Consider the following 49,676-nt stretch of genomic DNA (forward strand, 5'->3'; position numbering starts at 1 on the left):
GGTGTCACCCTCAACAATGCTCTCCGGCCCTTCAAGGGTCACGGTCACGGTGTCTTCTGGCCCCGGAGTTTCTTCATCGGTGATGTGGGTCAACTGGCTCGCACCGTCTAAGTTCAGCGCTTCGAAAACCGCGTTGCCTTCCCCGTCTTCAACGCCCGACACGCTTACGGTGAAGTTTTCGCTGCCTTCCGCCAGATCGTCATCCAGAGTATCGATAGTGAACGTCGCGGTAGTGCCGTCGCCACCCACAATAGCGGTGAGGGTCTTGGTGTAGTCTTCTCCCGCTGTCGCGGTACCATCGGTGTAACTGAGCGTGACCACCGAACCAATTGGTGCCGCGCTGCTGAGTGTAACGGTATACGTGGTGCTGGTGTCACCCTCAACAATGCTCTCCGGCCCTTCAAGGGTCACGGTCACGGTGTCTTCTGGCCCCGGAATATTTTCATCGCTAATGGTAACTTGCTGGCTAGCACTGCTTAAGTCCAGTTGTTCAAACACTGGATTGCCATCAGGGGTGATGATGTCACCAACACTGACCATAAAGACTTCATCACCCTCAGCTAAGTTGTCGTCAACTGGAGAAATGGTGAAGGTGGCGGTAGTGCCGTCAAGCCCGATGATGGCTTGTTTCGTTTCCACAATATCGGCTTCTGATGCACTTGCGTAGGTATAAGTTAACGTCACAATACTACCAACAGGTGCTGGAGAGCTTAGTGTCACCGTATAATCACCACTAGTGGTACCCTCAGTCAAATTCTCAGGCCCACTCAAGCTGACCAGCACGGTACCAATTTCCGGAGGCGTATCTTCAGGCTGATTCAGGAGCTGCAATAAGGTGAGGGATTGAGTAGGAGCAAGACCCTGTTTATCTAAACCCGCGGTATCAAATTGTGTCTCCGCTAATGTTTGACTATCATCGCGAACAATGGAGCCTGTTGTGGTAGGGCTTGAACCGTCTGATTCACCAGCTGCCGGAGCTTGATCATCATCTTGAGTCGGGTCTTGGCCAGATTCAATTTGAGCGATAATTTGCTCAGGATCGATACCGGGACCAGGTATACTAAGGGCCTGTGAAGCACCGTCTAGCTGAATGAGCTCTACTCGAAGTTTATCCCCGACTTCATCGTTTTCCAGTACATCAATAACGACATCACCAGGGCGAGGATCAGCCCCCTCCGGAAGAATGGTGAGTTTCCCCTGAGGATCAAGGACTAATGTTCCTGATACCCGAACTAAACCTAAAAGAGACAACGCACTCATGATTTACTCCTTGAATACCCTCTCACAAAGAGAGGACCTAATTATTCATTTCTAGCCAGCCAAACTCGCGCGAATGAACTAAACCTCAAGCTCAATCTTTTACTAACGTATACTTTTAGATACCAGAGGAACTGGATTTATGAAACTTTTCTGGGGAGTAATTAAGCTTTGTCTCAAAAACGAAAAATGTCTCGCAAACACGAGACACTAGTAGTTTTCGGCCCTTAATGGGGATAAGTTTATGCGCTATTCTCTGTTAGAAAAAGAATAGCGATACCGATCAGTGTGTTATAAGCGGCCACTCATCTTTTTAACTATCATGAATGAGCAAAATCTGGTTCAACAAAGAATGATCAACACCAGTGACACCTTCAAGCTCGATAGTAACGGATTTTCCATCCTTTTCGATATCAATTTGCGTATTGCCACGCTTCTCCGTCACCTCGATCTCGTTATTATCGAGCAGCTGTTGTACCGAGTCCGATTCATCAAACAGATCGCGCAAGTCAATCACGTCAAAATCCTCTTGCTGACGAAAATCGGTAATTACATCCACACTGCCATCAAGGTCACTTTCTGTCCATTTAAAGACATCATCACCCGCGCCACCCGTGAGAAGATCGCTACCAGCCCCCCCAACAAGCAGGTCGTCTGATGCCCCTCCGACAAGCTGATCATTACCTTCCGTGCCATGGAGAATAGAAACATTATCACTGCTGTGCAGTGCGAAGTCATAACCCGAGTCAGCTGGTACATTCCCTTCCTCGCTGATATGGATGGTTACGGTGGCGTCTTCCCCTTGGCTGAGTTGCCCGTGACTGTCTTTCGCCTCGTATCTAAAGCTATCTGTCACGTCACCACTTCCGGTCTCAAAATCGACACCTTGTAGGCCAAACCCTTTGCTGTTACCTGGGAGGTCGGTTGCAACAATACGCACCTCATCAAATGGTTGCCCTGAGGTGACGGAAAGCTCTGCCGTTTTATCACCGCCACCATCAAACGCTAACGAATCAGCAGGAAACTCTGTTGCTTCAACAAAAGTACCATCCAGATACAAGAACACCGTAAACAGTGCTGAACTATTAACAAAATTCCCAGTGAGACTGCTCAGCGTTACCGACGCTTGATTCGTGCTGCCCGTTGTCAATCTGGCAGAGATAAACTCCCCTTCCGACGTTTTGTGACCTTTTGGATCGTTTTTCCCTGATACCGCATAAAAGCCCTGGTGCTCAGGAGTTCCTTTAGCCTTCACATCAACATCTGTGAACGTAATAGAGGAGTCTTTATCGTCATCAACATCATCATGAAAGTGCGGCTGATCACCTGTATAGGTCCCGCCTTGAATCACTATATCGGCACCAAGCCAATACTCACTTTGCTCGCCTAGTTCATCACCATCGGACAACTCGCTGACAACATCAAAACCAATATCCTCGTCCCGGTCTAACTCATACTTGATATTGGAGCGCTCAGAGTAATAGACCTCATCGTCGACCTCCAGATAGACCTTACCTTCCCCGTCTCCAGTTTCAATGTACAAGCGACCGTGCTCAGGTAGCTCGGTAATTCGTATCATTGTGTCGGTATCCAGACTAAAATCATCCTCGATATCACGACTGTAATCAGCAAAATTAAGAGGGATGGTATCGTCCATCGCAAACACATCAATGTCCATGACTTCCGGCGGTGTGTTCTGCGGCTCTGGCGGTTCTGGGTTATCGTCTACCGGAGTCACGGAGATCGTAGATACGGCCTCCTCAGACTGTTGCATCCTTTCGTCCGTCACAACGATTTTGATAATCCGATCTTCGGTGTCAGGATCCTGACTGCTGTTGCTAAACTGAAGGTTTTTCAGTGCCGCTTCGAAATCCTCAGCGCTGGCTACTTCATCATCACCGGTCGCTTTAAGAGTTAGTACTAACTTACCATCTTGCTCTTGAGAAACGTTGTATTCAATTCCACTCAATAAGGTACCGCTGCTAGAGTGTTCGCCCCCCTCATAAATGGTTAACGCATCACCCACCTTAAAGTTAGTCAACTCAACAGTGACCTGATGCAGCATATCTCTGTCATCAAATACGTCGACGTTCGCGTCATCCACCACGTTGACAGGTTCATCACCTTCGACAAAAGCATTTTGATAATCCGGTCCACTGCCAAGGTCAATGGTGGGTTTTTTGTTGTCGATAATCTCTGCGGGCTTGGCTGCCACATTATCGACACTTAGCGTAAATGTTTCCGTTGACTCATGAGTTAATTCAAACAACGTTGGTAAGCGAATCTCAAAGCTAGAGACACCCTCTGGAATCACAATTACGTTCTGCGAAACATCATAGTAAACACCATGGGTGAAGGTCATCGACGATGGGTCGATATCTTCCCCATTGGCAGAGTCACTCTGGGCTCCGAGGGCCAGAGAGTAACTTTCTTCACGCAGAGTGACACCGTTCAACTCCACTGTGTAGACCAGCTCGTCCCCTTCAAGGACGCTGTCTGTTTCGAGTCTGACCTCATGTATCGTCGGGGTATTGGTTTCAGCCTGACGTCCATCAACGATAGTCACTACTGCCGATTCTGCGCTGCTGTCTGAATCTGTATCCACCGATTGATATTTGAAGCTGTCATTTACACTGGTTTCCAGGAATCTCAGCTCCCAGTTGCCCGGACCGTTGGTGGTAAAGTCTGCGCCAATAATGGTCATATCCTTTAGGCCAGACACCTCAATATCAGAATTGTACTGGTTTTGTTCGGGTAATTGAGTGACATCCAGTTCCAAGATATGGAAAAGACCGTCTCCAGGGGCTTTCTGGTACTCCACCGGATATTCAATGATGCCACCATTGCCATCATCCAATTTCAATACCACTATGACTGAACTTTCTTTACCTGCAGCCGCATTCGAGGAAAAGTAACCACCCAAACCATCCAGTCCAACAGTAATACTTGTCGCAGGTCTGTCGGCAAAGTCGATGGAAAGCACCTCATTCTTGTTAATGCCATCACCACCTCCCACACCCAAACCGTGGCCAACGTGATTGTCCTTTACATCACCACGATACTGAGTCAATGGCCCCTTGTTACTGCTGATCTCAACCTTATCTCCGTCTTCGAGGCTTAGTACACGATGCGTCCTGGTATCCTTCGTTCCCCAGTTATAAAAGTCAGTAGTACTGCTGTTTTGATCTGGTAAACCTTCGGTAGGGTTTTCTCGTGATCCAAGCAGGAAGCCCTGTTGAACAGAATCAGGCTGATAACTGATTTCTTGGGCATTGAAAGTTTTACCTGCATCCACCATGGCTTGCGTAATGGCTTCGAGACCACTTTCTCCCACGAAATATAACGTACCGTGCTCAGGAAGCTCTGTGATCTTAACCTGAACTTTATCCCCTACTCCGTTGAGGTCATCATCCACATCGGCAATCTGATCTAAGGCAGAATCCTCAGAATTGAACACCACACCAACCCTGCTTTCGTCTTCGATAGTGAACTCAAAGCTTTTTGCTTCGGGCAGATCGTTCGCTCCGTTGATGGTCACTATTACCGTTTCAGTGTCTGTTGCGCCATGTTCATCGGTAACCACAACCTCAAAGGAGAGATCCTTAAATTCATTGGGCCCGAGCTGTTGAACCAGCGGCGAGTTTTCATCAAGAGTAAACGTCCAGGTTTCAGTCTCACTATCCACAATACGGAACGTACCGTATTCATTGGTAACACTATCAACCAATTCAGAGTCACCCACCGAGATACCAAAGGAACGAGTAGCTGCTGCATCCACATCTGTAACGGTAATCAGGCCGGACGCTTTACTTTCACCAGCTTGCATGTAACCAGAATCAGCTACCCGACCGTCCAACTGACTTTGCCCGGCCTGGATTTCTGGCGCGTCATTGCTGCCATTGATGGTGACGCTGATGGTTTGCTCTATCGTTGCCCCTTTGTCATCACTGACTAGAACGGTGTAATTGAGCTGAACCGCTTTACCCTGCTCCGACAGCGCATTCGTTGCCGGCAGTGAATCATCCAATGTGTATGTCCACTGTCCGGTATTCTTATCGACGGAGAACGTCCCATACGTTGTATCACCGGTTTCTTTAAGGGTATAGGTAGCACTGGCATCGTCGTCGACATCGGTGACGATGATCGCTCCCGTTGCTACAGCTTCACCTGGTTGAGAAGCTCCCTTTTCAGTCACGCTTCCTACACTATCTACTTCTTTAATAACGGGAATATCGTTGGTGCCTTTCACCAATACTGAGATATCCTGGCTAACGGCGCCGCCGTCACCATCGGCAACCTGAACTGTGAAGGTATAAGAAACTTCATCCCCTTCCTTCAAATGCTGCGCAGCCTCGTTATCTATAGTGAACGTCCACAATCCATCTTCAGATATGTCAAATGTGCCGTAGGGTTTTTCAAGCTCTCCCAACGCACTCCATCTCAGAGTGTCGGAATCGACATCTGCGGCGGTAAGCTGTCCGCTAGCAATTGAGGTACCGATATCATCACTACCACTATCGAGATGACCCGACTCTCTTACTTCGCCACTAATGGCGTTATTCTCATTGAGCACAGGCTTGTCATTCGTACCAGAAATGGTAATAACGGTTGTCTGCTGCGTGGAACCAAGAAGTGGGTCTGAGACCTGAACAAGGAACTCGAGTGATATAACATCATCTACATTTAGCGCCTGCACGGCATCGGAGTCATTATTAAGTACGAAGGTCCAATGTCCATCAGGAAGCAAGGTGAACGAACCATAGTTATCGAGGTTATCTGGAAGCGTCACCAGACTCCAGGTCAGCGTCTCAGAAGCGAACTCATTGTCCACCGCTGTGAGCTGCCCACCAAGCTCTGACATCCCCTCAAACTCAGTGCCATCCTGACCGTAGCCTGCCTCAACGGCATGCCCAACAAGCTCATCTGAAGTTATGCTGGGAGCACTGTTGGTCAGAAACTGAATCAATGTCAGTGCTTGGGTGCGGGTCAGCCCTTGCTTTTCCAGGCCAGAGGTATCAAATTCGGTGGTTGCGAGAACTTCTGCTCCGAAACGAGTAATTGCAGAGGAAGTGGTGGCACTGGAGCCATCAATACTACCCGCGGCGGTAGCCTGACTCTCGACGAGTGTCGGGTCCTGTCCTTCCTCAATCTGAGCGATAATCGCTTGCGCATCCAGATCGTCAATTTTAAGATCTTGATTAAAGCCATCATCACGCACTAACGCGAGAGTGATATCTTCACCTACTTGGGCATTATGTAGTTGATCAACGACCACATCGCCTGGTCGTGGCTCGCTGCCTTCCTGAAGAATGATAAGATTTCCATTTGTATCGATCACTAACGTGCCCGATACCTGAGCTAAGCTATTTAAAGAAAAAGCGCTCATGTTCGACTCCTTGAACCGCCCTAATAACCGCTCAGGCGTATGTTGAATTCCCTTTGCAAACTCACTTCAGCGATTTATGTTCCTGTAGCTGAGAGCGTTACTATTTTGTTAACAACCGTTGATACCAGATTTTTTGAGTAATGAAAACCATCCTGAAAACTATTTTTGCTTTGTCTCAAAAACGAAAAAAGTCTCGCAATTACGAGACTTTATCGGTTATTTTTTAAGCGGCTACCCCATCAGGGTAATGAATCCCTGAAGAATGATTAAATTGACAATATCAATGAAGAAAGCGCCGACAATTGGCACAACCATAAACGCCTGAGGCGATGGACCAAAACGATTGACGATCGAGCCCATATTCATCACCGCGGTTGGAGTAGCGCCCAGACCGAATCCACAATGTCCTCCAGCGATCACTGCACCATCGTAATTCTTGCCCATGACTCTGAAAGTCACGTAATAGGCGAACACGCCCAGCACCATAGACTGCACACCAAGAATGATCAGAAATGGAATAGCCAAATCGAATATGTTCCAAAGCTGTAGACTCATCAACGCCATAGCCAGAAATAACGACAGGGAGACGGTACCCAAGATATCTATCGTTTCTGCGTGCACCTTATAGCTCTTAGTGACTTCACAGAGGTTGGTAATAAACACACCAATAAACAACGCGTAAACAAAGTCTGGGATCATCAACCAGGATATCTCAAAAGTGTTCACCCAAGCGTGAAGATACTTAGCACCGGTAACGCAAATCAGCAAGATAAACAGCACTTCGATAACCTTTTTTGCCGTTACCCGATCTTTTTCATACTCATTGTACGTCACCAATTCCGGAAAACGTTCGTGGGTATCATTGCCACGCCCGTACTCAGATTCAAATTCGTGCTTGTCGATCAGGCGCTGTGCAACCGGACTGCCGATGATACCGCCAATAATTAGGCCAAACGTCGCCGAGGCCATCGCTATTTCTAAGGTATTACTAATACCGTAGCTTTCAGTGAAAGTCTGAGCCCAGGCGGCGCCAGTTCCGTGTCCCCCTGACAAAGTGATAGAACCTGCTATTAGTCCCATCAAGGGCTCCAGTCCCAACACCGATGCCAGACCAACACCAACACTATTCTGAATAATGATATACAGCGATGCGACCGCTAAAAAGACAAACACTTTTGCGCCGCCTTTCATCAACTGGGTATAGTTTGCTGCCAGACCTACGGTACTGAAGAACATCAACATAAAGGTTTTTTGCAGCGGCAGAGAGAAGACCATATCAACACCATTAAAGTGCAACACGGTTATAATGAGTGCGACGATCAGGCCGCCGACGATAGGCTCTGGAATGTTGTATTTTTTTAGCGTGGGCAGTTTGCCATTAATCAAGTGCCCAAGAAAAAGAACGCTAATTGCGATCAAAAAAGATTCTAACGTACCAACAGTAATGGTGCTGTTCATATGACCTCTTTTTTTGCTTTTCGCTCATCTTCCCTAATGAGGTTTGATTGGTTTGTTTAGTGTAGTAAAAATTGAATAGTTGGCGACGTAAAAAGACACCAAACAACCTTGTTTGACTATTCTGAATGTTTCGTAGCTTTGAACGGAGCCGCGGAAGAATCGGCCTGAAAACTTGATTGAACTCAGCAACATAATCGCTTAACCGTCGATAAAACACGGTCAAATGACGTAAACTGCGCTGAAATCACGATGGATGACTACACTAAGTTAATGTCGGAGTGTAGCACATCCGTCTCGGACAAACTAATAAATGTAGAAAATACAAGGATTCACATTATGCTGACGACCTCGAAGACGGTTCTTACCGCCACTGCTCTGCTTATCTCCTCCTGGGTAAGCGCCAACGTTAAGGTCGACTTTGAAACGCCAGTGTCAACATCAGACATGCAAGCCAAATTGGCCATCGAACAGAATGGTCTTAATGAGTTAGTCGCTGAGTTATCCAGGCAGTATTTCCCATTTAACAACACATTGACGATTCAATACGGAGGAGAAGATGGTCCGCTCTACGATCCAGAACAACACAAGATTCATATTCCCTACAACTTCTATATCGACTCTCTCAACTACTTTTTGAGTAACGACTACGAAAAAAAATACTCAAAACCCGCCCAGCAAGGCGCCATGGATACGTTGCTTCATACGTTACTTCACGAAGCCGGACACGCCTATGTCGCTGACTATGCGCTGCCCATCTTAGGCAAAGAGGAAGATGCCGTTGATAATTTCGCAGCCGTCATCATGCTCAATTACGTTGAAGGTGGGGCCGATGCGGCGATCAGTGCCGCCGATATGTTTTCCTTTGAATCCGAAGACAGACCCGAGTATTACAACTTCTTTGAGTACATCGGCGAGCACAGTTTCGACCTGCAACGCTACTTTAGCACCTTGTGTCTGGTTTACGGCAGTGAGCCCGACAATTACCCTTCCCTTCTGGACGAAATTGAAGCTGAATACAGAGAAGAACAAAAACAAAAATGTGAGTTGACCTTCGAACAGATCGATACGAACTGGAAACAGGTATTAGGATTGAAGCAAGTTGACCATTAAACCAGAATCGCCGAAGGAATCATGATGCCCACAAAACTCACCTTGTTCTTTGATGCCACCTGCCCCTTATGTGTCAGGGAAATGCGCGCGCTCAAAAGACGCGATCATTCAAATGCAATTCAATTTATCGATATATTCTCTGAGCGCTTTGATGATTTTCCCGAGATAGATGCCGTTTCGGCCGCAGAACGACTGCATGCCTATGATGACAAAGGACAACTTTTTACCGGATTGGATGTCACTTATCAGGCGTGGCGCATTGTTGGCAAAGGGTATCTTTATGCCTTTACACGCTGGCCTCTATTCAGACCGGTGTTCGACTGGTTGTATGTTAAATTTGCCAAACACCGGTATCGGCTTTCGGGTTGGCTGACGGGAAAGAACCGATGCGACCGGTGTCGCATCGATTAAAGTGAACTTATTTACACTGTAAACAATGTCCAGTGACGTTACTTCAACGCATCCTCACGCACGGCCTTAAATAAAACCGAAGTATCTGAGCGGCCCTCACCCAAAGAAGATAATAACTGATAACGCTCAATAGACTGTTGAGTCAACGGCAATGAGATACCCTGACGCTGAGCTTCGTCAAGACAAAAACCCAAATCTTTGATCATCCAGTCAATCGCGAAGCCAAAATCGTACTGGTCCTTATCCATCGTTTTCGCACGGTTCTCCATTTGCCAGGAGCCCGCAGCACCATTTTTCAGGCAATCAACCAGCGATGGAATATCCAGACCACTCTTTTGCGCCAGCAACAAACCTTCTGACAAACCAGTCAAGACTCCGGCAATACAAACCTGATTGACCATTTTTGCTCTTTGCCCCTGACCAACTTCTCCCATAAGCACCGATGATTTACCATAGGCATCAAAGACAGGCTGGAGAGCCTCAAATGTCCCCTCATCACCTCCACACATAATGGTCAGAACTCCATTTTCAGCCCCGGCCTGACCGCCAGAGACTGGCGCGTCCATAAACTGGATATTCGCCGCTTTACTGGCAGCACCCAACTCTTCTGCCAGTGCGGCCGATGTCGTCGTATGATCAACTAAAATCGCTCCTTGCTTCATATTGGCGATAGCGCCCTCTGAAGCTGTGGTCATTTGTCTGACGTCATCATCATTACCTACGCATACCGCAACAACATCCGCATCCTTTACACATTGAGCGACGCTCTGGGCATACTCAGCTTGATATTCATTGGCCCAACGCTGAGCTTTTTCCGTCGTGCGGTTGAACACCGTCACCTCAAACCCGGCTTTCACTAAATGGCCAGCCATTGGGTATCCCATTACCCCTAATCCAATAAAACTAACTTTCATTCGTGCTCCTTTGTTTGTTTGAGGGGTGAACCGCCGCATCCATGGTCTTCGCTTTCGCAAGAATGGCGTCTATCAGCGCTTTCACGGCTTTAGGCTGATATTTCCTATCTTTGTACACCAAAAACGCCTGACGGTCACTACGATAGTGCTCAGGCAGCACATGAACTAATTTTGAGTTGCCTGCGACATGTCGAAGCGGCAACGACGCTATCCCTAGCCCTCTTTCAACGGCATCCATTAACGCCTGAATATCATTAACGACCAGTCTGGGTTTGATTTGCAGTCTGGCGGTTGACTGATGATTATGGCGAACTTCAAGCTGGGTACGTTCGTCAATGGCCAACCAGTCCAGCTGCGAAAGTTGTTCAATACGGTCAATGGGAGAGTACTGTGACAAATACTCATCATTGGCAAAGAAACCATGACGAGCAGACAACAATGGGCGAGCGATCAATGAATCCATATCGGTAAGATCAAACGTGATCAGTAATTCTCGATCTGTCTGAGGCTTGGATTGATCGTGATTGAGAGCAAGATCGATATGAACCTTGGGGTATTGCTTCAAATAGCTCTCCACTACGGGAGCGATGAAGGAGTGATAAAAGCTGTGAGGAACGGAAAGACGTACTGTCCCGGCCACTTGTTCAGTCCTTTCGGTAATATTGCTCAGTCCAATCTCAACCTGTTCAATACCACTACTGAGCTGTTCAAAAGCCAGAGATCCAATTTCGGTTGGAGACAATTCTCTGCCCTTTTTCTCCAGTAAGCGTAACCCTAAGCGCTCTTCAAGCGATGAAATCCGTCTCGACACCGTCGATTGAGGTAAGCCTAACTCAGTAGCGGCTTTCAATACCGAACCCTGCTCTACCACCTTACAGAACAGATAGACATCATCAATATATCCAAATATGGAATCCACGATTTTAAAATACCCAATATTATCTATTTATGAATAGATTTATACTTTTGATATCAAAAATCAACTGGAGTTTATCATGAACAAAAAACAATTCTGGCTCTCTACTCTGCTGTCATCACTCACTATGGCGATCATGATGTCAGGCATTATTTCTGGTTACAAACTCGGGTTCAGCAGTGACTGGCCCCCCGTTTGGCTGCAAAGCTTCTTACTTGCCTGGCCCTGCGCTCTGCTACTGAATCTAACGGTTTTACCTCAAGTGCGTCATTTTGCAGCCTGGCTCAGCCAACCCAAACAAACCAACTAGGAAGCATGATCATGGAAAATACACTTGATCATGTTTCCATGGAGCAGCGAGAAAAAGATCGACGCCGTCTGTTAATCGTATTCACAAGCAAAAAAAAAGAGCCGACTTGGTCGACTCTTCACTTTCTGAATTGTTTGCGCATTACTGCTCAGCGTTGTGATACACCTGCTGAACATCATCGCAGTCATCAAGCATGTCCAGGAACTTCTGGAACTTCTCTGCGTCCTCACCAGCGATCGCCGTGTGAGTTTGCGGTACAAACGTAATTTCTTCGACATCAAGTGCTAACTCTGGGTACTCTGCACCCAATGCCGTTTTCGCTTTGAAGAACTCTGTGTGAGGAGCAAACACGGTGATCACACCATCTTCTAGCTCGATGTCTGTCACATCCACGTCAGCCATCATCAGAGCTTCCAGCACTGACTCTTCATCGTCACCCTTGAACTGGAATACCGCTTGATGGTCGAACATATGCGCAACGGTACCTGGACTACCAATTTTAGCGCCCGTTTTCACGAAGCACTGACGAACATCCTGGAAAGTACGGTTGCCGTTATCAGTCAGACAATCAACGATAACGCTAACGCCGCCTGGGCCAAAACCTTCGTAACGAGCTGGTTGATAGTCTTCACCGCCACCACCACTTGCTTTATCTAGCGCTTTGTCAATAACGTGAGCAGGTACTTGGTCCTTCTTCGCTTTAGCAATCAGATGCTTAAGCGACAGGTTCATTTCCGGATCAGCACCACCGTTTTTAGCAGCAACGTAAATCTCTTTACCGTACTTGGAATAAACTTTAATTTTTGCGCCTTGTGTTTTCGCCATTGAGGCTTTGCGCACTTCAAAACTTCTTCCCATTGGGATGTTCTCTCTAATTCAATTTAACGCGGAGGATTTTAACAAATCGTAGGCACAATTCAATTGTGAACCCTACTCAGGTGTTTACATCACTCCCATCATTTTTTTGTATTTGTCGACACACTGTTCAAACCACGCTTTTTCGGTCTCATCACTTATCTTTTCAAGTTGCTCACGAAGGGCTTCTGGGCCCGCCTTTGCTTCTTTGAGCTGCCAGACTACAAAGGAAGCTTGTTTATCAAGTTCAACTCTGTTTTTTTCTGAGGGCGGAAGCAGTGAAAGATTATGAGACATAGCAGTTGGTCAGTTGATATTGGCAAGATGCTGAATATAGCACTGATGGGGCCGTAAACTCAAATGGGAGCAACTTGGGTGAGGACTCAGTCTTAAAAAATACAAAGGGTGGCCTTAGCCACCCTATCTGTCCTATCCAAAACCTTAGTGAATCAAACCCAACTCCCGAGCTTCTTCAAGAGTGAGGCCACTTTCTCTGATTTCCCGTAATGCTTCAATGCGACGTCTGGCTTCTGCGGATTTTCCTTGTTTCGCAGGACGTATTTCTTCCTGGATCTCTTCAGAGTGATCCCACTTGTTTGTAATGGATGTCATTTCGTCATGGTCGATTGAATTAATGGACATTGTTACCTCCTGATGAACCATGTCTGAACACCTAATCTGTAGCAAACGACAATTTTGTTGTTAAGAAAAACTGAGTCAGAATGTGATTGGGCCGATGATTCTCAACAGAAGTTTCGAGAAGAGGTCTATAAGCTTTGAAATTAATAAAATCCGGCAGTACATTTAGGAGATTCCACCTCGTAAAACTGACTTGATCCAGATCTCTTTTTTTCATCCCATTATTCTTGATTTCACTCTTGTCTCATTGCCATGAGCAGCATTGCATAGTGCGAATTTTGGGCAAAAAAAAGCGAGTCCAAAAGAACTCGCAAAAAATATATCAGAATGAATGTAACAATATGAGCCAATCTACTATTTCATAGAAAGGACAAAAGGTTGTCTATTCGGGATAAATAATAGCCATACCATTGATTGTCTGTGTCAACTTACTGTCAGCGTTATGTGCAAATCCCAACAAAATCTTAGTAGTTGTAACAAGTTATAACGCTGCGCTAGATCGCCACTTCATCAAGTACCCGAAAAACCGAATCATCGATATGTCCCTGGTAAACCTGTTTACACACTTTCTTTCTCACAGCAAGCGACGAAATCAGGCGTTCGATAGATAAATGCTTGTTTTCCTGACGAGAGTTGTACAACTCGACAACCCGACTCAATGTTTCATATGGAATAACATCATTATCGACACGCAGCCAGTCAAGCTTCTCCATAAGCTCAGAACACTCTTGTTTAATCGATGCGACCGAATGCCCTGTCATAGCGGACAACGCCGCTACACTGCGTTCCAGAGCCTCTGGAGAGGTATATTTGGATAGAATAATGGTAATTTCATCGGCGTTGATTTCAACAAGGTGTTTTCTCTGCTTCACTCGACGTCCGAGATTGCCACGCGGAGACGGCGCTTTTCGCTGTATAGGTTCAAACTCACCATCTATGATGGTCGACAGCTCATCAAGCTGCTTACGCGTCACCAGTTCATTTCTAAGCGGGTTCGGTAATGTTGGTGCCATGTTTCGCTTACCAGCATTTGTGGTTCTGGCTCTTGAATAACGAAGAACTTCCTCCACGTCGCAGCGAATGTCTACCTGAAAGTCAGGCAGCTTAGCGTCAGGGTCCATACAGGACAGCTTTAGATGATAACCCCATAGGTTGACCTCAAACTGATCCCCTTCAGTGGATCCTTCTCCCAATTTGCGAAGCTCTCGTAACAGATCCATTGAAAAACGACGCCATTCGATGTTTCTTGCCAGTTTCTGGTTCAGCTCAGACAACAACAAAGAATCCGTATGGCGGCGCGCCATACGACTTCTGAAATAAGAGTACAACTGGAATACTAAAGTGTGCTGCTTCAGGATTTCAGGTGGGAACAGGAAGAAATAATCGCGTGTCAGTAATTCTTCGTAAAACGATGGTTCCCAAACCAGTATGTATAAATTGGGTTTGATCTTGATTTCGCCATCAGCGCCTTCACGGGGCGCTTCTTCAGATGCAGTAATCGTTCTGGCAAGAAAACGGAATCGATCACTCTTGAAGCCTTCAGGCATGTTCTCACTGAGCCAACGACCAGTGAGTTCGTGTAATTGGAAGTCCGTAAACTCGATTCTATCGATACTATCACGAATAGAATCACGGGCAGGTCCACTGTCCTTTTTACCTCTAAGTGACAAAATGTCCGTGATGTAAAGTGGTGTTTTATTCGGCACCTGCTTGGCATCAAGATGATATTCTTCGTGATGATGATCGTGGTACTGCACCGTAAGAGTAAACAATGCAAATAACGTCATCAGATCATCGACTGTCATAATATTCTTAGATGATCGAGTTTCAATCACCGCTTTAGTGCCAGAGATCGAGACCATCGACTTTTGATAACTTTTACGGGTTCTGGGAGGGGCTAAAGCCTGATCAATGATCCCTGCCCAATTGGTTGGCGAAACAACAAATTGATCCGCTTCATCTCGCATTGCTGGTGGCGTGTATAAACCGTGCTCGTTAAGCAGACGCTTGTTAACCTGCGTCTGAGCCAGTGCTTTGGATTTTTTCTGCTTTTCTGATTGTTTGACCGACTCTGTGACCAGACTTGTCGCTCCCAAAACAGACACCAACTGATTTGGGTTAATAAAACGATGTAGCATGGTTTTTCCGGCCAGGCCTTCTTCAAACTTAACACCGTGCTGACTGAACAGACCAATGTTGACCGCTGCTCTAAGACGTTGTTGAATTGCAGCTCTGGTGAGCTTACCGTCAGTGGCATCAATCAATTCTGTTGTTGAAACATATCCGTCTTTAGAACTGAATCCTCGTAGAGAGATTAGGTTTAATAATTCAAGAATGCTTTTGGTGACACCTTTAAAGTGTTGATATTGCTCGATCCAATCGACGGACGTTTCTGTCACTTCAAATAAATGGCCACCTTTGTGATCTCTTGGAGATCGGATCAATATTTTATCTTCATTGCTCATGATTGGATCTATATCACACTATCCGTAATTTCGATATTGTTCCATAGCATAATGAATATTAGATCATAAATAAAGCTCTATTTTTGAAAGATAAAATAAACTGATCTTTATGTTTATACTGATCTTATATGATTAAGTGATCTTATGATCTGAGTAGATTTTAACGCGCAAGTGGTTGTATTTAAAGTATTATTGTTTACGCTTTGCCGGACGCATGATCAGGTGTCATACGAAACTATGATCAATGAATATCGAATGCATGATCACAACCGGACGAACGCATGATCATAATGATTGGGAAAACATGATCAATGAGCTCTCGGAGCGATGATCATGAGCCCAACACAAGTTATCCACAGATTTAGTAGAAAAGCTGTTAATAGTTATCTCTAAGTCACGGAATTATAGCTGTTTTTTGAGGGAAGCATGATCAAGTAGCGCGATATTGGGTAAGAACTCTCGGATTCTTCGCAATGATTGATGAATATGTCGTCAACTTGAGAATAGTCTTACTATTGAACTCAACGTGCCGTGCTATGACTTCGAATGAAGAGGTTACGGAACGATGATCAAGAATATAGCGTGTTAAAGAATTTGCATTTCAATTTGGCTGTTAATGGCAGCATTTAGCCATATATCCCTTATTCTATCGGGCATTGACCGTAACTTAGTCAAACATTTCCATGCTTCCGAAGTGATTATTTACTTGATCATTCTTCCTGACAGTTTGATCCATTTTTAGCTGCTAATTTATACTGTTGATGCCACACTGTCTTCCTTGATCATGCTTCAGATTGCCGAAACAATGATCAAGGATTTCGCATGATCATGTTTCCGAAAGTTCCAGTGATGGTTCTATTAAGGTATCTAGAAAAACGATTTTCAATTGTTTGTCGTTCTGTTTCAGGAAAATTAAGCCAAATCAACATAGGCCGTAAAATATCGTGACTTTATAATCGTTCCGGGGAAATTTCGTTTACATTGTAAATCAGTGACAATGTAACAGTTTAAATCTAGTCCACATTGTTAGCTGTTATGCATCATTTAAATTGGCACTAATGATGTATTTTTCACCACTTCTACCATCAAAATCACGATTTGGCACAAATGTAGTCAATTTAATGTAAATATTCACACTAAGTGTATGGACAGCTTTTTACTGAGAATGTACGATATAGCTGTACATAAAATAATTAGGTTACTTGGTTGGAACTTGGGTATGAAAAGAGAACAAACAATAGATAATCTCTACCAACTTGCTGAGCAGACTCAACAAGTGCAGGCCGATCGTATCGAAATTGTGTTGGAAGAGCGCAGTGACGATCATTTTCCGGCGATGTCAAAAGCTATGATGGAAACTCGTTCAGGGCTGACTCGACGGAAATTGGATGAAGCGATCAGTAAAATGGAGTCAGATGGCCACCAGTTTACCAAAAATAACGCCAACCATTATTCCATTTCTCTACAGGAAGCACATATGCTTATGGACGCGGCGGCCGTGCCAAAGTTTCATGAGCGTAAGAATAGTGACAACAATAAGCCATGGATAATCAACGTACAAAACCAAAAGGGTGGTACGGGCAAGTCAATGAGCGCAGTTCATCTAGCGGCATGTTTAGCGCTAAATTTAGATAAACGCTATCGTATCTGTCTTATTGACCTTGATCCACAGGGCTCATTGCGTTTATTCCTTAATCCGCAAATCAGTATTGCTGAACACGAAAATATCTATTCTGCTGTAGATGTGATGCTCGAAAATGTGCCAGAAGGCACAGAGGTAGACATCGATTTCTTGCGTCACAATGTGCTATTGCCGACACAGTATCCAAATCTCAAGACTATTTCTGCTTTCCCTGAAGATGCAATGTTTAATGCTGAAGCATGGCAAAATCTGTCTCAAAATCAATCACTCGATATTGTTAAGCTGCTAAAAGAGAAGCTGATTGATAAGATTGCTGACGATTTTGACATTATTATGATTGATACTGGACCACACGTCGATCCACTTGTTTGGAATGCGATGTATGCGTCTAATGCGTTACTGATTCCTTGCGCCGCAAAACGATTGGATTGGGCGTCGACCGTTAACTTCTTCCAGCATCTTCCTACTGTATATGAAATGTTCCCTGAAGATTGGAAGGGGCTAGAGTTTGCCAGATTGATGCCGACGATGTTTGAAGATGATAACAAAAAACAAGTGTCGGTTCTGACAGAAATGAATTATCTACTTGGTGACCAGGTAATGATGGCTACGATTCCGAGAAGTAGAGCATTTGAAACCTGTGCAGATACATATAGCACCGTGTTTGATCTTACTGCTTCTGATTTCGAAGGGGGTAAGAAGACACTCGCTACTGCACAGGATGCCGTACATAAGAGCGCACTGGAACTGGAAAGGGTGCTACACAGCAACTGGGCTTCATTGAATCAAGGGTAATCTGATATGGCTATTAAAACTTCAGAACTTAATGCAAAACTCTTCGGAAAAGCAAATAAACGCCGTGCGACAACTCCTCAGGAAGCTCAATCAGCAGCTAAAGAAAAAGCTCAGTATATCGAGTTGTCTGTTGCAGGCGAAGAACTAGTCTCGTTTGAGTTAATGCGTATTCCTGCTCAGGAAGTCGAATCCAATACGTTTGTTTTTGAAGAGAATGCTCGCGAGCAGTCTTTTCTTAACGAACACGCACTATCAGATGTGTTAGCGACACTACGCGACAAAGGTCAGCAATACCCAGCGGTGGGTCGTCGTCAAAAAGACGGAAAAATCGAAGTCCTGGACGGTAGTCGACGCCGTATGTCTTGTATTTTGGCACAAAAGGAATTTTTGATTTATGTTGCCGAAAATATCAATGCTAACCATGCGAAGTTTCTTTCTGATGTCGCGAATGCCCATAAACCTCTGTCTTTGTACGAGAAGGGTAAAGAAATGTTAGCCAAATTGGAAAGTGGTGACGCAGAAGATCAGAAAGCGTTGGCAAAGATGTTCCAATGCAGTGAGGCGTTAGTCAGTGGTGCGTTAAAAGCAGCGGACCTGCCTCTTGAACTGTTACAAGCGTATCCTAACGTGAGTGATTTAGGGCGCCCAACGATTGTCAGACTGCATAAGCAATTCAACGAACTTGATTTAGATAATAGAGGTAAGTTGATTGAGCGATGCCAGCTTGATGAAGGTTATGTATGGCAACAAAGTCAGGCTCAAGGTGTTGCACGCATCACGAAAGAGGTCTCTGAGACATTGGAAACATGGATGCACGAACTTTCGCCACCAAAGCGTGCAAAAGTGACTAAGATTGACCTGGTGAAGGGCAGAGCGAGCTACACTCGTAAGGGACCTAATCTGGCACTAAATCTTAAAAAAGTCGATGACAAGACCATGGAAGAGATTCTCGAATTTGTGAAAAGCAAAATAAATTAAACCGCTGGTCAGACAAAATACCTCGCGTTAGCGGGGTATTTTTTTGTGTTAATATTGGAGGAGTGAAGTTTCAACCCAGTACTATTATGTCAGCTTTTATTGAGAATCAACTACAACTCCTTGTCGAGCAGTCCTCTTTGGCTCGACGTTTTTGCCAGCGAGCTGCATTAGTGCTCGAGGGCGACGGTGAGTGGCTCCATTCATTAGTCACCCGGTTTTCATCACTTGTTCCCGAAGGCGGCGCCTACCAACTAGGGGGGGAGGCGATGGCGACACTCGAATATTTGCCTGCGAAACAAGGGAAGAGGCTTCTCGGTAAAGAAAGTCTCTTGATTGTAGTATCACTTGATGAATCGTTTGATGCCAACAGCTTTAATGCTGCAGTCGGCACCTTAGTGGGCGGTGGCATGTTACTGTTTACTCGCTCATCTGGTTCATCGGTTCACCCTTGGCTGCTACACCATCTTACTGCTATTCCTTCGCTTCTTCAGTCTGAACTTACGATCACGAATTTATCCGAATATTGGCCTATCGAGTCAGGTGGTTCACTTGATCGTGATGTCTATGCAGAACAAACACAGGCCATCGAGATGGTTGAAAAAGTGGTGTTTGGTCACCGAAAACGTCCTTTAGTCATTACTGCTGACAGGGGCAGGGGAAAGAGCAGTGCTTTGGGTATTGCCGCGGGGCAAATTCAGAAAAAACGACCATGTCGAATTTTGGTCACTGCCCCCAATCGTTCTGCGGTAGCACCTATCTTTGAGTACAGTGCTGCCAGCATGGATGAATGTGAAGCACAACAGCGGCAAATAGAATTCATAGCGCCCGATGATTTGCTACAGAATCTTCCTAATTGTGATTTGTTAATGGTGGATGAGGCGGCAGCCATACCAGTCCCTATGCTGAAGAGGATGGTTGCTCACTATCATCGTCTTGTTATTAGTTCTACGGTTCATGGTTATGAGGGATGTGGCAGAGGTTTCAGTCTTAAATTTTTACCCTGGTTACAAGCTGAAAGACCCGGAGCCAAAATCTATACGATGTCGAAACCGATTCGATGGAATAACAATGATCCTCTGGAAGCCTGGTGTTCCAGTGCATTTTTGTTGTCGGCGGAAATGGACAGTCTCGAAAAACTTTCTTCAGTTACGAGTTTAAGCCCAGAGAAATTGCAGTTTTGTCGCTTTGATATAAGCCAAGCATTGTCTGGTAAGCATCTGCTTTCTTCAGCCTTTGCGCTGTTGGTCAATGCTCATTATCAGACTTCACCCAGTGATCTGATGTTATTGCTTACATCTCCCAATATGTCTTTGTATCTCATGATTTATCAAGACGCGGTTATCGGTAGTGTGTTGACTAACGAAGAAGGGCAACTTCAGTCCGAGGTGATTGAAAAAATCCAATTGGGTCAATCGCGTCCTTCGGGCCATTTGATACCTGTCGAATTGTGCAACCATCTCGCATTGACAGCGCCTGCAGCCCAACGTTGCGTAAGAGTGATGCGTATCGCCGTTCACCCGCTACTTCAATCACTGGGCGTGGGGAGTGAAATGCTCACACGGCTTAAGCAAAATTTGGTCGATGGCGCCGACTACCTGGCAACTAGCTTTGGGGTGACGGATGAGTTGCTGGCATTCTGGCAACATAATCAATTCGTGCCCCTGAAACTTGGCAGCTCGAAAGACAAAGCCAGTGGTACATACAGCGCCAGTCTTGTTCTTCCATTGAGTCATCAGTCTCGTCAGTGGATTGATGGCGCTGAGTCTCAATTTGAACGCAATCTGGTTCATCAACTACGCCGCTCAAATCAAGACATTGATGCTTCTCTTGCATGGCGTCTCTATTGTGGTGCTCTCTCATTGAGCGAAAATAGCAAGCAGCCTTCTACGTTGTTAACTTACTATGCCAAAGGTGGGAATGCTCTTAACTCTTGTCGAGCTGAACTGTTACCGTTTCTTCAGTCGCTGGCTGTTGCTGACATAGCAGTTGACGATGAGTTAGTCCTGGCAATAGCGCTTCAAGAAAAGGAGTGGGAAATTGTCGCGGATACATTTGGTTGTACCGGCAGGAAACAGGCCGAGCGTCGCTTTCGTGCATCTCTGTCTGAGCTTATCCAACGTTTACAGTGTAAATTAGGCCAACCAAATTAAACCTCCTTTACAATTTACACTGTAAAAGCCAAGATGCATTTGCTAGCACTTTTACAGTGTAAATTTGTCATCTCAGATGTTCTTCGCTTATTCAATAAGTTAGCAATCTTGTTGTAGATTGACTCAAGATCAAACTTCTAAGCATATTACCGTGACGCCGCACTGAGTTTTTACTCATGAATGTAGTCTCAGTAGTGAGACTGAACTAAAATAATTGATAAATTATTGAAGCATGATCACACTGTTTAAAATTGACTGTCGTGAGCGAACATAGGGAAGTGGCAAATCATCATGTGGAAAAACGTCCTCAAGCTCGATGTCTCTGGTAATAAAGTCATCGCACAACTCCCGTCTGAATATGAACAAGGCTTGGCGTTGGAAGTGACATTACTCCATAACGCGTTGGCGGAGCACAATGCCCAGAACTTTTTTGTTGATGATACGGCTGTGATTCAGTTTATCAAATGCGCTGGAGAGGCAAAGGGTGATGCATTCGCTGGTATGATGATAGCGGAAGTCAGAGATGCGGCTGCTGAGGTACTTCTTACAGAGCAGGATATGATAGCCAGTATTAAGGTAACTGGAGCCTATGGTGGGGCGCCTTTACAACCGAACGATGTCATCAAAATCTTGACTGATGCTCATGTTATCAGAGGGCTCAATAAAAAAGCGCTTAAGAAAGTACTGCTGCTAAGCCAGCAGCTCAAACCTGGTGAAACCTATCTTCAACCTGTTGCGATAGGCAAGCGACCAAAGGAAGGTAAGAATGCGCAATTCATTCCTCTTGTCGCAGACCCGAAAAAACGAGTGCTAAAACCTCAGGCCACGGGTGAACACGGTAAAGTGGATATGCGAGACTTAGGGGCGATTGTGACTGTTGGTGAAAATGAGCTGGTGATGAAGCGCATTCCTGCCATTCAGGGACAGAGCGGCTATACCGTCACGGGCGCAGTCATTCCGCCTAAACCCGTCAAGGATAATCCGCTTAAACCCGGTGTGGGCACTAAATTCTCTTCTGACAACCCTAATACGCTATTGTCCACTATGTCTGGTATGCCAGTGATAAAAGCTTCTGGCGTTGAAATCGATGAAGCCCTTTGCCTCAGTAAAGTTGATATCTCGACGGGACACATTAAGTTTAAGGGCAGTGTCGTGATTTCCGGCAATGTTGAAGCCAACATGGAAGTCACTGCTACAGGCACGATAACTGTGGGTGGTTTTGTCGAATCGGCAACCCTGAAGTCAAAGGGAGATATCATCGTTAGTAAAGGAATCATTGGTCACAATGTCGATGACGGTGAGCCCAAGTCGTGTCACATTCATTCTGGGGGAGACGTGATCGCAAACTACGCTCAGTTTGCGGAGATTGAGGCAAAAGGGGATATGCATTTTACCGTCCATAGCCTGAACAACGATCTGCGTTGTGGTGGTGACTTGACCGCTACGGGTACTAGTAAGAAGCAGGGTATTTTGAGCGGTGGGCAAGCGATTGTCGGTGGTAAAGTTCTGTGTAATCAACTTGGTGTAGAGGGAGATACAGCAACCTACATAAAAGCATTTGCTAGCTACCACTGCTACACAGAAAAGTTAGAGCAGCTTGAACTGCGGTATACTCAGCTTCAAGAGCAGAAAATGAAAGCGATCAGGCGCGAAATCGAGTTGAAGAAGATACCTAAGTCGTCTCGAAGCGAAGCGCAGAATATGGAACTGGCGGCATTGAACAGCTCTAACACGGATGCATTGGATAGGTTTAGTGAAGACAAAGAGCGTCTGGAACTGGAACTGTTTGCCAAACTAGAGCTGAATACCGTCGAGTCATTGGTGCAGACCCATACTCGAGTTACTGTCGCCTTTGACGACGAAAAAGTAACGACCAAAAATACTCATGGTCCGGCGTTATTCAGTTTTAATAAACACATCATCAACTTTACACCGAAACTTAAAGAAGAAGACCTCGCGGTTTAAAAACAATAAACTAGTCATTTTTCTTCCAAAGTGTGGCGCCGTTTCCAAGGGCGCCTAACTCGTCATCAGGATTGCGCAAGCGGCATCGATTCAAAGACAAACAACCGCATCCAATACATTCACCCAGCTCATCACGTAGTTTTGTCATCAACCAAATCTTGTCATCAAGGATGCTTTTCCACTTTTTACCCATGGCTTCCCACTCTTCCTGTGAGGGTGCTCGGTCAATGGGTAAACTAGCCAAAGCTTGTTTGATTTCTTCCAAACTCAGCCCAAGCTGCTGCCCGGTTTTTATCACAGCAATGCGACGAAGGACCGAACTGTCGTAGCGCCTCTGATTGCCCTGATTGCGCCAACTGGCAATCATCCCTTTCTGTTCATAAAAGTGCAGTGCCGAGACGGTAACCTCGGCCCGTTTCGCCACCTGACCTACGGATAGTTCCATTGCGTACTCCCTTTTTTAGGCATTATAGCGCTGTTTCCGACTAAGTTGAGTGGCTGACGTTGTGTTTACTCGCAAGTTGCAAAGAAATTTAGGTGAGAGGAAAAACTACTTATTTGGCGCGGTTGTGGCTCCTGCAGGAAGTGGCGTCGGCACAGGGGGATTCTCATTCTTCGGTTTAGTGATTCTTATGTTTTTGATGAAGCGGCTAAAATACAGTTCTTTAACCAGTTCGTCGCATTGCTCGGCTAAGAGTTTTCTTTTCCATTGCTCACTGCTTACAGAAATTCGAGTCTGGTTTGTCGAACGATAGCCATTCGCGACTTCACACAGTTCAATAGTACTCATGTAGTTGGGGTAACGATTTACCGGAGAGGACCGCAGACCCAGTTGATTCATCTGATACGATGAACAGCCTGTAATGGTAAGGATTGTTATAGGTAACAGTACTTTGTAGCTCATAATCGGCAGAATTTTGTCTAAGCTATTGGTGGAATCGCTAATACTAACCGCTAATTTTTGCAGATAAAGTAAAGATTGAAACGCAGGTCACTGAAGTGAAAAAATTGACACTGCTCAGACAGTTGACCGATCTATACTGAGGCCCGATATTTGTTTTCGCACATTTTGCTAGCACCCAGATACAAGGAGAATTGGAATGACGGAATCTATCAACGTTGATGTAGCGGTAATCGGTGGTGGACCCGGCGGATACACTGCAGCATTTCGTGCCGCGGATTTAGGCTTGTCGGTATGTATTGTAGAAAAGCGAGACACATTAGGCGGTGTTTGCGTCAATGTGGGATGTATCCCATCTAAAACACTGTTACACGCCTCTTCTCTAATTGAACATGCCAGTCATGGTCATCAAATGGGTATATCATTTGCGCAACCCACTATTGATCTTGATACGCTTCGCACTCATAAACAGTCGACCATTACAGAGTTGACCAAGGGGATTGCAAACCTGGCCAAGGCTCGAAAAGTGATTCGCGTTAAGGGAGAAGGTCAGTTTACTTCTTCGAATTCGTTGATCGTAAAAGGTGATGATAGCTATCAAATTCAGTTTAAACAGGCGATCATCGCCACAGGATCACACGCTATCAGGCTACCTATCGCACCGCGAGATGATCGAGTATGGGATTCCACAGACGCCTTGGCACTCAAAAAAATTCCCGAGAAAATGTTGATCGTTGGAGGGGGCATCATCGGTCTGGAAATGGCTCAGGTATACTCTTCACTGGGTGCAGATATCACCATTGTAGAAGCGCAGGAGCAAATCATTCCCGCCGCAGATAAAGATGTGGTTCAACCGCTACTTAAAGATCTTAAAAAACGTTACCAAATCCTTACCAAGACATTGGTTACCAGTATGGAGGCTCAGGACAAAGGTATTGTGGTGTCGTTTGAGGGTAAGAAAGCGCCACAGAATGCCAGCTATGATGTGGTGTTAGTCGCGGTAGGGCGTCGCCCAAACACCTCGAATATTGGTCTGGAGCAGGTTGGGGTAAGAGTCGAAAAGTCAGGGTTGATTGAGGTTGACAACAGAATGCAAACTAGCGAGCCTCACATCTTTGCCATCGGCGATATTGTTAAAGGACCTATGCTTGCGCATAAAGCGACTCATGAAGGAAAAGTGGCCGCAGAGGTTATTGCGGGATTGGATGCGACCTTCCAACCAGTTTCAATTCCCTCGGTGGCTTACACCGCTCCTGAGGTTGCTTGGGTAGGCCTGACGGAGAAAGAGGCAAAACAGCAGGGAATTGAATACAGTGTAGGTAAAGTCCCCTGGTTGGTGAGTGGACGTGCCCAGAGCGTTGGCGCAACAAATGGTGTGACGAAAGCACTCTTTGATTCAGCCACTGGTACATTGTTGGGCGCAGGGATTTGTGGTGAAAATGCCGGCGAGTTGATTCACGAAGCTTGCACGGCTCTCGAGTTAGGGGGGCGAGCGAGAGACATTGCTCATACCGTACACGCGCATCCAACATTGGCAGAGACGTTCGCGTTTACCGCCGAATTGGTTGAAGGTTCGATGACGGATATGTTGCCGGCCAGAAAAAAATAATTTGGAACCAGAGAGGGTGCTATGTCACCCTCTTATGTGTCGCTTAATCAATAGTAGAACGCCAATTTACACTGTAAGCCGAACGATCGTGTTTCAGTTTCTGGCATTAATTTAAACGCTTATAACCATTTATTGCGTATTGCCCAGATTAAAGATCCCAAACCAAAGCCAATACACAAAGCAACAACAATCCAAAAGGCTAGTGGACTGTCGGTGCCCGGCATACCGCCGACATTAATACCAAGTAGCCCTGTAAAGAAACCGAGCGGTAAAAACATTCCTGCAATAACCGTAAAGATGTAGGTTCGTCGATTCAGCTTATCATTATCTAGAGCATTGAGTTCTTCTATCATAAGCAGTGAATGTTCTCGAATCATTTCGATGTTTTCCAAGCAGCGTAACTGACGGTCTAACACCGCTTTCACTCTTAATGTATCCAATTCACTGAGCCAATTGATATTAAGATTAGACAACTGAGCCAGTGCCTCTTTCTGTGGTAACAAATATCGACGTAGGCTAATACATGCTTTACGAAGCGTATTGACTTGCTCTCGATAGTTGGCGCCATCGCCGATGAAGTCTGCATCTTCGAGCACTAATGCCTGCTCTTCTAGAATGTGAATGCTGTGCTCTTGTTTTTCGGTTATTAATTCCAACCATTCTATTAATAATTGAGAAATCGTTTTTGGCCCTTCGCCTGACTCGAGTCTTTCTAATATTTCGGTAGTTGATATGAGTGGGCGTCGACGAGTACTTATAATCCGTTTGCCATCAGTCCAAATACGGAGCGAAACCATGTCTTCTGGATCCGAATTGGGATTTAAATTGATAGCCCGAAAAATCGCTAGAAGGTTATTTCCTCTCTTGAGTATATGTGGGCGGCTAGACTCACTAGTTAGCCCTTGCAGGGCCAGGTCATTAAGGCCACTGTGTTTAAGTAACCACTCACTGGTATCAGGAGCACTGTAGTCAAAATGTAACCAGAGAGAGGTCTCAGTTGCATTCCAAAGCTGAGCAATGTCATCATTACAAAGATGAAATCCTCCTTCGCCATCCAATTGGATGGCGTGGATCAACCCCTGCAAGTTTGTTGAGTGAAACGCCACGGTGAGCACCTGATGGTTAATGGTTTGTTGTCCATAATACTAGAATGTTATCGCAATATATGTGTGAATCGTAACAAAATTGGGTGACCTCCCTTGCAGCAACCCATCCGACCAGTTATTGTTAAATAACAAGTTGTTAACAAAGTGGTGGTTGGAATGCATTTCGATGATTTAATAGAAAAAGCGAAGCAGTGCTCTGAAACAGGGGAGCACATGGCGATTCCGGCTTCCTGGGGGCAAGGGCGAACCGTATTTGGGGGCCTGTCGTCAGCAATTTTGTACACTGTTATGCGTTCTCACGCCAGTGATGAGCGAGTATTGCGCTCACTAAATACCAATTTCGTAGGTCCTCTCCTAGTCGACGTCCCGTTTGTTTTTGAAGTCGAGATCCTGCGAGAAGGAAAGAGCGTGTCTCAGTTGAGTGCCAGAATCATTCAAAATGGGCAGGTTGCCGTCTTTCAGCAGGGCTGTTTTGGTGCGGACCGAGATTCAAACATTAGCGTGAAGAATAATGATAACCATATCATGCCTTTACCTGATGAATTGCCTAGATTTTCAGATGTGGCTCAGGGTGCGCCAAATTATACCTCACACATTGATCTAGCGCTTGCACGAGGGCACCTGCCCTTTACCAGCAGCAAAGACTCACACACCTGGGGTTGGATGCGCTTTAAACAAGCACCGAAACAGATCACTGACGCACATTTAATTTGTCTTGTTGATGCGTGGCCTCCGGGGGTGCTGCAAATGATGTCGACCCCCTCACCAGCGAGTTCAATGATGTGGAATCTTGAATTTATTCACCCTCACCAACCTGTTTCGCCGGAGGATTGGTTTGCTTATCAATCCCATACCAGGCAGGCCGCAGAAGGTTATGCTCATGCGCAGGCCAACATCTGGAACAACAAAGGGCAGTTAGTTGCAGTGAGCAGACAGAGCATCGCTATTTTTGACTAGTACAAAAATGCAATGGCATATTTTGACCGTTGGCCTATTTGAGGCTGCGACACGCAGCCTTGTCGTTTCTGAATGGGTAGCAATGAACGGACCTATTTACACTGTAAAAAACAAAGACCTACCGGAGAAGTGACACCAAGCTGACCCGACTTTCCGTACCGAGTTTACCTTACACCTCTTGAACTTCCTTTATAGGCTGCTATTCTTTGCCGCCCTTTGTTTTGTGTTGAGGTACTTCATGGCCATTGGTTTCGATTATGGAACAGCAAACTGCTCTGTTGCACATTTAGTTGAGAGTAGTGTTGAGCAAATCCCATTAGTGGGCGAAAACTGCTACATCTCCTCAACGCTGTGTGCTCCAACAGCAGAGACCGTGTCAGAATATCTATTTCGTTGCTTAGGCATTCGCCCTGCTAATGAGGTGGGTGAGGCGGTGCTGCGCCGTGCAATAAAAATGAACCGTGAAGAGGGCATCGAAGTCGATACTGGCGATGTTTTGTTTGGCGAACAGGCTTTGAACTTGTATCTCGAAGACCCAAAGGATGTCTATTACATTAAATCACCAAAATCCTTCTTAGGTGGTATGGGATTGCGAGATGTGCAATTGTCATTTTTCGAAGATCTGGTCTGTGCCATGATGAGCAATGTAAAGCGTCAGGCTGAATGCCATCTCGGTGAAACGGTAACGCAGACAGTGATAGGGCGGCCTGTTAATTTTCTGGGGAGGGGAGGAGAAGCCTCAAATCTTCAGGCGGAAGGCATCTTGCGTCGAGCTGCGAATCGGGCTGGTTTCAAAGATGTCGAGTTTCAGTTTGAACCTGTTGCCGCTGGGTTGGAATTCGAATCCACCTTAACAGAAGACAAAAATGTTCTGGTGGTCGACATTGGTGGCGGTACAACCGACTGTTCCTATATTCAGATGGGACCATCGTGGGTCGGAAAAGCAGACAGACAGGCATCATTAATTGCGCATACCGGACAATTGGTTGGTGGAAATGACCTGGATATCTACATCGCTTTCCGTCGTTTCATGCATGCGTTTGGTATGGGGACGAAACGGCATAATGGGCTGGATATTCCTGTGACACAATTTTGGAATCCGATTGCGATTAATGACGTTCAGGCCCAGCGAAAATTCTATGCCCATGACAACTTAAAAGAACTGACAATGCTGACGAAAGAGGCTCTGGAGCCGGAGAAAGTTGTCAGACTCGCAAAGCTGCACAAGGAAACTCTTGGCTATGCGATCATCAGAGAGGCTGAAAAAGCAAAGATAGCGCTCGAAGAGTCCAACGACTATCGAGCGATGCTCGATCTGTTTTCTGAGCAGGTAGGAATAGAGGTCAGTGCAGCCGACATGGCTGTCGCGATTGATAATCCGACGAAAAAGATCCAGGCTCTGGTCAAAGAAGCGGCTCAGCAGGCGGGAACACAGCCGGACGCGATATTCATGACAGGAGGCTCGGCTCGGTCTACGGTTTTGCGAGCGGCGGTACAGCAAGTTCTGCCAGATATCCCGGTTGTTGCGGGTAACTATTTTGGCTCCGTCACCGCAGGTTTGGCGCGCTGGGCAGATGTTTGTTATCGATAGATATGACAAAGCCCAGAGTTTGACTCTGGGCTTTTTTTAGGGTTGTTATTTCGTCGGCATCGGTAAGATTTCAAACATACCGTCAAACTTGTCGAGTGTTGCCGCGAGCTTCCCAATCAGTTCACCATCGCCTTTGATGCCAGCCTGACCGGACTTAAGCAGTTTATCCAGAGTGGTTTGACCCAGCGCCAGCTTAGTTAGATCAGCTTTGTGAATAATAAGTTCCACATCCGTTTTAGGCAGAGTGTCCACTTCAATGTTGCTCATATTGGCATTAGACACTTCACCATAGTAACGCTCTTCGACGTCAGGATGATAAAGACCAAAGCTGAAGTCTAAGCCCGCTTTCTCTGCTTTTTCGGCATTCAGGCGTACAGCGATAAAGTCTAAGAACATGCCTGTTGGTGTATTGGCGATGACGTCAGACGAAGCCAGCTTGATAGACGGCATGATTTCGCCAGTTCTCAGTTCTACCGCTCCCTGAAGGTAAGAGTTACGCCATGCCATGGTTTCTGACTGGTAACCTTGTTGTTCAAAACTGTCCGCCAGTGCAAAACGGTAGTCCAGATTGTTTGGATCACACTGAACCAAATCATTCAGAAGTTGTGACGCTTGCTGATACTCGCCATTATTAAAGTGTTCAAGTCCGGCTTTATAGAGGACATCCGCTCCCGCAGCATTAACATAAACACATGATTTGTCCTGTGTTTTTAGAGGGTTGGTGTTGACCGGATTCATATCATGGTAACCAAGGTACAGGTTCACCACCGCACGGGCATTGTGGCTGTATGAACCATGGTAGCCGTTGGTATGCCAGGTTTGTTTTTGAGACTCAGGAACCAGACTTTCGATTTTGCGACCAACATCGTGAATGGTGACTCCATGGTTAGCCAGACGCATTGCCTGATTGTGGATAAAACCATAGTTATCACGTTGTAGCGTCATGTATTCAGCGATTTCGTTACCTTCTGTGTTTGGATTATTCCAAACAGGGGCAGAGTGTGCTGCATGAATGTTGTCGACCAAACCAGAGTCCACAAAACGCAGTTTTAGCTCGGTCAGGTATTTGGTCCAGACGAGAGAATCACGAACTTTCGCTCCGCGGAAAGTATAGATGTTATGCATACCATCGTAAGTCAGCTCTGCGGTGTTTAGTGAGCGATATTGCGGAACGTACAGTACGATTTCAGCAGGCGCTTCAGCGCCAGGCATGTTGATAGCGTGGAACTCTACACCATCAATGGTAACGACTTTTTCTCTCGTTTCGATTTCAGTGGTTGGAGCAACCAGTGTGACTTCACCGCGCGATGTGCCCAGACCTAGCGCATTGTCGACAATACCTTTGGCATCATTAGCCAGTGTTGTTCCATATTGATAGTTGGCTCGACGTCCCATTGCTGTACCAGCAATGACGTTTTCATCGGCCAGTTCTTTAATAAAGTCTTTTGGCGCGTAGATCTTAGCGTCTTTGGCAAAATCTCCGGACTCGTAGATACCTCGGGATCCACCGAAGTGATCGGCATGCATGTGAGAGTAGATCATGCCTGTGATCTTGTGCTCACCATTAATTTTTGGAAGGTGTGCTTTGGCGAAGTCCCAAGACGCCGCTGCGGCCTCTTTGGATAACAAAGGATCGTGGATCACATAACCATTGTCTGTGCGGTAGATCGTCATGTTTGAAAGATCGGCGCCGCGGATCTGGTAAACGCCATCAGTGACTTGGTATAAACCACCAGCAGCGTAATTCAGCATGCCCTGACGCCAGATCGATGGATTAACGGTTGGTGGAATTTCATCGACAGACATCTCTGCCATATACTGGAAGCGATTTTTTAACTCACCAGCCGCATGATTACCAAACTCGGCAATGAGTCCTCGTTGAGTACGTTCAAACGCAGACACATCATGCCATGGAAGGGTTGCTGCCAACGCTTGGTTTGCTTCCAGAGTGTGGGTACTGGCAGGCTTGCCTTGATAATCTTCCAGGCCGATATAGTCAGCTGTAGCATTAAAAGAAGCAAAAACAGCAAGGGCGATCGTGGTTGGAGCGAGTTTACGGTACATAGGTGACCTCATCACAGATTGAAACGGGAACACATTCAATATATCGACTTGACTCATAACAAAACATGCATAAAAATTTAGTTAATACATAACCAAGAGCTATGTTTCATGAATCCATCAGAGTTTGACCTCAATCTTTTCAGAGTGTTTTTAACGGTTTATCGTTATCAGTCTATTACTGTTGCAGCAGAGGTTTTGCAACTGACTCAACCTGGGGTTAGTGGCGCGCTGAAGCGGCTACAGAGTCAACTGGGCGAGAAACTTTTCGTGCGAGATGGACGAGGGATTGCACCTACCCATCTGGCTCATGAAATTGCTCGTCAGATTGAACCTGCACTGGATACCATTGAGACTACAATCAGCAGTGTGCAGGACTTCAGCTTACACGGGAAACGTCGTTTTGTTGTGTATGCACCGGAACCGGTGATGTTGGTACTTTTGCCGAAAATCGAAGCAGACGACTCGTTGGGGAATCGAGAAATCGTGCTTTATCCGACACTCGCTAGCGAAGAAGCATTGTTTGATCGATTGAACTTACGTCAGGCGGATTTGGCGATTGATTTTGCCCAGTTTTCTTCCCCTTCCTACTTCTCTGAGCAGTTCTTTACTGATCAGATTTGCGTGATAGCCAGTCACTCCCATCCTAGAATTCAGGGCAGTATTACGTCGGAGCAATATTACCAAGAAAAGCATGTCACTCTTAAATTAAGGCGTGAAGATGTATTTCTGGCGGATTACTTTACCGAAGAACATCTGAAAGGAAGAAAGGTTTCGGTTGAGTGTGATTCATTGTTGGCCTTGATGGCGCTAGTCGCCAGCAGTGAAAGTATAGGTATGGTGAGTCTTAGTATTGCGAAGCTATTTTCAGAGCGCTTGGGCATCCAAATATTGAACGTGCCATTTCGCTCTCTGCCAATCAATTATATGTTGCTTACTCACAATCGTGAGCAAAACAGTAAAGCGAACTGCTGGTTGAGAGAAAAGCTTCTGTCCTATGTTAGCGAATTACAGCGGCAATAAGATTTACTGCTTCAAATGTTATCCTATGGTTAACAAATAACCCTAAGGTGGTAGGGGGGATAGGGTTGCTGATTTTTTGGGCTGTGACCTGAATCTAATAGTCGATAAATTGCTGATATAAATGAAGTTTGTGACTTGAATTGAGTGCGATTATAAAACTAGAATGAGGTGACCCTCTGATTTAAGGGTCACCTAGCCAACTGACGTTGTTAGTGAACGACTCTTGTTCACACGTTAAACAGCCAATCGCAGATGAATTCGCGATTGGCTTTTTTCTTTTGGGGTGACTAGAAGCGATTTAAGTAGGAGCATCAAATCGCTCAAGTTTAGTCATCAGACTTTGAACTGTTCTACCGTTGTCAGTAGCTGCTGATTGCGGCCTTTGAGTTCATTGGCGTTCTGTGTGGCTTGTTCACCGTTATTGACCAACACGTGAACCATGTCCTGAATAGAGACCATGTTCTTATTTATTTCTTCTGAAACCGTACTCTGCTCTTTCGCTGATGAAGCAATTTGTGCAACGAGCACATTGATATCGTCGGTAAACTGCATCATGGCATCGAGTGAACTGGTTACATCACTGGTTTGTTCTTCGTATAGCTTGCAACGATGCTTGGTGGATTCCATATTGGCGACTACGGCCTCGTTGCCAGCGTGAAGCTTGGCCAGCATGTCGTTAATCTCTGATGTGCTTTGTCGTGTTCTCGATGCGAGCGCTCGCACTTCATCAGCAACCACCGCAAAACCTCGTCCCTGTTCGCCTGCTCTGGCGGCTTCAATCGCTGCATTAAGAGCCAGAAGATTCGTTTGCTCGGCAATATCGCCAATCACTTCCAGCGTATCACCTATCTTTTGAGTATCCCGGCTCATAGCCACGATCGCTTCCGATGTTTTGTCGACTTCAGCCACCAAAGCCTGCAAACTGGTCAGGGCTTCCTGAACAACTATTTTAGACTGAGCGCTGGCTTGATTGGCCGTTTCAGTATGGGAAGAAGCCTGAAGTGCATCGTTAGCGACAGTGTCTGCCGACGCACTCATTTCATGAATCGAGGTGACCACCTGATCCATTTCAGTCTGATGTGACTGAAACAGCTTTTGATTTTGCAGAGTCTGCTTTTCTAACTGGATAATAGATCCACTGGTCTCGTTGCAAGACTGAACCACATTGCCCACCAATGCCTGAAGTTGAGCAATGAAGGTGTTGATGTCACGTGAGATCTCACCAAATTCGTCATTCGATTCAACCTTGAGACGCTGCGTCAGATCCGCTTCACCACTGGCAAGATCGCTGACGACAGTTTTCAGAGAGGCGATGGGTTTAAAGATCATCGCGATCAATACCATGCTTAATGGGGCTATGATCGCTGCGGCAATCAACAGGGCGTAAGTGATCTTTTGACTGACAGCAGAAGCATTTTGCTCAGTAAATGCAGTATCAACAAACGCTTTTAACGTCCAGTTGCTGTCGTGAACCTGTATCGGCATGGACTGTTCGGTCAGTTCACCTGGCTGGAGATTGGAGAAGACTTTATTATTGTTTGAGTCGTACAGCTCCATGTAGGTACCGGGAATAGCCGCGCTGTTCAGGGAGTCAGTCAGGAACTGTAAATCCAGTTCGTAGATAGTGCCGGTTTCTGCGTCTACCGGTACGACGATCCGAACCAACGGTTTGTCTTCTTGATAAAAGACGTCGCCTATCGTTAGCTTACCTTCAGCTGCAGTTAGCATGCCCTTGTAGTGCTGTACTGCGTTCTCCTCATCGATCATGCCACTCTTATCAAAAAACAGCCCGTAAGTGATTTTGATGATGTTGTAAAAATCAGTTTTATCTATGATATCAGCAACTTGAATGATACTCACATCCAGTGACTGTGCCAGTCGAATGCTGTCGGCGATATTCTGGGATATCCCCCTGTCGATCAACTCCATTTGCGCGTTTATTGTTTGTTTGTCGCTGGTCTCAATATAGTTTTCGATGTGGTAGCTGGCACTAAAGTAGGAAGTAATGATGGTGACCAAAATAATAGAGATCACCATACTGTACAGCTTGGCCTTAAAGGTTATTGATTGCATTGTGTTCATATCCATACGTAACTTATTGATGAATATGATAAAGATAGAGGCTTGCTATGTATGTGATGAATGTATAAATGTTGGCTATTATTTGTTCTAATCTGGCGTTTGGCCATAAAAAAGGGCTCTGCTATGGCAGAACCCTGTCATTGGATATTTCTAGCGTGTTATACGAAGAGTGATGAGATAACGCCAATTGCTCCCCCAAACACACCGCCCCAGATAACCAGCCAGCCCAGGTGCTCTTTGATCATCTTCTGAACGATCTCTTTAACGAGCTTAGGGGTGAGCTCACTTAAACGTTGGTCGATGATGGCTTCGACATTGTTTTTGACTTCATCAAGTATAGCAGGGGATTCCAGTTGCTCGATAAGTGCTTGTTTGACCGAGTCACTCTGGCTGATGTCGATAACCGATTGCTGCATTTTCTCTATGAACGGTTGCTTCATTGGTTGCAGTGCTTCTGCGCCACCAAACATAGCCAGCATGCCGCCAAACTGGGAGTTTTCAATGACCTCGACCAGCGAATCAAAGGCTGGGTTAAAGTCGACTTTCTCCAACACAGGCTCTAGATCGATGTTCAGCCCTGAGTTCATTTCCTTGTTAAGAAAACGGTCGATGTTTTCGCTGGTAAAAAACTGCTCCATCATTAGATGTTTGATGGCGAGTTTAAAGTCTTCAAAGCGAGCCGGGATGACACCCGAACCGTACAATCCGGGCACTTTTTCAAACAACATGTGAATCGCGAGCCAGTTGGTCACGGCACCGGAGAATGCGAAAAGGCCCGCGTAAAGGGCGATAGTATTGTCGAGTTGATAACCGGCTCCGAGCAGTGCCAGAGCAGTGATGTTAGTAATCAGGCTTTTATTCATGAGTTCATGGAGAGTAAATAACGTTGTGCTGATTCTAGAGAAAAATGGTGAGTAGAAAAAGTAACATTTTCAATATGCAATGAGATTGGCCGGTGATGCCGCTTATCATGGTTCGCTTTATCCGGTACCAATCGAGTCGCCCACGGTGTTGACTGACTCTGAGGTAAGGACGGTGATATTTTTTGGTGACACATCATACTAACCATCAGAAAAGTTTGAATTTTGTTTTTATTTTACTAGCTTAGTTCGTATAAGAATGGAATCGGTAAGAGACTGATTATATGAATCATTACTGCAACGCAGTGGGCTACGAAATGAAAGGAATTATCAGTAGCTTTGCCTTCATTGGCCTGGCTCTGTTATTGCTCTTTTCTTTTGATAGTCGTGCTTTCGCAGCCAACGAATACGCCGTGTTTACCCTCAATCAAGAGTTTGACGAACTAACACGAAGCAAAGCTAGAATGCTTTATCGTGGCAAAGCCAAATCGCTCCAGGGAACGCGAATTGAGTTGTCAGACTGGCCTGAAAGCTCCTCAGAGCGCTCTGAATTTTACCAATCATTATTAGGAAAAGATGTCGCACAAATGAATGCCTACTGGGCCAGTTTGTCTTTTTCTGGTAAGGCCCGTCCCCCTAAAGAAATGGACAGCGCCAGTGTCAGCAGTCTGGTGATCTGGCTTGCAGAAAAGTCTAACCGTATTGGCTATGCCCCTCTCTCCGAGATCCCGGCTGAGGCTAACGTCCTTTATGTTGTTGGTAAGGAGCAATAATAATGATAAAACAACTTGTTGTGTTATGTGCGGCCTTCATGACGTTACCTGCTTTGGCTGCGATTGATATTACCGACAACTTTTCTGTGAGCGGTTTTGGCTCAACATCATGGGCGCGCTCGGATAACAGTACCCCTCTATTGGTGAATCGAGAAATTGCCAATGAAAACTGTTGGGATTGCGATACGGTGTTTGGGATCCAGGCTGATTACTATCAGGGTGGATTACATGCTTCTGCTCAGGTAGTGAAACGACCTCAAAAGCATTGGAGTGAGCCCCATCTTGAGTGGGCGTATTTAGGGTATTCTTTTTCGGACTGGCAGGCTACCGTTGGGCGTCAACGCCTTCCTTACGGTCTTGCCTCTGAATATTTCTATGTGGGCCATGCCTATACCGCTGCCAGATTGCAACAAGACTATTATAACTCGCTGTTAGGCATTACTTCATATGATGGTGTGAGTCTGAAATGGAGTTCGTCATTAAATGACTCAACGCTAATTTCACTGGTGCCATTCTATGGGATGGGGACCGACGGAGAGTTTATTCGTTACACTTCTCAACTATCACTCAAGTTCAAATCTGATTATACCTATGGGGTCAATGGAACACTTGAAGGCGATCAGTACAAACTGAATCTGGTTTACTTCCGCTCAAAATATCAGGAAATTGCTCGATTTGATCAACTTGGTTTAGTTATTGATGACACGCCGAAAGTGCATTTTGAACTCTATTCTCTTGGCTTTGAGTATGATTTCCAGCCGGTCAAAGTGACCATAGAGGGGCAGAAAAACGACGAGAACGCGGCGTGGTATCTGCAAGCCGATTATCGACTTCAGTCATTCGTGCCTTATGTGAGTTACGGCCAATCATTTAACGGCGACTATGACATGACCAATGATACTTATACGGTGGGACTTCGCTATGATCTGATCTACAACGTGTCACTGAACGCCGAGTGGAACAGGCTGCAGTCTCAGCAGAATGAAAATGGCACTTATTATCGCGGGGCTTTTCTTGATGCTCCAAGCGAACCTTCAGCCAACTTATATACAGTGATGGTGAACTTTGTGTTCTAACACCAGTTATTGTTGGAGTGGTCTGCGTTTAGAACCAAAAAAGAGGGCGACTGATATCAGTCGCCCTCTTTTCAGACTAGCGGGTGATGCAGTTATTCACCATTTTCCGCCACCTTTTCAAGTGCCAGAACCAGGCCAATTGCTGCCAGCATCAATACGACTGCAATCGCCAGTTGTGATGGTTGACCCGTTACTGACTCAAAGTTGAACGGTGACAGGTTCTCTTGAATAAGCGGCACTTGCTCTCCTTTAGAGTTAATGCGCCAAGAGATGGTTTCTTTCCATGGCCATAGTTTTGGTAATGTACCTAGCATTAGACCAGTCAGGAACACTAATGCGAAATCACGGTAGCGTTTTAGTAACCATGACAGGACATGAGAGAATGACAACAGACCAATCAAACAGCCCATCGCAAACAGTGCCATTACGTCGATTTGTAGACCCTTCACAGCGCCCAATACCGGCGTGTACATACCTAGTAGTAATAGAATGAAGCTGCCCGAGATACCAGGAAGAATCATGGCACAAATTGCGATACAGCCAGCGAAAAAGATGTTGATGCTGGTTGGGTCCATTTGCAGTGGTTTTAATACCGTGATGCTGTAGGCGAATACCGCACCAAGTAATAAGAACACGAAACGCGATAGTGTTTTGTGTTCCACTTGTCTCATCATGTGATAAACAGACACCATGATCAGGCCAAAGAAGAAAGACCACACAGGAACTGGATGGGTTTCTAATGCCCACGAGATGAATTTTGCCAGTGACAGAATGGAGGTCAGAATGCCACCAAACAAAGCAATCAAGAAAAAGCCGTTAATATAGTTGAACGCCGCTTTGAAGCCTTTACGCTTCCAGATGCCAAGCAGGCTTGGGTTTACACGGCGAATGCTCTCCAACAGTGTGTCGTAAATACCGGTGATAAAGGCGATAGTACCGCCTGATACGCCAGGCACGACGTCTGCCGCACCCATCGCCATTCCTTTTAAGAATGTAGTCAGATAGTTCTTCATGATTTTTTCTTGGTTTAAAAAGTTGATGCAGAGTATACCCAAGTTGTTTCAAGATGCACTAATCAATTCGCGCAACAATGAACCAACTTATCAGGTCAAATTAATATGAATTTAGGGTTTATATATGTCAGCGAAACATCGGCAAAAGTTCCGCTGGAAAGTAAATAAAACCAAAGCTTCAGGCTTGTCTAGACAACTGTTTCATACCGCTAATCTGTTGCGATTTTGCAACCAAACCGACACGTAAGCGTCATATTCCACCCGCAAAGTACTTCTATCGACTGGACGTTCTCAGAAAAATAAACGGGGAAAGTTAGCCCAATACCTACATTTCCCTTGGCTGCAACTGAGAACTTATCTAGACAAATCATCAGGTACAGGAGCCACTATGCCCGTTTACTTAGACATTGCTATCGAACTGGAGCAAGAAGTTCGCGAGCGATACGCGCCGGGGGACTATCTGCCTTCAGAAGGGCAACTTGCCAAACGTTTTGACGTCAACCGACATACCTTGCGTCGTGCAATCGATGAATTGGTGAGTACTGGCATGGTTCAACGTCATCAAGGCAAAGGCAATATGGTGATACGGCAGCCTAGTGAGTATCACGTGCATTCGGGCGCGCACTTTACCAAGAATCTGATTGAACAAGGGGCAAGGCCGCGTTGCGAAGTGATTCAACATCGAGTGCTTGTCGCACCTATGGACATCGCAGTCAATCTTGGCGTCTCAGAAGGCAGCAAGATCATCCATATTCGCACACTGCGAAAAACCGAAGAGTGTCCTCGTACCATCATTGATCACTACTTAGCCAATATAGAGTGGTGGAGCATTTTGAAGAATTACCAAAGTGGTTCATTACACGAATTCATTAAACGTGGGCTCGATATAGAGCTTGAGCGCAAAGAGACCCGAGTGAGCGCCAAAACGCCAACGGGTGAAGAGTGCCGGTTGCTGCAAATTACACAAAGCACACCAATTCTAAGAGTAAAAACCAAGAACGTTATCAAGGGAACCAACATGGTGGCCGAGTTTTCGACCTCCAATAGCCGTTCCGACGCAACTGAAATAGTAATGGAGCATTAAATGACTGCTGTGAGCGAGAGAGCAAGCTGGATGTCAACACTGGCACAAAGTCAGAAGAACGAGTTAGAGCAACTGTGGCACGAAACCAAGATTGAAGCGAGCTATCAGATGGTGCGTCAACCCGAAATCGGGTTGGCACAGGTCCGTGCTCGAATGGGGGGGAGCGGTCGTGAGTTCAATATGGGCGATGCGACGATCACTCGAGCTGTCGTCAAATTGGCCAGTGGGGAGATGGGTTACAGCTACTTGCGCGGTCGCAATAAAACGCAAGCAGAGCTGGCTGCCGTCATTGATGGCCTGCTACAGACCCAGTCGCACCATGAGCAGTTGATGCGCATGGTTATTGAACCCTTAGCGGCGATGAAACAAGAGCAGCATCAACTCAGAGCAAAAGAAGTGGCGACCAGTAAGGTGGACTTTTTCACCATGGTACGCGGTGAAGATTGATTCAAGGAACATGAACAAGTTTGGTTTAACGAATTAACCAAGTAAGGCAGAGATAATGACCACAATTACTACTGCATTTGAAGATGCAGTCCACGACAGCCAGCAGTGCTTCAGATTACTGCTTAAGGCGATGTCTGAACCGGGTGAGCTAGTCACTCTAGATAGAAGCGAAGGCTTTGGCGCGATGCAAAAAGCAGCGACACAAACCTTGTTGAGCTTAAGCGACAATGCCACGCCGATATGGCTTTCAGAGTCACACCTAAAAGACGCCGTAATTCGTGAAAATATTCGCTTTCACTGTGGCAGTCCGGTCACCGAAATACAAAACAATGCCAGCTTTGCTGTGATTGCTGAACAAGATTTGGCTGATTTTGATTGGAACAACGCCACATTTAGCCTTGGCTGTGAAGAGTACCCGGATCAGTCTACGACGGTCATCGTTGAGCTAAGCAGGTTGAGCAGCTTGGGCAATGGTTCGGTCGCGAATCAATCCAAAGGTGACATCACGCTAACGCTATCAGGGCCGGGGATCGAATCACAATCGGTGTTGAACATTGGTGTTGTATCTCAGGAATTTCAGCACTTCTTACAAGGACGCCAAGAGCACTTTGCCTTTCCACTTGGTATCGATTTGGTCTTGGTCAGTGACGAGATCATTGCCTGCCTACCACGTACCACACTTGTCGAGGTGAACTCATGTATGTAGCAGTAAAAGGTGGTGAGAAAGCCATTAACAACGCCCATCAGCTACAGGCTAAAAAGCGTCGTGGTAATACTGAACTGGCTGAACTGACAGTGGCACAAATTAGCGAGCAGCTCTCTGGCAGTGTTGATCGTGTGATGACCGAAGGTGGTATATATGACCGTGAGTTAGCCGCACTGGCTGTAAAGCAAGCGAACGGCGATCTCGTAGAAGCAATCTTCTTACTGCGTGCTTATCGCACCACGTTGCCGCGCCTTTCGGTTTCACAGGCTGTGAACACCAGTGAAATGCGTATTGAGCGCCGCATCTCCGCCACTTATAAAGATCTGCCTGGCGGCCAAGTATTGGGGCCGACGTATGACTATACCCATCGTCTGTTGGACTTTAGTTTGATTGCTGAAGGTGAAGCACCGCGAGTGGACACCTCAGATGTTCAAGCGATGGAAACTTGCCCTCAAGTGATGAGCATTCTTGAAAATCTCGACTTGATGACGACTGAAGAAGATAACCAACAAACCCCAGAAGATATCACCATGCATCCGGTGAACTATCCATGTGATCGCAGTGCGCGATTACAGAACTTGGTTCGCGGCGATGAAGGATTCTTGCTGGCACTTGGCTATTCGACGCAGCGCGGCTATGGACGACATCACCCGTTTGCTGGCGAAATCCGCATCGGTTTCTGCGATTTAACGTTGGTACCTGAGGAGCTCGGCTTTGCTATTGATATCGGTGAGGTTGAGCTGACCGAGTGCCAAATGGTGAATGGGTTTGTGGGTAGCAAGACAGAGAAAGCCAAACTGACACGCGGCTATGGTTTGACGTTTGGTTCGACCGAGCGCAAGGCGATGTCGATGGCGCTGGTGGACCGCTCGTTGCAGGCGGCAGAGTACGACGAAGCCGTTGATGGTCCGGCTCAGGACGAAGAATTTGTGTTATCGCATTCGGATAACGTCGAAGCGGCAGGCTTTGTCTCGCATTTAAAACTGCCTCACTACGTGGACTTCCAAGCAGAGCTAGAGCTGCTTCGTAAGATGCACAAAGAGGATGATGAATTGATTCAATCGCAAGGCGAACAAAACCAGGAGAGCCAGTCATGAGCCAAGTATCAACCCATACTCAGGCGCAAGGTGTGACCGGCTACAACTACGGTTACCTTGATGAACAAACCAAACGAATGATTCGTCGCGCTCTGCTCAAAGCGGTTGCCATTCCGGGCTATCAAGTGCCGTTTGGTGGTCGAGAGATGCCAATGCCATACGGCTGGGGAACCGGCGGCGTTCAGATCACCGCAGCGATCATCGGTCAAACCGACACGTTGAAAGTGATTGACCAAGGCGCCGACGACACAACCAACGCAGTTTCCATTCGAGAGTTTTTCAAGTCGGTGGCGAGTGCGAAAACCACCGAGAAAACCGTAGACGCCTCGATCATTCAAACGCGTCACCGTATTCCGGAAATTACCCTCGATAAAGATCAGATCTTGGTGTATCAGGTGCCGATTCCAGAGCCGCTGCGCTTTATCGAACCGCGAGAGACGGAAACGCGCAAAATGCACGCGCTAGAAGAGTACGGAATCATGCACGTCAAACTGTATGAAGACATCGCACGATTTGGTCACATTGCGACATCTTACGCGTATCCGGTTTGCGTCAATGATCGCTACATCATGGACCCTTCACCGATCCCTAAGTTTGATAACCCGAAAATGGACAATATGGCAGCGCTTCAGCTGTTCGGTGCGGGTCGTGAAAAACGAATCTATGCCATTCCGCCATATACCAAAGTGAAGAGTTTAGATTTTGAAGATCATCCATTTGAAATCCAAAAATGGGATGAACCGTGTGCCATTTGTGGCGCAACGGACACCTTCCTTGACGAGGTTGTTATGGATGACAAAGGCAATCATATGTTCGTTTGTTCAGATACTGATTACTGTTCACAGCAAGTAGAACAACACACCATCCATGCTAAGGAAACGGAGAGTCACGCATGAGCACGTTAGCGGTAAAACAGCCAACATTTGACACCAATACCTCTGATGTAAGTGAGCAGCCACTATTGTCGGTTCGTAGCCTCACAAAGCTTTACGCACCAGGAAAAGGCTTTACCAATGTCTCGTTTGATTTGTATCCCGGCGAAGTGCTAGGCATCGTGGGCGAGTCGGGTTCAGGCAAAAGTACCTTATTAAAATCACTGTCGGGTCGCCAAACGCCAGACAGCGGTGAAGTGCTTTACATCCGTGGTCGCGCAGAAGATCAGGTGACGCAACTCGAAGATCTCTATTTGATGGCAGAGAGTCAGCGTCGTCAATTACTGCGCACTGAGTGGGGCGTTGTGCATCAGCACCCGATGGATGGACTTCGCGGCCGTGTTTCTGCGGGCGGCAATATTGGTGAACGTTTAATGGCCGTGGGCGAGCGTCATTATGGCGACATTCGAACGGCATCAACCAAGTGGCTCACTGATGTAGAAATTCCTCAAGACCGAATTGATGACATGCCAACGACGTTTTCTGGTGGTATGCAGCAGCGCTTGCAGATCGCTCGCAACTTAGTGACTCACCCGAAACTGATTTTTATGGATGAGCCGACAGGCGGATTGGATGTGTCGGTGCAGGCAAAACTCCTCGACCTGTTGCGTCGCCTTGTCACCGAACTGGAACTGGCTGTCGTTATCGTCACTCATGACCTAGCGGTGGCGCGTTTACTGGCTCATCGACTGATGGTGATGCGTCGCAGTGAAGTGGTAGAAACTGGGCTGACGGACCAAGTGCTTGATGATCCACAGCACCCTTACACCCAATTACTGGTTTCGTCCGTGTTGCAGAACTGATGGCTGAATAAAGGAATTACCAACATGACAACTGAAACAAAAATCATCGTTTCCAATGTAAGCAAAACCTTTGTTCTGCATAACCAAAATGGCATTACTTTGGATGTGCTGAACAACGCCAATTTTAGCGTCGCAAGTGGCGAGTGTGTGGTGCTTAATGGCCGCTCTGGTTCTGGGAAGTCAACCTTGCTACGGGCGCTTTACGCCAATTACCTTGTGGATACGGGCGACATCGAAGTCGAGCATCAAGGACGCTGGGTCAATATTGCTAAGGCGCAGCCGCGTGAAATCATCAATGTTCGCAAGCATACCATTGGTTGGGTTAGTCAATTTTTGCGCGTCATTCCTCGTATTAGCGCATTGGAGGTGGTGATGCAGCCGATGTTGGAAATGGGTGGCTGCCGCGATCAAGCTGAGCAAAAAGCGAAAACACTGCTGACTCGTCTTAATGTACCAGAGCATCTTTGGAACCTTGCTCCGGCCACGTTTTCCGGTGGTGAGCAGCAACGCGTGAATATCGCTCGAGGCTTTATCGTCGATTATCCCATTCTGCTGTTGGATGAGCCTACGGCGTCGTTAGATGCCACCAACAGTGCGGTTGTGGTGAATCTGATTCAAGAAGCTAAGGATCGCGGCGCCGCCATTGTGGGGATTTTCCACGATGAAGCGACTCGAGATCAGGTGGCTGACCGTTTGTATGACGTGAAGAAACAAAACGAAGCCACTCAACAGGCCGAGCAGGGCAGTGCTCAGGCAACCCCCATCTCAGCATGCGCATAACGGGAGAAAGCAGCATGATTATCACCAATGTAAATTTGGTTCTTGAGAACGAAGTAGTAAAAGGCTCATTAGAGCTCCGTGACGGCAAAATCGTTAGCATGTCAGATTCACAAAGTCAGGTGGCAGGCGCCTATGACGGAGAAGGTGACTTTCTCATGCCGGGTTTTATTGAGTTGCATACCGACAACTTAGAGCAGTACTTCACTCCGAGACCGAAAGTGGATTGGCCGCCTTTCTCGGCGATGAGTGCGCATGATACTCAGTTGATTGGCTCAGGCATTACCACGGTGCTGGATGCAGTGGCGCTGGGTGATTTTCGAGATGAGAAACGTCAAACTAACTTGGATCTGTTCATCAACACTGTGGTGGATAGCCAAAAGCGTAACCTGACTCGTGCCGAGCACCTACTGCACCTTCGCTGCGAAGTACCCCATGAAAGCACCGTCGGAATGTTTGAGAAATATGTCGACTTACCGGAAGTTCAGTTGGTTTCGTTGATGGACCACGCGCCGGGTCAGCGCCAGTTTGTGGATGTAGAAAAGTATCGCACTTACTATCAAGGCAAGCACAACCTAACGGACAGTGAAATGGCGGCGTTTGAGAAGAAGCAAGTAGTGCTTTCTGAGCGCTGGTCGACGCAAAACCGCAATGAAATCTGTCGTCAGTGCCGCGAACACAGCATCCCAATGGCGAGCCATGATGATGCGACAACGGCACATGTTCAAGAGTCAAAAGACTTAGGCATGGTGATAGCAGAATTCCCAACGACAGTGGAAGCGGCGAAGCGCTCTCATGAGCTTGGGCTGAAAGTGCTGATGGGCGCCCCCAATGTGGTTCGCGGAGGGTCTCATTCCGGTAATGTGGCCGCGCACGAACTGGCCTCTCACGGTGTACTAGACATTTTATCGTCAGACTATTACCCAATGAGTCTGCTAGAAGGTATCTACAAGTTATCGTGGGATGAGCGCAACACCCTAACATTGCCGCAAGCAGTTCAACTGGTCACCAAGAATCCGGCGCAAGCACTGAGCCTTGATGATCGTGGCGTTATTGCGGAAGGGAAGCGTGCCGACCTCGTATTGGCAAAACAAGTGGATGGGCATCCGTTGGTCGCTCGAGTATGGCGACAAGGCAAAAAGGTGTTTTAGCCGATGACCAATAACACACTATTAGAAGCATCCTCGGATGCTTCTTTTTCATCTACGGCGGACTACGCCAACGCATCAACAAAGCGCAAAGGCAAACTCTATTATGTGATAGGTCCTTCAGGTGCAGGCAAAGATACCCTGATTGATGCCATTCGTGCCGATCATCCTGAAGATATTATTGTTGCCCATCGCTATATCACGCGTCCTTTTGGTGCCGGTGGTGAAAACCATGTTGCCGTTAGTGAGCAAGAGTATCTATCAAGGCAACAAAAAGGGCTATTTGCCATGAGCTGGCAGGCCCATGGGCTGTGCTACGGCGTGGGGCTAGAAGTGAAAACGTGGCTAGATAAAGGCTTTTCTGTTTTGCTGAATGGCTCGCGTGCGGAACTGGCTCAAGCGCAGCAATGTTTTGGCTCAGATCTGGTTCCGATTGTGGTCAATGTTGAGCTAGACGTACTGCGAACTCGATTGCAACACCGAGGACGAGAATCCAGCGAAGAGATTGAACTCAGGTTACAGCGCGCCACCGAATTTGCCTTATCGAAACAAGAGGGTTTTTACCCTATTGATAACAGCGGCGACGTGCAATCGAGCGCTAAGCAGTTCCGCTATATTCGTTCTCAGCTTGAAGGGAAGTCGTGATGAAACTTGTCATGTTGGGTACAGGAAACAGCGCCATGGTGCCTGTTTGGGGCTGCGACTGCGATATATGTGCCGAAGCAAGGCATGATAGGACACTAAGACGTGAGAAAAGCTCAGCCTATGTTGAACACAATGGCCGTAAGCTGCTGTTAGATGCCAATGCCCCCGATCTTCTGGATCGTTTCCCATCCGGGTCGATCGATAAGATTCTGTTAACGCATTTCCATATGGACCATGTGCACAGTTTGTTTGATCTTCGCTGGGGTAACGGAGCGCCTATTCCTGTACATGCGCCTGAGGATGAGCAAGGGTGTGATGATTTGTACAAATACCCCGGCGTATTGGATTTCTCGCAGCGCTCACTGCCGTTTCAATCTTTTATGTGGCAAGACATCACCATCACGCCACTTCCACTCAATCACTCTCGGCCTTGTGTGGGCTATGCCTTTGAGCTGAATGGCCGCTGCATCGCTTACTTGACCGATACCAATGGACTGCCAGATGCGACGACGCAGTGGCTCAAGCAACGCTCTGTGGACTGGATTGTCACCGATTGCAGCTTTCCCCCCGTCGAGTGCGAACAAACAAGACTTAGCAATAACCATAACGATATCTACCAAGTACAGAACATCGCTGAGCAATGCCAGTGTGAGCGTATTGGCCTGATGCATTTAGGTCACAACGTTTTGCTTTGGGCCAGGCAACACCCGCAGTGTTTTTCTGACAGATTTCAACTTCTTCATGACGGACAGGAGATCCCACTATGAGCCAGCCTCTATCGCCAACCCTCTCTGCCGAGCCGAGCCGAGCCGAGCCGAGCCGAGCGTATCGCCGTGCAGCCAATTACATCGCACGCAGCTGGGGCGCTGGACTGAGATTACGCAGCGATGCGTGTTAAATAACGTCACCGTTGGTGATTACAGTTATATCCAAAATGATTGCAATTTGATGTTTACCGAAGTGGGAAAGTTCACCTCCATCGCCGCCGCTGTGCGCATCAATCCAAGCAATCATCCATGGTGGAGACCAACTTTGCACCACTTCACTTATCGTCCCGGTAAATACGGTTTGGGAGATAACCCTTCGGTATTGGATGATGAAGTGTTCAGTTGGCGTGAAGAAGACAAAGTAGTGGTCGGCCATGATGTTTGGATTGGTCATGGCGCGATCATTTTGCCAGGTGTCAACGTAGGTAACGGCTCTATTATTGGTGCGGGGAGCGTAGTGACAAAAGATGTCCCTGCTTACTCTATTGTGGTCGGTAATCCGGCGCGAGTCCTGCGCCCGCGTTTCGATGATGACAGTTTCGGACCTCGCTTAGAGGCACTGGCTTGGTGGAACTGGAGTGACGAGCAAATTGCGTTGGCATTGCCTTGGTTCCAGAAAGATACCGCGGAGTTTCTGGTGCACTTCGAAACACAGCGGTGAGCAGTAACGGCAAAGTTCAGCGCTGCTATGTTTGTGCATGTCAGCGCTGAGTGAGCACAGGTTGTTTGCTGTCTACTAAAGTTGGCTAGCGGCAGATCTTGATTGGTAGGCTTTTAGTATTCGTCCATAATTAGCGCCATCCCTTCAATATCAATCAACTTTGACTCACTGACGAGGCAGCTTGGCGTATGACCATAATGCCTGGAAAAGGTCCGACTAAAGTAGTTCTGGCAGTTAAACCCGCTCTCTGTTGCGGCTTTTTTGATTGATTCACCAGATAAAATCAATGAGACCGAATGTTTGAGCCTGACCGTGTTGAGCAACTGTTTAAATGTAATGTTCTCACGTTTGAGCTCATGGTTCAGGTAAGCTTTGCTAACGCCAATGATTTTAGCCACTTGCTCTGTGCACCAGGGCGCTCTAAGGTCGGTTTGAATACAGTGAACAATACTGTTCAGTATTTTAGGTGCAATCAACATGTTCGCCTTGTCGTACTCGCTACAGTTGTCCAAGAAACCGATGAATGCGAATACGCTAAGAGAGTCAACCAGACAACACTGAGGAGTGGCTTGGCAATGTGTCACGCAAGAATCAAAATAGTCGTTCACCGAATAGCGGGTGTCCGGCTCGGTATTTTGACAGTGATGATATAAATAGTAGTTGTCGACAATGCTTCTAAATTTTTCCTCAGAATAAGCAAATCTTTGAAAATAAGACGGCTTCCTGCCGTCTTTTGCTCTCAATGAGAGCTGACATTTTGAGTAAGCAGGAATGTAGACAATACCTTCGCCATCGATTTTTGATATCTGCCCGCTGACACCAATATAGCCTACAATGTTACGTAATCTGGCATAGATATGCCTGGTTACATAGATGTTCGTAATTATCTGTTCATCAGTAGATATTATGTTCTTAAATGTTACGCTTTTCATTCTGGTTTTAGTTATTTATAGTTATTTCAGCCTATGCTGTGTAAGCCTCTATTTGCTTAAAATCTAATAATTCAATGGCTTCGTTTAACGAAAGTGGATAACAATAGTGGTAACCTTGATGGTAAACACCACGATTGAGAAATCCGACCCGTTGAGAATCTGATTCTACACCTTCCAGAATGATATTATCGCAATGGAAACTGACTAATCCAATCAACAGATTAATCATTTCGAGGCTATCATCATAATATAGGTACTCCCGGTCTAACTTTACGATGTCCCATTCCACAGACTGCAACGCAGCAGTTTTTAAAGAGTCTTTATGGTGATAGTCATCTAGCCATAAGCTTACCCCTGATTTTTTTAATTTTGTGATATTCCCTTTCGCCTTATTCAAACTTTTAATGCTATCGATACATGTGATTTCAATGGCAATCGGGCAATTGATCACCTCAATAACCTGCTGTACAAAAACATCGTCGGTAAGACATACTGATGGAAGATTGAACGAAAGAAGCGCATTATGGGTATTAATGAAGGGCAGAAAACAGTGTAATTGACACAAAAAAATCTCTTTTATAAATTCATCATCGATGAGCTCAAAAAAATCTTCATTATCCAACTCTTCTCCACTTGTATTAACTAAGTGAGATAATACCTCAAAGGCGAATGTTTTATAATCTAAGGGGTTAACGATTGGTTGCAGCCTAAACTCAAATGTAACGTACTCTTTAGCACTATATTCACAGTAAATTGTATGTTTGTCAGTAGTTATTTCTTTAATACATAATTTCATCTACTTTTCCTAGCCAATAAGCACAAAGCTTATATTCACCATACTATATGCAACAAGCATGTAAAGCAGTTTATTGAATGTATAGAAAACAATAATTTTTGTATGCATAGTCAAAAAAACGTCATGAATAAACAAGAGCCTGCCATTAGCAAATGTCAGTCTAACTATAGTTGATTTGTGTCAACATTGTGGTGAACAACATTTGTTAACAGACAATCTTGATCTCACAGGCCACAATCCCTTGTTTAAATTTAGAAGATTTATAGGTTTAGGTTTTATAACGATTATAGATATTACTTGTGGTTATATCAAAAACTCGCAGAGTTCATTTCAGAACAATGATCGCTTTCATTATTATCCATTGCGTAAACAGAATCGCACATATACTCAAGTGACCTCAAGATGCAGGACTCAGAGATTCATCAAGGAGTTCAGTTCAAGGAAAATAGTTGAAGGAATGGCTATTCCCTTTCGAAGCTATTTGACGCAGAAATGAGCACCTTGATGAGCTCCCAAAGGGCAAGTTTACTTGGCTTATATGCTTTGTTAGCGATTTTCGATTTAGAGCCACTAGATCT

The 49,676-nt window shown here is 46.2% G+C and carries 42 protein-coding genes; 24 read left to right on the top strand and 18 right to left on the bottom strand.

Translation table 11 applies throughout. The annotated features are described in order from the left end of the window. From C4S60_RS20200 to gltS, 3 genes are all read right to left on the bottom strand, one after another. Window positions 1–1,260 (bottom strand): Calx-beta domain-containing protein (locus C4S60_RS20200; protein ID WP_279626960.1); only part of this gene is annotated, 1,260 nt, incomplete at its 3' end. A gap of 310 nt (window positions 1,261–1,570) precedes the next feature. Continuing rightward, complete coding sequence (locus C4S60_RS20205) at window positions 1,571–6,643, bottom strand: VCBS domain-containing protein (RefSeq protein ID WP_103882103.1); 5,073 nt, start codon at window positions 6,641–6,643, stop codon at window positions 1,571–1,573. 231 nt (window positions 6,644–6,874) lie between these two features. After that, window positions 6,875–8,101 carry a sodium/glutamate symporter gene (gene gltS / locus C4S60_RS20210; protein ID WP_103882104.1) on the bottom strand — a complete coding sequence of 409 codons (1,227 nt, stop codon included), beginning with the start codon at window positions 8,099–8,101 and terminating at the stop codon, window positions 6,875–6,877. Between the two features lie 336 nt (window positions 8,102–8,437). Between gltS and C4S60_RS20215 the strand changes: the two genes are divergently transcribed. Continuing rightward, entirely contained in the window at window positions 8,438–9,211 is a 774-nt protein-coding gene (locus C4S60_RS20215; protein ID WP_103882105.1) for a DUF4344 domain-containing metallopeptidase, read from the top strand. Window positions 9,212–9,235: 24 nt separating this feature from the next. Then, window positions 9,236–9,622: a thiol-disulfide oxidoreductase DCC family protein gene (locus C4S60_RS20220; RefSeq protein WP_103882106.1), complete on the top strand. Its 387-nt coding sequence runs from the start codon at window positions 9,236–9,238 to the stop codon at window positions 9,620–9,622. A gap of 38 nt (window positions 9,623–9,660) precedes the next feature. Here C4S60_RS20220 and C4S60_RS20225 read toward each other — a convergent pair whose 3' ends face one another. Together C4S60_RS20225 and C4S60_RS20230 are read right to left on the bottom strand one after the other, a co-directional pair. After that, on the bottom strand, window positions 9,661–10,536 hold the full coding sequence (locus C4S60_RS20225) for an NAD(P)-dependent oxidoreductase (protein ID WP_244183154.1): 876 nt from the start codon (window positions 10,534–10,536) through the stop codon (window positions 9,661–9,663). Beyond that, on the bottom strand, window positions 10,526–11,455 hold the full coding sequence (locus C4S60_RS20230) for a LysR family transcriptional regulator (RefSeq protein ID WP_103882108.1): 930 nt from the start codon (window positions 11,453–11,455) through the stop codon (window positions 10,526–10,528). The genes C4S60_RS20225 and C4S60_RS20230 overlap by 11 nt, the downstream gene beginning before the upstream one ends. Before the next feature lie 76 nt (window positions 11,456–11,531). On the opposite strand from C4S60_RS20230, the gene C4S60_RS20235 reads away from it, so the two are divergent. Next, the gene (locus tag C4S60_RS20235) at window positions 11,532–11,762 is read left to right on the top strand and encodes a DUF2798 domain-containing protein (RefSeq protein ID WP_103882109.1); all 231 of its coding nucleotides are present in this window, start codon (window positions 11,532–11,534) and stop codon (window positions 11,760–11,762) included. Window positions 11,763–11,903: 141 nt separating this feature from the next. On the opposite strand, the gene C4S60_RS20240 is transcribed toward C4S60_RS20235, so the two are convergent. The 4 genes from C4S60_RS20240 to C4S60_RS20255 all read right to left on the bottom strand — a co-directional run bounded on the left by C4S60_RS20240 (window position 11,904) and on the right by C4S60_RS20255 (window position 15,721). Further along, window positions 11,904–12,620, bottom strand: a complete 717-nt coding sequence (locus C4S60_RS20240) for a YebC/PmpR family DNA-binding transcriptional regulator (protein ID WP_103882110.1) — start codon at window positions 12,618–12,620, stop codon at window positions 11,904–11,906. 84 nt (window positions 12,621–12,704) lie between these two features. Next, window positions 12,705–12,914, bottom strand: a complete 210-nt coding sequence (locus C4S60_RS20245; protein ID WP_103882111.1) for a DUF3283 family protein — start codon at window positions 12,912–12,914, stop codon at window positions 12,705–12,707. Between the two features lie 144 nt (window positions 12,915–13,058). Beyond that, window positions 13,059–13,259 carry a PA3496 family putative envelope integrity protein gene (locus C4S60_RS20250; RefSeq protein WP_103882112.1) on the bottom strand — a complete coding sequence of 67 codons (201 nt, stop codon included), beginning with the start codon at window positions 13,257–13,259 and terminating at the stop codon, window positions 13,059–13,061. Between the two features lie 491 nt (window positions 13,260–13,750). Further along, window positions 13,751–15,721, bottom strand: a complete 1,971-nt coding sequence (locus tag C4S60_RS20255; RefSeq protein ID WP_103882113.1) for a replication initiator protein RctB domain-containing protein — start codon at window positions 15,719–15,721, stop codon at window positions 13,751–13,753. A gap of 1,219 nt (window positions 15,722–16,940) precedes the next feature. On the opposite strand from C4S60_RS20255, the gene C4S60_RS20260 reads away from it, so the two are divergent. From C4S60_RS20260 to C4S60_RS20275, 4 genes are all read left to right on the top strand, one after another. Continuing rightward, on the top strand, window positions 16,941–18,158 hold the full coding sequence (locus C4S60_RS20260) for a ParA family protein (protein WP_103882114.1): 1,218 nt from the start codon (window positions 16,941–16,943) through the stop codon (window positions 18,156–18,158). Window positions 18,159–18,164: 6 nt separating this feature from the next. Next, entirely contained in the window at window positions 18,165–19,136 is a 972-nt protein-coding gene (locus C4S60_RS20265; RefSeq protein ID WP_103882115.1) for a ParB/RepB/Spo0J family partition protein, read from the top strand. Between the two features lie 86 nt (window positions 19,137–19,222). Next, window positions 19,223–21,286: a tRNA(Met) cytidine acetyltransferase TmcA domain-containing protein gene (locus C4S60_RS20270; protein WP_103882116.1), complete on the top strand. Its 2,064-nt coding sequence runs from the start codon at window positions 19,223–19,225 to the stop codon at window positions 21,284–21,286. A gap of 291 nt (window positions 21,287–21,577) precedes the next feature. Next, window positions 21,578–23,251 (top strand): FapA family protein, encoded by a 1,674-nt coding sequence (locus C4S60_RS20275; protein WP_103882117.1) that lies wholly within the window; start codon window positions 21,578–21,580, stop codon window positions 23,249–23,251. 10 nt (window positions 23,252–23,261) lie between these two features. On the opposite strand, the gene soxR is transcribed toward C4S60_RS20275, so the two are convergent. Both soxR and C4S60_RS23470 read right to left on the bottom strand, forming a co-directional pair. Next, a complete protein-coding gene (gene soxR, locus C4S60_RS20280) occupies window positions 23,262–23,696 on the bottom strand; it encodes a redox-sensitive transcriptional activator SoxR (protein ID WP_103882118.1) in 435 nt (144 codons plus the stop codon). 105 nt (window positions 23,697–23,801) lie between these two features. After that, the gene (locus tag C4S60_RS23470) at window positions 23,802–24,155 is read right to left on the bottom strand and encodes a hypothetical protein (RefSeq protein WP_146060886.1); all 354 of its coding nucleotides are present in this window, start codon (window positions 24,153–24,155) and stop codon (window positions 23,802–23,804) included. A 196-nt stretch (window positions 24,156–24,351) separates the two neighbouring features. Here C4S60_RS23470 and lpdA point away from each other — a divergent pair, with 196 nt between their 5' ends. After that, on the top strand, window positions 24,352–25,761 hold the full coding sequence (gene lpdA / locus C4S60_RS20285) for a dihydrolipoyl dehydrogenase (RefSeq protein ID WP_103882119.1): 1,410 nt from the start codon (window positions 24,352–24,354) through the stop codon (window positions 25,759–25,761). A gap of 119 nt (window positions 25,762–25,880) precedes the next feature. Here lpdA and C4S60_RS20290 read toward each other — a convergent pair whose 3' ends face one another. Beyond that, the gene (locus C4S60_RS20290; RefSeq protein ID WP_160111390.1) at window positions 25,881–26,867 is read right to left on the bottom strand and encodes a zinc transporter ZntB; all 987 of its coding nucleotides are present in this window, start codon (window positions 26,865–26,867) and stop codon (window positions 25,881–25,883) included. A 156-nt stretch (window positions 26,868–27,023) separates the two neighbouring features. Between C4S60_RS20290 and C4S60_RS20295 the strand changes: the two genes are divergently transcribed. Next, on the top strand, window positions 27,024–27,824 hold the full coding sequence (locus C4S60_RS20295; protein ID WP_103882121.1) for an acyl-CoA thioesterase: 801 nt from the start codon (window positions 27,024–27,026) through the stop codon (window positions 27,822–27,824). 238 nt (window positions 27,825–28,062) lie between these two features. Beyond that, entirely contained in the window at window positions 28,063–29,415 is a 1,353-nt protein-coding gene (gene yegD, locus C4S60_RS20300; RefSeq protein ID WP_103882122.1) for a molecular chaperone, read from the top strand. A 45-nt stretch (window positions 29,416–29,460) separates the two neighbouring features. Here the strand turns inward: yegD and C4S60_RS20305 are convergent, their stop codons facing one another. Continuing rightward, entirely contained in the window at window positions 29,461–31,479 is a 2,019-nt protein-coding gene (locus C4S60_RS20305; RefSeq protein ID WP_103882123.1) for an alkyl/aryl-sulfatase, read from the bottom strand. 108 nt (window positions 31,480–31,587) lie between these two features. On the opposite strand from C4S60_RS20305, the gene C4S60_RS20310 reads away from it, so the two are divergent. After that, on the top strand, window positions 31,588–32,499 hold the full coding sequence (locus C4S60_RS20310; RefSeq protein WP_103882124.1) for a LysR family transcriptional regulator: 912 nt from the start codon (window positions 31,588–31,590) through the stop codon (window positions 32,497–32,499). Window positions 32,500–32,832: 333 nt separating this feature from the next. Here C4S60_RS20310 and C4S60_RS20315 read toward each other — a convergent pair whose 3' ends face one another. Both C4S60_RS20315 and C4S60_RS20320 read right to left on the bottom strand, forming a co-directional pair. Further along, window positions 32,833–34,572 (bottom strand): methyl-accepting chemotaxis protein, encoded by a 1,740-nt coding sequence (locus C4S60_RS20315; protein WP_160111391.1) that lies wholly within the window; start codon window positions 34,570–34,572, stop codon window positions 32,833–32,835. 167 nt (window positions 34,573–34,739) lie between these two features. Continuing rightward, window positions 34,740–35,444, bottom strand: coding sequence for a DUF445 domain-containing protein (locus C4S60_RS20320; protein WP_103882126.1), 705 nt, complete (start codon window positions 35,442–35,444; stop codon window positions 34,740–34,742). A 314-nt stretch (window positions 35,445–35,758) separates the two neighbouring features. On the opposite strand from C4S60_RS20320, the gene C4S60_RS20325 reads away from it, so the two are divergent. Beyond that, window positions 35,759–36,214, top strand: a complete 456-nt coding sequence (locus C4S60_RS20325) for a hypothetical protein (RefSeq protein WP_103882142.1) — start codon at window positions 35,759–35,761, stop codon at window positions 36,212–36,214. A gap of 2 nt (window positions 36,215–36,216) precedes the next feature. Beyond that, on the top strand, window positions 36,217–37,290 hold the full coding sequence (locus tag C4S60_RS20330) for a porin family protein (RefSeq protein ID WP_103882127.1): 1,074 nt from the start codon (window positions 36,217–36,219) through the stop codon (window positions 37,288–37,290). Window positions 37,291–37,382: 92 nt separating this feature from the next. Here C4S60_RS20330 and C4S60_RS20335 read toward each other — a convergent pair whose 3' ends face one another. After that, complete coding sequence (locus C4S60_RS20335; protein ID WP_103882128.1) at window positions 37,383–38,303, bottom strand: polyprenyl-phosphate transporter; 921 nt, start codon at window positions 38,301–38,303, stop codon at window positions 37,383–37,385. Between the two features lie 388 nt (window positions 38,304–38,691). Here C4S60_RS20335 and phnF point away from each other — a divergent pair, with 388 nt between their 5' ends. Genes phnF through C4S60_RS20390 form a run of 11 tightly spaced genes read left to right on the top strand, consistent with a single transcriptional unit; the run spans window position 38,692 to window position 47,370 of the window. Further along, window positions 38,692–39,387 carry a phosphonate metabolism transcriptional regulator PhnF gene (gene phnF, locus C4S60_RS20340; RefSeq protein WP_103882129.1) on the top strand — a complete coding sequence of 232 codons (696 nt, stop codon included), beginning with the start codon at window positions 38,692–38,694 and terminating at the stop codon, window positions 39,385–39,387. Next, window positions 39,388–39,834, top strand: a complete 447-nt coding sequence (gene phnG, locus C4S60_RS20345; RefSeq protein ID WP_103882130.1) for a phosphonate C-P lyase system protein PhnG — start codon at window positions 39,388–39,390, stop codon at window positions 39,832–39,834. It begins immediately after the preceding gene. 55 nt (window positions 39,835–39,889) lie between these two features. Then, a complete protein-coding gene (gene phnH, locus C4S60_RS20350) occupies window positions 39,890–40,540 on the top strand; it encodes a phosphonate C-P lyase system protein PhnH (protein ID WP_103882131.1) in 651 nt (216 codons plus the stop codon). Further along, window positions 40,531–41,637: a carbon-phosphorus lyase complex subunit gene (locus C4S60_RS20355; RefSeq protein ID WP_103882132.1), complete on the top strand. Its 1,107-nt coding sequence runs from the start codon at window positions 40,531–40,533 to the stop codon at window positions 41,635–41,637. Before phnH ends, C4S60_RS20355 begins: the two co-directional genes overlap by 10 nt. Further along, window positions 41,634–42,533: an alpha-D-ribose 1-methylphosphonate 5-phosphate C-P-lyase PhnJ gene (locus tag C4S60_RS20360; protein ID WP_103882133.1), complete on the top strand. Its 900-nt coding sequence runs from the start codon at window positions 41,634–41,636 to the stop codon at window positions 42,531–42,533. Before C4S60_RS20355 ends, C4S60_RS20360 begins: the two co-directional genes overlap by 4 nt. Next, window positions 42,530–43,372, top strand: coding sequence for a phosphonate C-P lyase system protein PhnK (phnK, locus tag C4S60_RS20365; RefSeq protein WP_103882134.1), 843 nt, complete (start codon window positions 42,530–42,532; stop codon window positions 43,370–43,372). The genes C4S60_RS20360 and phnK overlap by 4 nt, the downstream gene beginning before the upstream one ends. Window positions 43,373–43,396: 24 nt before the next feature. Continuing rightward, window positions 43,397–44,152 carry a phosphonate C-P lyase system protein PhnL gene (gene phnL / locus C4S60_RS20370; RefSeq protein WP_103882135.1) on the top strand — a complete coding sequence of 252 codons (756 nt, stop codon included), beginning with the start codon at window positions 43,397–43,399 and terminating at the stop codon, window positions 44,150–44,152. A gap of 14 nt (window positions 44,153–44,166) precedes the next feature. After that, window positions 44,167–45,300 (top strand): alpha-D-ribose 1-methylphosphonate 5-triphosphate diphosphatase, encoded by a 1,134-nt coding sequence (gene phnM, locus C4S60_RS20375; protein ID WP_103882136.1) that lies wholly within the window; start codon window positions 44,167–44,169, stop codon window positions 45,298–45,300. Between the two features lie 3 nt (window positions 45,301–45,303). Further along, window positions 45,304–45,942, top strand: a complete 639-nt coding sequence (gene phnN / locus C4S60_RS20380) for a ribose 1,5-bisphosphokinase (protein ID WP_103882137.1) — start codon at window positions 45,304–45,306, stop codon at window positions 45,940–45,942. Next, window positions 45,942–46,709, top strand: coding sequence for a phosphonate metabolism protein PhnP (phnP, locus tag C4S60_RS20385; protein ID WP_103882138.1), 768 nt, complete (start codon window positions 45,942–45,944; stop codon window positions 46,707–46,709). The genes phnN and phnP overlap by 1 nt, the downstream gene beginning before the upstream one ends. Window positions 46,710–46,719: 10 nt before the next feature. After that, window positions 46,720–47,370 (top strand): DapH/DapD/GlmU-related protein, encoded by a 651-nt coding sequence (locus tag C4S60_RS20390; RefSeq protein ID WP_425275148.1) that lies wholly within the window; start codon window positions 46,720–46,722, stop codon window positions 47,368–47,370. Window positions 47,371–47,483: 113 nt separating this feature from the next. On the opposite strand, the gene C4S60_RS20395 is transcribed toward C4S60_RS20390, so the two are convergent. After that, window positions 47,484–48,302 carry a helix-turn-helix transcriptional regulator gene (locus C4S60_RS20395; protein WP_103882140.1) on the bottom strand — a complete coding sequence of 273 codons (819 nt, stop codon included), beginning with the start codon at window positions 48,300–48,302 and terminating at the stop codon, window positions 47,484–47,486. A 31-nt stretch (window positions 48,303–48,333) separates the two neighbouring features. After that, window positions 48,334–49,098, bottom strand: a complete 765-nt coding sequence (locus C4S60_RS20400; RefSeq protein WP_103882141.1) for an EAL domain-containing protein — start codon at window positions 49,096–49,098, stop codon at window positions 48,334–48,336. Window positions 49,099–49,676: the final 578 nt, after the last annotated feature.

The sequence above is a fragment of the Vibrio hangzhouensis genome (assembly GCF_900107935.1).
In the GTDB taxonomy this organism is placed as follows: Bacteria; Pseudomonadota; Gammaproteobacteria; order Enterobacterales; family Vibrionaceae; genus Vibrio; species Vibrio hangzhouensis.

What these genes read in the sequence shown, in the direction of transcription:
- phnM (WP_103882136.1), top strand. Translation starts at nt 44,167, where the DNA reads ATGATTATCACCAATGTAAATTTGGTTCTTGAGAACGAAGTAGTAAAA.
- C4S60_RS20205 (WP_103882103.1), bottom strand. Translation starts at nt 6,643, where the DNA reads ATGAGCGCTTTTTCTTTAAATAGCTTAGCTCAGGTATCGGGCACGTTA.
- C4S60_RS20225 (WP_244183154.1), bottom strand. Translation starts at nt 10,536, where the DNA reads ATGAAAGTTAGTTTTATTGGATTAGGGGTAATGGGATACCCAATGGCT.
- phnN (WP_103882137.1), top strand. Translation starts at nt 45,304, where the DNA reads ATGACCAATAACACACTATTAGAAGCATCCTCGGATGCTTCTTTTTCA.
- C4S60_RS20295 (WP_103882121.1), top strand. Translation starts at nt 27,024, where the DNA reads ATGCATTTCGATGATTTAATAGAAAAAGCGAAGCAGTGCTCTGAAACA.
- gltS (WP_103882104.1), bottom strand. Translation starts at nt 8,101, where the DNA reads ATGAACAGCACCATTACTGTTGGTACGTTAGAATCTTTTTTGATCGCA.
- C4S60_RS20275 (WP_103882117.1), top strand. Translation starts at nt 21,578, where the DNA reads ATGTGGAAAAACGTCCTCAAGCTCGATGTCTCTGGTAATAAAGTCATC.
- lpdA (WP_103882119.1), top strand. Translation starts at nt 24,352, where the DNA reads ATGACGGAATCTATCAACGTTGATGTAGCGGTAATCGGTGGTGGACCC.
- phnK (WP_103882134.1), top strand. Translation starts at nt 42,530, where the DNA reads ATGAGCACGTTAGCGGTAAAACAGCCAACATTTGACACCAATACCTCT.
- C4S60_RS20330 (WP_103882127.1), top strand. Translation starts at nt 36,217, where the DNA reads ATGATAAAACAACTTGTTGTGTTATGTGCGGCCTTCATGACGTTACCT.
- soxR (WP_103882118.1), bottom strand. Translation starts at nt 23,696, where the DNA reads ATGGAACTATCCGTAGGTCAGGTGGCGAAACGGGCCGAGGTTACCGTC.
- C4S60_RS20310 (WP_103882124.1), top strand. Translation starts at nt 31,588, where the DNA reads ATGAATCCATCAGAGTTTGACCTCAATCTTTTCAGAGTGTTTTTAACG.
- C4S60_RS20315 (WP_160111391.1), bottom strand. Translation starts at nt 34,572, where the DNA reads ATGCAATCAATAACCTTTAAGGCCAAGCTGTACAGTATGGTGATCTCT.
- C4S60_RS20255 (WP_103882113.1), bottom strand. Translation starts at nt 15,721, where the DNA reads ATGAGCAATGAAGATAAAATATTGATCCGATCTCCAAGAGATCACAAA.
- C4S60_RS20400 (WP_103882141.1), bottom strand. Translation starts at nt 49,098, where the DNA reads ATGAAATTATGTATTAAAGAAATAACTACTGACAAACATACAATTTAC.
- phnF (WP_103882129.1), top strand. Translation starts at nt 38,692, where the DNA reads ATGCCCGTTTACTTAGACATTGCTATCGAACTGGAGCAAGAAGTTCGC.
- C4S60_RS20335 (WP_103882128.1), bottom strand. Translation starts at nt 38,303, where the DNA reads ATGAAGAACTATCTGACTACATTCTTAAAAGGAATGGCGATGGGTGCG.
- C4S60_RS20220 (WP_103882106.1), top strand. Translation starts at nt 9,236, where the DNA reads ATGCCCACAAAACTCACCTTGTTCTTTGATGCCACCTGCCCCTTATGT.
- C4S60_RS20245 (WP_103882111.1), bottom strand. Translation starts at nt 12,914, where the DNA reads ATGTCTCATAATCTTTCACTGCTTCCGCCCTCAGAAAAAAACAGAGTT.
- phnH (WP_103882131.1), top strand. Translation starts at nt 39,890, where the DNA reads ATGACCACAATTACTACTGCATTTGAAGATGCAGTCCACGACAGCCAG.
- C4S60_RS20355 (WP_103882132.1), top strand. Translation starts at nt 40,531, where the DNA reads ATGTATGTAGCAGTAAAAGGTGGTGAGAAAGCCATTAACAACGCCCAT.
- C4S60_RS20265 (WP_103882115.1), top strand. Translation starts at nt 18,165, where the DNA reads ATGGCTATTAAAACTTCAGAACTTAATGCAAAACTCTTCGGAAAAGCA.
- C4S60_RS23470 (WP_146060886.1), bottom strand. Translation starts at nt 24,155, where the DNA reads ATGAGCTACAAAGTACTGTTACCTATAACAATCCTTACCATTACAGGC.
- C4S60_RS20325 (WP_103882142.1), top strand. Translation starts at nt 35,759, where the DNA reads ATGAAAGGAATTATCAGTAGCTTTGCCTTCATTGGCCTGGCTCTGTTA.
- C4S60_RS20240 (WP_103882110.1), bottom strand. Translation starts at nt 12,620, where the DNA reads ATGGGAAGAAGTTTTGAAGTGCGCAAAGCCTCAATGGCGAAAACACAA.
- C4S60_RS20235 (WP_103882109.1), top strand. Translation starts at nt 11,532, where the DNA reads ATGAACAAAAAACAATTCTGGCTCTCTACTCTGCTGTCATCACTCACT.
- C4S60_RS20320 (WP_103882126.1), bottom strand. Translation starts at nt 35,444, where the DNA reads ATGAATAAAAGCCTGATTACTAACATCACTGCTCTGGCACTGCTCGGA.
- C4S60_RS20270 (WP_103882116.1), top strand. Translation starts at nt 19,223, where the DNA reads ATGTCAGCTTTTATTGAGAATCAACTACAACTCCTTGTCGAGCAGTCC.
- C4S60_RS20360 (WP_103882133.1), top strand. Translation starts at nt 41,634, where the DNA reads ATGAGCCAAGTATCAACCCATACTCAGGCGCAAGGTGTGACCGGCTAC.
- C4S60_RS20395 (WP_103882140.1), bottom strand. Translation starts at nt 48,302, where the DNA reads ATGAAAAGCGTAACATTTAAGAACATAATATCTACTGATGAACAGATA.
- phnL (WP_103882135.1), top strand. Translation starts at nt 43,397, where the DNA reads ATGACAACTGAAACAAAAATCATCGTTTCCAATGTAAGCAAAACCTTT.
- C4S60_RS20250 (WP_103882112.1), bottom strand. Translation starts at nt 13,259, where the DNA reads ATGTCCATTAATTCAATCGACCATGACGAAATGACATCCATTACAAAC.
- C4S60_RS20260 (WP_103882114.1), top strand. Translation starts at nt 16,941, where the DNA reads ATGAAAAGAGAACAAACAATAGATAATCTCTACCAACTTGCTGAGCAG.
- phnG (WP_103882130.1), top strand. Translation starts at nt 39,388, where the DNA reads ATGACTGCTGTGAGCGAGAGAGCAAGCTGGATGTCAACACTGGCACAA.
- C4S60_RS20215 (WP_103882105.1), top strand. Translation starts at nt 8,438, where the DNA reads ATGCTGACGACCTCGAAGACGGTTCTTACCGCCACTGCTCTGCTTATC.
- C4S60_RS20305 (WP_103882123.1), bottom strand. Translation starts at nt 31,479, where the DNA reads ATGTACCGTAAACTCGCTCCAACCACGATCGCCCTTGCTGTTTTTGCT.
- yegD (WP_103882122.1), top strand. Translation starts at nt 28,063, where the DNA reads ATGGCCATTGGTTTCGATTATGGAACAGCAAACTGCTCTGTTGCACAT.
- phnP (WP_103882138.1), top strand. Translation starts at nt 45,942, where the DNA reads ATGAAACTTGTCATGTTGGGTACAGGAAACAGCGCCATGGTGCCTGTT.